Origin of the sequence: Qipengyuania sp. YIM B01966, from assembly GCF_016461955.1 — a bacterium.
Lineage (GTDB): Bacteria > Pseudomonadota > Alphaproteobacteria > Sphingomonadales > Sphingomonadaceae > QFOP01.
The window spans coordinates 1-53,845 of sequence record NZ_JADMNM010000006.1; the positions used below are offsets into that span (position 1 = coordinate 1).

The 53,845-nt window shown below is 67.0% G+C and carries 58 protein-coding genes, 1 tRNA gene and 1 pseudogene (1 of these 60 cut by a window edge); 23 read left to right on the forward strand and 37 right to left on the reverse strand.

Translation table 11 applies throughout. The features are described from left to right. On the reverse strand, positions 1 to 384 hold a 384-nt coding region (locus ILT46_RS12145), incomplete at its 3' end, for a hypothetical protein (protein WP_233397122.1). A gap of 244 nt (positions 385 to 628) precedes the next feature. Between ILT46_RS12145 and ILT46_RS08220 the strand changes: the two genes are divergently transcribed. Then, positions 629 to 2,791: a DUF262 domain-containing protein gene (locus ILT46_RS08220; protein ID WP_199504161.1), complete on the forward strand. Its 2,163-nt coding sequence runs from the start codon at positions 629 to 631 to the stop codon at positions 2,789 to 2,791. Between the two features lie 418 nt (positions 2,792 to 3,209). On the opposite strand, the gene ILT46_RS08225 is transcribed toward ILT46_RS08220, so the two are convergent. Next, positions 3,210 to 3,286 (reverse strand) — tRNA-Arg (locus tag ILT46_RS08225). Between the two features lie 129 nt (positions 3,287 to 3,415). Between ILT46_RS08225 and ILT46_RS08230 the strand changes: the two genes are divergently transcribed. From ILT46_RS08230 to ILT46_RS08240, 3 genes are all read left to right on the forward strand, one after another. Next, a complete protein-coding gene (locus tag ILT46_RS08230; RefSeq protein WP_233397123.1) occupies positions 3,416 to 3,832 on the forward strand; it encodes a hypothetical protein in 417 nt (138 codons plus the stop codon). Positions 3,833 to 3,889: 57 nt separating this feature from the next. Beyond that, positions 3,890 to 4,396 (forward strand): MmcB family DNA repair protein, encoded by a 507-nt coding sequence (locus tag ILT46_RS08235; protein WP_199504162.1) that lies wholly within the window; start codon positions 3,890 to 3,892, stop codon positions 4,394 to 4,396. A 94-nt stretch (positions 4,397 to 4,490) separates the two neighbouring features. Beyond that, a complete protein-coding gene (locus tag ILT46_RS08240) occupies positions 4,491 to 6,140 on the forward strand; it encodes a PAS domain-containing protein (RefSeq protein WP_199504163.1) in 1,650 nt (549 codons plus the stop codon). Here ILT46_RS08240 and ILT46_RS08245 read toward each other — a convergent pair. Continuing rightward, positions 6,137 to 6,574 (reverse strand): hypothetical protein, encoded by a 438-nt coding sequence (locus ILT46_RS08245; protein WP_199504164.1) that lies wholly within the window; start codon positions 6,572 to 6,574, stop codon positions 6,137 to 6,139. The genes ILT46_RS08240 and ILT46_RS08245 overlap by 4 nt on opposite strands. Next, complete coding sequence (locus tag ILT46_RS08250) at positions 6,571 to 7,290, reverse strand: EI24 domain-containing protein (protein WP_199504165.1); 720 nt, start codon at positions 7,288 to 7,290, stop codon at positions 6,571 to 6,573. Before ILT46_RS08250 ends, ILT46_RS08245 begins: the two co-directional genes overlap by 4 nt. A gap of 122 nt (positions 7,291 to 7,412) precedes the next feature. Here ILT46_RS08250 and ILT46_RS08255 point away from each other — a divergent pair, with 122 nt between their 5' ends. Continuing rightward, positions 7,413 to 8,426: an adenosine kinase gene (locus ILT46_RS08255; RefSeq protein WP_199504166.1), complete on the forward strand. Its 1,014-nt coding sequence runs from the start codon at positions 7,413 to 7,415 to the stop codon at positions 8,424 to 8,426. Here the strand turns inward: ILT46_RS08255 and purD are convergent. Further along, positions 8,423 to 9,733 (reverse strand): phosphoribosylamine--glycine ligase, encoded by a 1,311-nt coding sequence (gene purD / locus ILT46_RS08260; protein ID WP_199504167.1) that lies wholly within the window; start codon positions 9,731 to 9,733, stop codon positions 8,423 to 8,425. The two genes, ILT46_RS08255 and purD, sit on opposite strands and share 4 nt — an antisense overlap. Between purD and xseA the strand changes: the two genes are divergently transcribed. The 4 genes from xseA to ILT46_RS08280 are packed head-to-tail and all read left to right on the forward strand — an operon-like array spanning position 9,732 to position 13,279. Continuing rightward, complete coding sequence (gene xseA / locus ILT46_RS08265) at positions 9,732 to 11,207, forward strand: exodeoxyribonuclease VII large subunit (RefSeq protein ID WP_199504168.1); 1,476 nt, start codon at positions 9,732 to 9,734, stop codon at positions 11,205 to 11,207. The genes purD and xseA overlap by 2 nt on opposite strands. A 24-nt stretch (positions 11,208 to 11,231) precedes the next feature. After that, the gene (locus tag ILT46_RS08270) at positions 11,232 to 11,435 is read left to right on the forward strand and encodes a DUF2093 domain-containing protein (RefSeq protein WP_199504169.1); all 204 of its coding nucleotides are present in this window, start codon (positions 11,232 to 11,234) and stop codon (positions 11,433 to 11,435) included. A gap of 9 nt (positions 11,436 to 11,444) precedes the next feature. After that, on the forward strand, positions 11,445 to 12,296 hold the full coding sequence (locus tag ILT46_RS08275; protein ID WP_199504170.1) for a M23 family metallopeptidase: 852 nt from the start codon (positions 11,445 to 11,447) through the stop codon (positions 12,294 to 12,296). After that, positions 12,293 to 13,279, forward strand: coding sequence for an esterase-like activity of phytase family protein (locus tag ILT46_RS08280; RefSeq protein ID WP_199504171.1), 987 nt, complete (start codon positions 12,293 to 12,295; stop codon positions 13,277 to 13,279). The genes ILT46_RS08275 and ILT46_RS08280 overlap by 4 nt, the downstream gene beginning before the upstream one ends. Before the next feature lie 66 nt (positions 13,280 to 13,345). On the opposite strand, the gene rpmB is transcribed toward ILT46_RS08280, so the two are convergent. After that, positions 13,346 to 13,639, reverse strand: coding sequence for a 50S ribosomal protein L28 (gene rpmB / locus ILT46_RS08285; protein WP_199504172.1), 294 nt, complete (start codon positions 13,637 to 13,639; stop codon positions 13,346 to 13,348). 153 nt (positions 13,640 to 13,792) lie between these two features. Between rpmB and ILT46_RS08290 the strand changes: the two genes are divergently transcribed. Continuing rightward, the gene (locus ILT46_RS08290; RefSeq protein WP_199504173.1) at positions 13,793 to 14,248 is read left to right on the forward strand and encodes a nucleoside deaminase; all 456 of its coding nucleotides are present in this window, start codon (positions 13,793 to 13,795) and stop codon (positions 14,246 to 14,248) included. Here ILT46_RS08290 and ILT46_RS08295 read toward each other — a convergent pair. The 5 genes from ILT46_RS08295 to ILT46_RS08315 form a co-directional block, all read right to left on the reverse strand. Beyond that, positions 14,245 to 14,967 (reverse strand): ribonuclease T2 family protein, encoded by a 723-nt coding sequence (locus ILT46_RS08295; protein ID WP_199504174.1) that lies wholly within the window; start codon positions 14,965 to 14,967, stop codon positions 14,245 to 14,247. The genes ILT46_RS08290 and ILT46_RS08295 overlap by 4 nt on opposite strands. A 2-nt stretch (positions 14,968 to 14,969) precedes the next feature. Continuing rightward, entirely contained in the window at positions 14,970 to 15,410 is a 441-nt protein-coding gene (locus ILT46_RS08300) for a hypothetical protein (RefSeq protein ID WP_199504175.1), read from the reverse strand. Between the two features lie 78 nt (positions 15,411 to 15,488). Next, positions 15,489 to 16,352, reverse strand: coding sequence for a carboxylating nicotinate-nucleotide diphosphorylase (gene nadC / locus ILT46_RS08305; RefSeq protein WP_233397124.1), 864 nt, complete (start codon positions 16,350 to 16,352; stop codon positions 15,489 to 15,491). Between the two features lie 109 nt (positions 16,353 to 16,461). Beyond that, a complete protein-coding gene (locus ILT46_RS08310; RefSeq protein ID WP_199504177.1) occupies positions 16,462 to 17,265 on the reverse strand; it encodes a LytR/AlgR family response regulator transcription factor in 804 nt (267 codons plus the stop codon). After that, on the reverse strand, positions 17,262 to 18,509 hold the full coding sequence (locus tag ILT46_RS08315) for a sensor histidine kinase (protein ID WP_199504178.1): 1,248 nt from the start codon (positions 18,507 to 18,509) through the stop codon (positions 17,262 to 17,264). The genes ILT46_RS08310 and ILT46_RS08315 overlap by 4 nt, the downstream gene beginning before the upstream one ends. A gap of 182 nt (positions 18,510 to 18,691) precedes the next feature. Between ILT46_RS08315 and ILT46_RS08320 the strand changes: the two genes are divergently transcribed. Continuing rightward, positions 18,692 to 19,234, forward strand: a complete 543-nt coding sequence (locus ILT46_RS08320) for an HD domain-containing protein (protein ID WP_233397136.1) — start codon at positions 18,692 to 18,694, stop codon at positions 19,232 to 19,234. Here ILT46_RS08320 and ILT46_RS08325 read toward each other — a convergent pair. The 15 genes and pseudogenes from ILT46_RS08325 to ILT46_RS08395 all read right to left on the reverse strand — a co-directional run bounded on the left by ILT46_RS08325 (position 19,224) and on the right by ILT46_RS08395 (position 32,548). Then, positions 19,224 to 20,270 (reverse strand): M48 family metallopeptidase, encoded by a 1,047-nt coding sequence (locus ILT46_RS08325; protein WP_199504180.1) that lies wholly within the window; start codon positions 20,268 to 20,270, stop codon positions 19,224 to 19,226. The genes ILT46_RS08320 and ILT46_RS08325 overlap by 11 nt on opposite strands. Continuing rightward, on the reverse strand, positions 20,267 to 20,968 hold the full coding sequence (locus ILT46_RS08330) for a DsbA family protein (protein ID WP_199504181.1): 702 nt from the start codon (positions 20,966 to 20,968) through the stop codon (positions 20,267 to 20,269). Before ILT46_RS08330 ends, ILT46_RS08325 begins: the two co-directional genes overlap by 4 nt. Before the next feature lie 11 nt (positions 20,969 to 20,979). Continuing rightward, complete coding sequence (locus ILT46_RS08335; RefSeq protein WP_199504182.1) at positions 20,980 to 22,329, reverse strand: M48 family metalloprotease; 1,350 nt, start codon at positions 22,327 to 22,329, stop codon at positions 20,980 to 20,982. A 6-nt stretch (positions 22,330 to 22,335) separates the two neighbouring features. Next, positions 22,336 to 23,301, reverse strand: coding sequence for an alpha/beta hydrolase (locus ILT46_RS08340; protein ID WP_199504183.1), 966 nt, complete (start codon positions 23,299 to 23,301; stop codon positions 22,336 to 22,338). Continuing rightward, entirely contained in the window at positions 23,267 to 24,388 is a 1,122-nt protein-coding gene (locus ILT46_RS08345) for a phosphatase domain-containing protein (protein WP_199504184.1), read from the reverse strand. Before ILT46_RS08345 ends, ILT46_RS08340 begins: the two co-directional genes overlap by 35 nt. Continuing rightward, on the reverse strand, positions 24,388 to 24,741 hold the full coding sequence (locus ILT46_RS08350; RefSeq protein ID WP_199504185.1) for a HesB/IscA family protein: 354 nt from the start codon (positions 24,739 to 24,741) through the stop codon (positions 24,388 to 24,390). The genes ILT46_RS08345 and ILT46_RS08350 overlap by 1 nt, the downstream gene beginning before the upstream one ends. Beyond that, entirely contained in the window at positions 24,741 to 25,241 is a 501-nt protein-coding gene (locus ILT46_RS08355; protein WP_199504186.1) for an SUF system Fe-S cluster assembly protein, read from the reverse strand. Before ILT46_RS08355 ends, ILT46_RS08350 begins: the two co-directional genes overlap by 1 nt. Positions 25,242 to 25,246: 5 nt before the next feature. Next, positions 25,247 to 26,428, reverse strand: coding sequence for an aminotransferase class V-fold PLP-dependent enzyme (locus ILT46_RS08360; protein ID WP_199504187.1), 1,182 nt, complete (start codon positions 26,426 to 26,428; stop codon positions 25,247 to 25,249). Continuing rightward, positions 26,425 to 27,168 (reverse strand): SufD family Fe-S cluster assembly protein, encoded by a 744-nt coding sequence (locus ILT46_RS08365; RefSeq protein WP_199504188.1) that lies wholly within the window; start codon positions 27,166 to 27,168, stop codon positions 26,425 to 26,427. Before ILT46_RS08365 ends, ILT46_RS08360 begins: the two co-directional genes overlap by 4 nt. Continuing rightward, positions 27,168 to 27,932 (reverse strand): annotated as a pseudogene (gene sufC / locus ILT46_RS08370) (Fe-S cluster assembly ATPase SufC); the annotation flags it as partial. The gene ILT46_RS08365 and the pseudogene sufC, both read right to left, overlap by 1 nt. A gap of 65 nt (positions 27,933 to 27,997) precedes the next feature. Then, complete coding sequence (locus ILT46_RS08375) at positions 27,998 to 28,528, reverse strand: endonuclease domain-containing protein (protein ID WP_199504190.1); 531 nt, start codon at positions 28,526 to 28,528, stop codon at positions 27,998 to 28,000. Beyond that, complete coding sequence (locus ILT46_RS08380; protein ID WP_199504191.1) at positions 28,521 to 28,721, reverse strand: hypothetical protein; 201 nt, start codon at positions 28,719 to 28,721, stop codon at positions 28,521 to 28,523. The genes ILT46_RS08375 and ILT46_RS08380 overlap by 8 nt, the downstream gene beginning before the upstream one ends. After that, positions 28,721 to 30,202: a Fe-S cluster assembly protein SufB gene (gene sufB / locus ILT46_RS08385; RefSeq protein ID WP_199504192.1), complete on the reverse strand. Its 1,482-nt coding sequence runs from the start codon at positions 30,200 to 30,202 to the stop codon at positions 28,721 to 28,723. Before sufB ends, ILT46_RS08380 begins: the two co-directional genes overlap by 1 nt. Next, on the reverse strand, positions 30,199 to 30,618 hold the full coding sequence (locus ILT46_RS08390) for an RrF2 family transcriptional regulator (RefSeq protein ID WP_199504193.1): 420 nt from the start codon (positions 30,616 to 30,618) through the stop codon (positions 30,199 to 30,201). The genes sufB and ILT46_RS08390 overlap by 4 nt, the downstream gene beginning before the upstream one ends. Positions 30,619 to 30,703: 85 nt before the next feature. Then, positions 30,704 to 32,548, reverse strand: a complete 1,845-nt coding sequence (locus tag ILT46_RS08395; RefSeq protein WP_199504194.1) for a DUF885 domain-containing protein — start codon at positions 32,546 to 32,548, stop codon at positions 30,704 to 30,706. Positions 32,549 to 32,652: 104 nt separating this feature from the next. Here ILT46_RS08395 and ILT46_RS08400 point away from each other — a divergent pair, with 104 nt between their 5' ends. From ILT46_RS08400 to ILT46_RS08410, 3 genes are all read left to right on the forward strand, one after another. Continuing rightward, positions 32,653 to 33,693 (forward strand): quinone-dependent dihydroorotate dehydrogenase, encoded by a 1,041-nt coding sequence (locus tag ILT46_RS08400; RefSeq protein WP_199504195.1) that lies wholly within the window; start codon positions 32,653 to 32,655, stop codon positions 33,691 to 33,693. Positions 33,694 to 33,703: 10 nt separating this feature from the next. Continuing rightward, positions 33,704 to 35,419, forward strand: coding sequence for a gamma-glutamyltransferase family protein (locus ILT46_RS08405; RefSeq protein ID WP_199504196.1), 1,716 nt, complete (start codon positions 33,704 to 33,706; stop codon positions 35,417 to 35,419). A gap of 109 nt (positions 35,420 to 35,528) precedes the next feature. Beyond that, positions 35,529 to 37,337: an AMP-dependent synthetase/ligase gene (locus tag ILT46_RS08410; RefSeq protein WP_370592390.1), complete on the forward strand. Its 1,809-nt coding sequence runs from the start codon at positions 35,529 to 35,531 to the stop codon at positions 37,335 to 37,337. Here ILT46_RS08410 and ILT46_RS08415 read toward each other — a convergent pair. From ILT46_RS08415 to ILT46_RS08425, 3 genes are read right to left on the reverse strand one after another with little or no spacing between them, the layout of a single operon-like run. Beyond that, complete coding sequence (locus tag ILT46_RS08415; RefSeq protein WP_199504197.1) at positions 37,325 to 37,855, reverse strand: hypothetical protein; 531 nt, start codon at positions 37,853 to 37,855, stop codon at positions 37,325 to 37,327. The genes ILT46_RS08410 and ILT46_RS08415 overlap by 13 nt on opposite strands. A 44-nt stretch (positions 37,856 to 37,899) precedes the next feature. Further along, entirely contained in the window at positions 37,900 to 39,045 is a 1,146-nt protein-coding gene (locus ILT46_RS08420) for a calcium:proton antiporter (protein WP_199504198.1), read from the reverse strand. A gap of 41 nt (positions 39,046 to 39,086) precedes the next feature. Then, positions 39,087 to 39,611 carry a hypothetical protein gene (locus ILT46_RS08425; RefSeq protein WP_199504199.1) on the reverse strand — a complete coding sequence of 175 codons (525 nt, stop codon included), beginning with the start codon at positions 39,609 to 39,611 and terminating at the stop codon, positions 39,087 to 39,089. A gap of 122 nt (positions 39,612 to 39,733) precedes the next feature. Between ILT46_RS08425 and ILT46_RS08430 the strand changes: the two genes are divergently transcribed. Next, positions 39,734 to 40,288: a hypothetical protein gene (locus ILT46_RS08430; RefSeq protein ID WP_199504200.1), complete on the forward strand. Its 555-nt coding sequence runs from the start codon at positions 39,734 to 39,736 to the stop codon at positions 40,286 to 40,288. A gap of 23 nt (positions 40,289 to 40,311) precedes the next feature. Here the strand turns inward: ILT46_RS08430 and thiS are convergent, their stop codons facing one another. Both thiS and ILT46_RS08440 read right to left on the reverse strand, forming a co-directional pair. Continuing rightward, entirely contained in the window at positions 40,312 to 41,325 is a 1,014-nt protein-coding gene (thiS, locus tag ILT46_RS08435) for a sulfur carrier protein ThiS (protein WP_199504201.1), read from the reverse strand. A 16-nt stretch (positions 41,326 to 41,341) separates the two neighbouring features. Beyond that, a complete protein-coding gene (locus ILT46_RS08440) occupies positions 41,342 to 41,713 on the reverse strand; it encodes a MerC domain-containing protein (protein WP_199504202.1) in 372 nt (123 codons plus the stop codon). Between the two features lie 90 nt (positions 41,714 to 41,803). On the opposite strand from ILT46_RS08440, the gene ILT46_RS08445 reads away from it, so the two are divergent. The 4 genes from ILT46_RS08445 (at position 41,804) to rpsI (ending at position 44,332) form a co-directional block, all read left to right on the forward strand. After that, positions 41,804 to 42,847 carry a COX15/CtaA family protein gene (locus tag ILT46_RS08445; protein ID WP_199504203.1) on the forward strand — a complete coding sequence of 348 codons (1,044 nt, stop codon included), beginning with the start codon at positions 41,804 to 41,806 and terminating at the stop codon, positions 42,845 to 42,847. Then, positions 42,844 to 43,158, forward strand: a complete 315-nt coding sequence (gene cutA / locus ILT46_RS08450; protein ID WP_199504204.1) for a divalent-cation tolerance protein CutA — start codon at positions 42,844 to 42,846, stop codon at positions 43,156 to 43,158. The genes ILT46_RS08445 and cutA overlap by 4 nt, the downstream gene beginning before the upstream one ends. A gap of 128 nt (positions 43,159 to 43,286) precedes the next feature. Beyond that, the gene (gene rplM / locus ILT46_RS08455; RefSeq protein WP_199504205.1) at positions 43,287 to 43,766 is read left to right on the forward strand and encodes a 50S ribosomal protein L13; all 480 of its coding nucleotides are present in this window, start codon (positions 43,287 to 43,289) and stop codon (positions 43,764 to 43,766) included. Next, positions 43,766 to 44,332: a 30S ribosomal protein S9 gene (gene rpsI / locus ILT46_RS08460; RefSeq protein ID WP_199504206.1), complete on the forward strand. Its 567-nt coding sequence runs from the start codon at positions 43,766 to 43,768 to the stop codon at positions 44,330 to 44,332. Before rplM ends, rpsI begins: the two co-directional genes overlap by 1 nt. Before the next feature lie 83 nt (positions 44,333 to 44,415). Here the strand turns inward: rpsI and ILT46_RS08465 are convergent, their stop codons facing one another. The 6 genes from ILT46_RS08465 to ILT46_RS08490 form a co-directional block, all read right to left on the reverse strand. Continuing rightward, positions 44,416 to 45,276: a metallophosphoesterase family protein gene (locus ILT46_RS08465; RefSeq protein WP_199504207.1), complete on the reverse strand. Its 861-nt coding sequence runs from the start codon at positions 45,274 to 45,276 to the stop codon at positions 44,416 to 44,418. Continuing rightward, positions 45,266 to 46,138: a diacylglycerol kinase family protein gene (locus tag ILT46_RS08470; protein WP_199504208.1), complete on the reverse strand. Its 873-nt coding sequence runs from the start codon at positions 46,136 to 46,138 to the stop codon at positions 45,266 to 45,268. Before ILT46_RS08470 ends, ILT46_RS08465 begins: the two co-directional genes overlap by 11 nt. Before the next feature lie 53 nt (positions 46,139 to 46,191). Beyond that, positions 46,192 to 46,461 (reverse strand): hypothetical protein, encoded by a 270-nt coding sequence (locus ILT46_RS08475; protein WP_199504209.1) that lies wholly within the window; start codon positions 46,459 to 46,461, stop codon positions 46,192 to 46,194. Positions 46,462 to 46,513: 52 nt separating this feature from the next. Further along, the gene (locus ILT46_RS08480; RefSeq protein WP_199504210.1) at positions 46,514 to 47,248 is read right to left on the reverse strand and encodes a LytR/AlgR family response regulator transcription factor; all 735 of its coding nucleotides are present in this window, start codon (positions 47,246 to 47,248) and stop codon (positions 46,514 to 46,516) included. Position 47,249: 1 nt separating this feature from the next. Beyond that, positions 47,250 to 48,473, reverse strand: a complete 1,224-nt coding sequence (locus ILT46_RS08485) for a sensor histidine kinase (RefSeq protein WP_199504211.1) — start codon at positions 48,471 to 48,473, stop codon at positions 47,250 to 47,252. A gap of 75 nt (positions 48,474 to 48,548) precedes the next feature. Further along, a complete protein-coding gene (locus ILT46_RS08490) occupies positions 48,549 to 50,066 on the reverse strand; it encodes a fumarate hydratase (protein ID WP_370592399.1) in 1,518 nt (505 codons plus the stop codon). Between the two features lie 176 nt (positions 50,067 to 50,242). Between ILT46_RS08490 and ILT46_RS08495 the strand changes: the two genes are divergently transcribed. The 4 genes in view from ILT46_RS08495 to ILT46_RS08510 are tightly spaced (at most 47 nt apart) and all read left to right on the forward strand, a layout consistent with a single transcriptional unit that may run on beyond the window. Further along, the gene (locus ILT46_RS08495) at positions 50,243 to 50,857 is read left to right on the forward strand and encodes a protein-L-isoaspartate O-methyltransferase family protein (RefSeq protein WP_199504213.1); all 615 of its coding nucleotides are present in this window, start codon (positions 50,243 to 50,245) and stop codon (positions 50,855 to 50,857) included. Positions 50,858 to 50,859: 2 nt separating this feature from the next. After that, the gene (locus tag ILT46_RS08500; protein WP_199504214.1) at positions 50,860 to 52,338 is read left to right on the forward strand and encodes a TolC family outer membrane protein; all 1,479 of its coding nucleotides are present in this window, start codon (positions 50,860 to 50,862) and stop codon (positions 52,336 to 52,338) included. Between the two features lie 36 nt (positions 52,339 to 52,374). Then, positions 52,375 to 52,896 carry a DUF2497 domain-containing protein gene (locus ILT46_RS08505; protein ID WP_199504297.1) on the forward strand — a complete coding sequence of 174 codons (522 nt, stop codon included), beginning with the start codon at positions 52,375 to 52,377 and terminating at the stop codon, positions 52,894 to 52,896. A 47-nt stretch (positions 52,897 to 52,943) separates the two neighbouring features. Beyond that, positions 52,944 to 53,845, forward strand: partial view of a dipeptidyl-peptidase 5 gene (locus ILT46_RS08510; RefSeq protein WP_199504215.1) — the start only. It continues 1,282 nt past the right edge of the window; the window shows 902 of its 2,184 coding nt (coding positions 1–902); its start codon is at positions 52,944 to 52,946; its stop codon lies off the right edge, out of view.

Sequence of the window (53,845 nt, forward strand, 5' to 3'; positions counted from 1 at the left end):
CGCCAAATGTTCTGACGACGGACAAAAGCCGATGACCATGTTTACAAGACGAAGACCGTCGAGACCGGTTTCTTCGATCTGGAGGGCGCTGAGAACATTTCTGCCGTTGTTTTTTCGAACGCTGGCACGATGGCGAAGTTCGACCGAATGGGTGTGGATGCGGGTTTCGCACCCGACGACCACCGCTACATGCGCATTGGATTTCGTCTCAATCCCGATCCGAATGCCGTAATCGGAACCCCGTTCAGCGAGGAAGTCGAAGCAGACAACGGCGAACGCTGGTCCGACGAGTTGCAGGTATTCCACAATCCGCGAGCCAAATTCCCGCTTCCTTTGGAGGCATTCGCAGGCGCAACCCAACACCAATTTGTAGACGGGCAGCATGTCTCTTACTCGAGCGGCACGCCGGTACTCAGTTCGCAAACAATCATCATGCACTTGGTTAGCAGCGAAGAATTCGACGCCGCTTCATCTCAGGCTATGGCGGATGTCGAAAATAGCAGAGATTAGATAAGAAAACGACCTTGTAGACCCTTGCACCGGGTTATGCCGTCAATAGGAACGAGCTCAATTATTTGCCAGCGAGTAGAGTTGCACTTGTTGGCAATGCGACGCAGAAGGTTACGCGATGAAACCGTACACTCGATCCATCATAGACCTGTTCGACGGCAAGCGTCGCTATCTGATCCCACTTTACCAGCGCCAGTACTCTTGGCGCGAGGACCCTCAGATCGCTCTGCTATGGGAAGACATCGAGCGCGCTGTCGAGCGGATCGAAACTGATCGCTCGGCGCTTGTCCCGCACTTCATGGGCGCCATTGTCATCAACCAGGTCAAAACCTACGGCAAGCAGGTACAAGCCTATGAGGTAATTGACGGGCAGCAGCGCTTGACCACCTTTCAACTGTTGTTGGCGGCGCTGCGCGACGTGGCGGCGGACAACGGCTCAAGCTACGCAGCCGAAGTGGGGAAGTACCTCTTGAATGACGGCGTCATGGAGGCACCTGAAGAGGAGCGGTACAAACTGTGGCCTTCGATCACGGATCGCCGCGCTTTTGTGAAGTTGATTGATCCTATCGCAGACCTCAACGCGATTGCAGGCCTAGCCGAAGATGACGAACTGGTCGGTAAGTTGGCAACCGTCGCATACAGTGCATTTCGACGGCGCATTCTCAATCTTGTCACCATTGGCGGCGGATATCAGGAAGGGCGTCTCGAGATACTTTTCGAGGCCCTGAAAGAAGGCCTGGCGGTCGTCTCGATTGAACTCGAAGGCGGCGATGATCCTCAGACAATCTTCGAAACCCTGAACAGCCGGGGTGTGGCGCTCTCTCCCGCAGATTTGCTGCGAAATTTCATATTCCAGCGCGCAAAGAGCTTGGGGCAAAGCGATGGTTCGCTCAATGTCGACAAGCTTTACGAAAAGCACTGGCTTCCGTTGGATCGGCAGGTCTGGAGCCAGGAGGCCTCCCGTGGCCGCCAGAAGCGCACACGCCTGGACTGGATGTTGACAGACCATCTCGCGATGCAAATTGGGGACATTGTTTCCATCGAGGGTCTGTTTGCCAACTACCGTAAGTGGATACTCAGCAACGCTCCGTTTCCCAGCGTAACCGAAGAACTGGAGTCGATCTCGGCTACCGCTGCCATTGAACAAAGGCTCTTCACACCGAAGGACGGCGATCCAGTTGGCAGATTTGGTCGAATGGCCGACGCCTTCGATGTTTCCACCGCGATGCCGCTGGCCATCTACCTTGCAACTGAGCCGACCGTGCTCCCCCGGCTCGGCGGAGCCTTCGAAGCTTTGGAAAGCTACATTCTGCGAAGGGATACCTGCGGTCTCACCACCAAGAACTATAATCGCTTCTTCGTGGCCCTGATCACCCGCCTACGCGAGTGCGACGGTGACAAGGTTGATGAGCTGATCTCGTACCTCTCGGGTCGCACTGCCGATCTCGACCGCTGGCCAGATGATGCCGAATGGCGGCGGAATTGGATCATGCGCGAGCAGTACGCCAATGCGCGCCAGCCGCGCCTTCGCTATATTCTTGAAGGGATCGAGCGCGCCAAGCACACATCGTTGACCGAAGACATCCTGATCCGATCTGCACTGACCATCGAGCATATCATGCCGCAGAAGTGGCAGACTGCTTGGCCTCTGCCTGGCATGGCAGGGCTGCGCGAAGAGGAATACGGGCCTGAACTCGCCAACTTGGTCCGTTCACGCAACAGCGCGGTCAATACGCTGGGCAACCTGACCCTCATGACCCAGGCGCTTAACTCCACCATTTCGAATGGACCCATCGCCGGCAAGATAGCCGCAATCAAGGCCAACGCAGCGCTAGCGCTGAACCGCGAGCTGCACGGCTATGAGCAGTGGGACGAGGACTCCATACAGGAGCGGGGCGCAGCCCTGTTTGAAGTAGCTCGAACGATTTGGCTTGCGCCACAGCGTGCAGAGCTTCTCGGCATAGGGATGGGGGCGAATTCAGAGCGAAATAACTTGCCGACGCCTTTCCCTCTCGACGGAACAAAGTGCCGATTTATCTACGCTGGGAATGAATATCAGGCATGCATCAAAGATGGGGGGCTCATCGTTGATGGCTTCGACGGCAAGCAGGCGTCTTTCTCTGCGGCTTCTGTCGCAGTGACGGGGACCAGCCGTAATGGATGGAATGACTGGCACCTTCAGATGGATGATGGCAGCTGGGTCCTAGCGAATGACTGGCGCAAGAAGCAGGTTTCGACCTCAGCTATGTCGACCGAGCCTAATGCAGGGAGCGCTGCCTGACTTATTTCGCGCAGGTGGCTATCCAGAACCCGAAAACTCGGGCTTCTGGATAGTCCCGAGAATTCGCAGGCCGAAAATTCTGCGAGCGACCATCAAGCCCCCCACCCCTTGATGCGATTCAATCCCCCCTCCGGGGTAGGCTGGCGAAAGGGATTCTTTTTCTCGGCCAGCCGTCTGCCTTCGTTCAGCACAGTAGTCGGTTGCATGTGGTGCGTATGAATGGGGAAGAGCGCGCCGCGAAATGTATGCAACGCGTCCTAGACCGGCACGCGTGGGACTTCTGACGGGGCAAAATCCGGTGATCTCACTGAGGCCGCTCGGGACTGCGAGGCAGGTCCAGAATGTGCCGCACACCTGCCCATGACCTGCCCAAGCCAAAGGGCGGGTATTTGTGCATTGCCTAAGTATTTGAAAAAAATGGCGCACCCGACAGGATTCGAACCTGTGACCTCTGCCTTCGGAGGGCAGCGCTCTATCCAGCTGAGCTACGGGTGCATCGCGGCGTGGGCCGGCGGGCCGGTTAGCAAAGCGGGCGGACAAGCGCCAGCCCCAACTGCGCCGGACGTGCGCGCGCGGGGCAACGTTGGGAAATTCGCAATCTTTATGCGTTAGCGCAGCGGGGCGATGAACATGATGTCCGCCCAATTCGCCCGCGAATCGGCACAGGCCGAGCCTGTACGCCAGCGTCTCAAGTCAGGAGCGCAGCAGACCAGCGTGACCTGGGCGGCCTTGCAGGATGTGGGGGCGGCGGTCGCTGCGATGGCCGGCGCCGTGCCTGACAAGCCCGACCCGCGCATTCGCAACCTGCCGGCGCAATTGCGCGATATTGGCGGGTGGCAGTGCGACCTCGGCGAACGCGCGATCGATGATCTGGCCGCCGTGATGCGTCCCGGCGTGGCGGCGCTGCTGGCAGTGACCGCGCGCGGGCAGGATCCCGCCCATGCGGCCCAGCGCCTGTGGGCCGAGTTCTGCAGCGCGCGTGATGCGTTGCTGGCACTTGCCCCCGAGCATGGGTCTATGGGCCCGCGCCGGAGCGCCTGACGCCAGGCAGCGCCCCGAACGCTTGACCGCGTTCCCTCTTCGTTCCATAGCGTGGTGATGACTGCGCCGGCTTCGGTTCCTGCTTTAGATGAGCTCCCCGTGCGCGAGGCGTTGGCCGTAGCGCGCGGCATCAGCCGGCTGTTCGCCCGTAACGGTATCTGGTGCCTGCCCGAAATGCCGCTGCGCAATGGCCGCCGGGCCGATCTGATGGGAATTGACGAGCGCGGCCACGTGATTGTGGTCGAGATCAAGGTCGCGCGCGGCGATCTGCTCGGCGATTCCAAATGGCCCGATTATCTCGACCATTGCGACCGGTTTTACTGGGGCCTGCCGCCGGGGCTCGACCGGGCCTGTCTCGAAACGTCAGCCTATCGCCCCGAATGCTGCGGGATCATCGCCGCTGATAGCTATGACGCGGAAATCATCCGGCCCGCACCGCTGCGCCCGCTCGCGGCTGCGCGGCGCAAGGTCGAGGTCGAACGGCTTGCCCGCACGGCGCTGCGCCGCCAGGTCTGCGCCACCGATCCCGCCTGCGCGCCATGGGCGTGCGACGAAGGCGTCTGAGCCGGCATCCACGCATCCGCGCGGCATTTAACGGGATATTTACCATGGTCCCCCAAAAGCTGTCTGACGCCATTACGGGGGTTAGGCACGGCTCATGGATACTCTGCGCAGCGCGTTCGGTTCGCCCGAATTCGGCTATGAGAGCTACAGCGAGGCCGACGAGGATGATGGCGTGGTCGCACCGCTGCCCACCCCTGTCGGGCAGGATGAACGGCGGATGCAGGTCCGAGCCTATAATTTCTGGGCAAGCCTGCTCGAGGATCGCAATTTTCCGCTGGTCGAAGACCTCGATCCGGCGAACCTCCCCGATTTCGGACCCTATTCGGTGCTGCTCGATTTCAGCACGGGGATCAACGATCCGCTGGTGCCCTTCATCGGCCACGAACTGGCGGCGGAGTGCGGCGCCGGGCAGCGGATCGACCGGCTGTCGGATGTACCCAGCCGCTCATTGCTGAGCCGGATCACCGATCATTATCTGCAGATCCTCGCCAATCAGGCGCCGATCGGCTTCGAGGCTGAATTCGTCAATCAGCGCGGCGCGACGATCCTGTATCGTGGCATCCTGCTGCCGTTTTCGAGCGACGACGATACGATCGATTTCATTTACGGCGTGATCAACTGGAAGGAACTGGCCGACCAGCTGACCACCGACGAGCTGCTGCTAGAGATCGACCAGGCTCTCGAGGCAAGCGAGGAAGAGGCGCCGCTCGTCCTGCGTGACAGCGAAGCGCTGGCCGATTGGGCCGACGCGCCCGTCGCCACCGACGACGATGGCAGAGACGGCGAGTTGCCGGCCCTGCCGCAGCCGCGCTTCGGCCAACTGGCGGCGACCGGCAGCGATGCACTGGGCGAGGACGCCTATTTCACCGACGAGGGCGAGGACGACGAGGAGGATGAGGGCAGCCATGCCGGCTATGCCTCGCTGCTCGGCTCGATCGGCGATGCGCCGCCGCTCGGCATGGGATACGCGCCCGACGATGCGGCGGTGGCGGACGAACTGAACGGTGATGCGCCCGCGCGCCCGGTCAAGCGGCCGGTCCTGCTCGCCGCAGAGGAGGATTTCGCCGCGCCGGCAGGCTTTGCGTTGGCGGATGAGGCTAACGATTTGACCGACGGCCTCGACCTTGCCGGGTTCGAGGATGCCGGCGGCCTTTACGATACGCTCGCTGCGGCCCGCGCCGCGGCAGAAACCGCGCGCACCAGCGAGGATCGCACCCGCGGCGCGCTTTATGCTGCGGTTGGCCGGGCCTATGACGTGTCGCTTGCCGCCGCCGCAGCGCCCGAGGATTTTGCCGAACTGGTCGCCGAAAGCGGCCTCACCGTGCAGGACCGCGCGCCGATGACCCCGGTGGTCAAGCTGGTGTTCGGCGCCGATTACGACAAGACGCGGCTGACCGAATATGCCGCCGTGCTCGACCATGCCCACCGCGTCGGGCTTGGCCGGGGGGAACTCGCGGGCTTCCTCAGCGCCGCCGAAGGCGGCCTCAAGGGCGTAGTGCAGGCCGAGCGGCGGCTGCGGCGTGAAGCGGCCGGCAAGCCGGTGGAGCAGAGCGGCGCGCTGCGCGAGGCGCTGGCGCGCAAGCTGCGGCGGCTTGAACCGCAGGACCTGCTGGCGATCCCGGCCGAAGGGCCGGAATTCGCGCTGGTGATGATCCGCCGCCTGGCCGACGGCACCGTCGCGCTGGTCAGAGAGGTGGACGATATGCCGCTGCTCGAACGCGCGGCGCGCAAACTGACCGCCTAACGGCGCGCCAGCGCCGCGACACAGGCCGCCCGGTCGACATCGAGCCCGTCGCTCGCACGACGGGCATCGACATAGCTGGCGCGCGGCTCCGCACCCGGGGCCGGGGGATAGAGATAGACGTCGAGCACGCAGGCCTCGCCGGTGAATTGCAGCTTGCGCGCATCGCCTTCCCACACGTCGAGCCGGGCAGCGCCGAAGCGGCCCAGCAGTCCTTCGCGCGTCTGGCCGAGCACGTTTTCAAGGCCCGGCATCGACATGATCCGCGCTGGTCGGAACCCTCCCGTGACAGGCGCAGGCGGTGCTGTTGGCGGGACCCGCACCGCCTCGGCCGCGCGCGGACGGGGCAACTCGGCAGCGGGCGCGGCTCCACTGGCGGCGCAGGCCGCCAAGGCCGGCAGCGCCAGCGCCGCGAGGATCGTATTACGCGCATTCATGCCGCTCTCCCTGCCCGGCGGTGGATGAGATGGGTCGCGGCGGCCGCGCCGAGCACCGGCGCGACCAGATTGATAATCGGCACCATCAGCAGCCCGGCGACAATTCCGCCCAGCGCCAGCCGCGTTCCCGCACCGACCCCCTGCGCTTCGCCGGAAACCTCGTCCGGCAGCTCGCTGTCTCCGGCGGCAAGTTGCGGCAGCAGCACCATGTCCTGCAACTCGCGGCCGATCAGCCAGGCGTTGACCGCGAGAAACACCAGCGGCGCGCCGATTCCGGTGACGGCAAAGGCCAGCGCTACCGGCAGCGCCAGCGCATTGGCCAGCAGCGCGCGCAGCCCGCCCCGCGCCGCATTGCGCATTTCGCGCCCTAGCGGCAATCGCTTGGCGCGAGCGCGCGCGGCGGGATAATGGCGCGCCTCGACCGCGTGAACGACCTCGTCGGCGAAGAAATTGATCACCGCCAGCGCGATCAGGCGGAACAGCAGCCAGATGCCGACGATCCCGAACAGCAGCCAGACGATCACAGCGAAATCTTCTGGCGGCTCTGGCCACCACCGCCGCATCGCCCAGCCCAGCACGAACCATCCGGCGGCCAGCAACGCCGCTAACAGCGCCAGCGTGATCAGCACCGATTTTGCCAGCACCCGCAGGATGCGCGGGTCGGCCAGCTGGCCCAGCGCCAAGCCCAGCGCGGCGGGAAGCGAGGTTCGTGCCATCAGCGGCGCTTGTGTGCCGGGCGCGCCGGCCAAGTCAATCGGCGAGCCGCTTGGCGCGCGGCGCATTGGGCGCTAGGCGCGGCGGGCGCCCCGCTGGCGGGCTGCCAGACGCAAGGATTTTCATGACCGAACCCCGTTATGACGTGATCGCGATCGGCAATGCCATCGTCGATGTGATGGCCCCGTGCGAAGATGCGCTGATCGAGGAACTGGGCCTCAATCATGGCGGGATGACGCTGGTCGATGCGGCCCGCGCGCGCGAACTGTACGATGCGATGGGCCCGGCGCGCGAGATTTCGGGCGGATCGGCGGCCAATACGCTGGCCGGGCTGTCGGCGCTGGGGGCGCAATGCGCGTTCATCGGCCAGGTCGCCGATGACCAGCTGGGCGAGGTCTTCGCCCACGATATCCGCGCCGTCGGGATCGATTTCGACACGCCGCCCCGCCCGACCAGCAATACCGATGCCGACCCGCCCACGGCGCGTTGCCTGATCTTCGTCACCCCCGATGCACAGCGGACGATGAACACCTTCCTCGGTGCGAGCCAGTTCCTGCCCGCCGACGCGCTCGATGCCGAGGCGGTGGCGGGTGCGCGGGTGCTCTATCTTGAAGGCTATCTGTGGGATCCCGAAGAACCACGTGCGGCGATGCGCCGGGCGATCGAGGCGGCCCGCGCGGCCGGGCGCAAGGTTGCCTTCACCCTGTCCGAAGTGTTCGTGATCGAACGCCACGGCGACGATTTCCGCGCGCTGATCGAAGATGGGCTGATCGACATCCTGTTCGCCAATCACCTCGAACTGGCCGCGCTGACCGGCGAGGGAGATTTCGAGGCGGGAATCGCCGCGCTCGCTGGCAAGGTACCGGTGCTGGTCGTCACCCGCAGCGCCGATGGCGCGGTGGCGATTGCCGGGGGCGAGCGGGCCGAAGTCGCTGCCGAGCCGATCGACCATGTGGTCGACACGACCGGCGCGGGCGATCTGTTCGCTGCCGGGTTCCTCTATGGCCATGTGCGCGACGAACCGCTCGAACGGTGTCTGCGCCGCGGCGCCATCGCCGCCGCCGAGATCATCAGCCATTATGGCGCCCGGCCCGAAGCCAATCTGCAAGCCCTGATGGCCGCGCGGCTGGGCGGTTAACCCGCCGTCTGGGCGGCCGCATCTTCCCGGGCGACTTCGCGCCAGCCGATGTCGCGGCGGCAGAACAGGCCGGGCGCATCGAGCGCATCAACCGCTTGGTACGCACGCGCCTGCGCTTCGGCCACGCTGGCGCCGAGCGCGGTCACGTTGAGCACGCGCCCGCCATTGGCGACCAGCCCGCCGCCACTATCGCGCGCGGTGCCCGCATGGAACACCCTGGCGCCGGCCGCCTCGGCGGCGGCGAGGCCGTTGATCGGGCTGCCCTTGGCGGGCGTGCCGGGATAGCCGTCTGCCGCCATCACCACGGTCAGCGCCGCTTCGCGGGCAAAGCGCGGGGCGGGGATGCTGGCGAGGCGGTGTTCGGCCGCGGCCAGCAGCACTTCACCCAGATCGCTCTCCAACCGCATCATCAGCGCCTGGCACTCCGGGTCGCCGAAGCGGGCATTATATTCGATCAGCTTGGGCCCGTCCGCGGTCAGCATCAGCCCGGCATAGAGTACCCCGCAATAGGGGGTGCCGGCGTCGGCCATCGCCTTGACCGTGGGGGCGATGATCCGCTCGATCACCTCGCCGCGCAGCATCGGCGTCAGCACCCGCGCCGGGCTGTAGGCGCCCATGCCGCCGGTATTGGGGCCGGTATCGCCATCGCCCACGCGCTTGTGATCCTGCGCGCTGCCGAAGGGGACGATGATCGCCCCGTCGGTGATGGCAAAAAAGCTCGCTTCCTCGCCTTCCATGAACTCCTCGATCACCACTTCGGCCCCGGCACTGCCGAACTGGCCGGCGAACATCTCGGCCAGCCCGCTCTCCGCCTCGGCGCGGGTGGCAGCGATCACCACCCCCTTTCCTGCCGCCAGCCCGTCGGCCTTGAGGACATAGGGCGCCTCGAACGCGTCGAGCGCGGCGCGTGCCTCGGCTAGCGACGCGGTGCGCCGGTATCCGGCGGTGGGGATGCCGGCGCGCGCGCACAGATCCTTGGTAAAGCCTTTGCTGCCTTCGAGCTGCGCGGCCTGCTGCGACGGGCCGAACACCGGGATCCCCGCGCCGCGCAGCGCATCGCCCAGACCATCGACCAGCGGCGCCTCCGGCCCAACCACGACGAAGCCGATCAGCGCCTCTTCGCAAAAGGCCAGCACCGCGGCATGATCGGTCAGATCGAGCGCTACGCAGCTTGCATGGTCGGCAATGCCGGGGTTGCCCGGTGCGGCGTAAAGCGTATCCTGCGCCCCTGCCAGCAGCCGTGATTGCGCCAGCTTCCAGGCCAGCGCGTGTTCGCGCCCCCCCGCACCCAGCAAAAGGATATTCATGCCCGCATCTCCGCTGTTTCCCGGAAACGACACGCCGGGCCAGTCAGGCGCGCTGGTAGCGCCAAGCCGGCCCGGCGACAATTCCGAGGCGCTGTCGGTCTCCGAACTCGCCAATGCGCTGAAGCGCACGGTCGAGGACCGCTTCGGCGCGGTGCGGCTGCGCGGCGAATTGTCGGGCGTCAAGCGCGCCGCCTCTGGGCACCTTTACGCCTGCCTCAAGGACGAGAACGCGGTGATCGACGCGGTGATGTGGCGGACCGCCGCCCAGCGCCTCGCTTTCGTGCCCGAAGACGGGCTGGAGGTGATCGCCAGCGGCAAGGTAACGACCTATCCCGGCCGCTCGAAATACCAGATCGTGATCGACCGGCTGGAGGTCGCGGGCGAAGGGGCGCTGCTCGCGCTGCTCGAGAGAACCCGCCGCCGGCTGGAGGCCGAGGGGCTGTTTGCCGCCGAGCGCAAGCGGAAGCTGCCGTTTCTGCCGCGCACCATCGGGGTGGTGACCAGCCCGACCGGCGCGGTGATCCGCGATATTCTCCACCGGCTGGCCGACCGCTTTCCGAGCCATGTGATCGTCTGGCCGGTGCTGGTGCAAGGTCAGGGCGCGGCCGAACAGGTGGCGGCGGCGGTGCGCGGCTTCTCCGCGCTGGCCCCGGGCGGGCCCGTACCGCCCCCCGATCTTGTGATCGTCGCGCGCGGCGGCGGCTCGATCGAGGATCTTTGGAGCTTCAACGAAGAGGCGGTGGTCCGCGCGATTGCCGAATGCACCATCCCGACGATTTGCGCGGTTGGCCACGAAACCGATACCAGCCTCGCCGACTATGCCGCCGACCGGCGCGCGCCGACGCCGACCGCCGCCGCCGAGATTGCCGTGCCGGTGCGCGCGGAACTGGCCGCAACGCTGGCCGATTTTGCCCGTCGCAAGCGGCGCTGTGCGCTCGCCCCGGTGGAACTCGGCCGCGAGCGGCTGGAGGCGCGGGCGCAGCGCCTGCCCCGCCCAGACGCGCTGTTCGCCGCGCAGGTGCAGAAACTAGATGAGCTGGGCGAGCGGCTGCGGCGGGGGCTGTCCGACCGGGCAGCGCTCGCCCGCGCGGCGCTGCTGGCCGATTCGGCGCGGCTGTCGGCGCCGCTGCTGCGCTCGCGACTGGGGCAGGCGCAGCAGGCGCTCGCCGGACAGCGGCTGGACCCACGCGTGCTCGGCCGGCGGCTGACGCAGGCGCAGGAGCGGCTGGGCGCGCTCGGCCGATTGCACGCCAGCCTCGACTATCGCGCCCCGCTGGCGCGCGGTTATGCGCTGGTGCGCGGCGCTGATGGCCACGTTCGCCCGACACGCGCCGCCGCTGCGCACGACACGCGGCTGACGCTCGAATTCGCGGACGGGACGCTGGCGGTGACCCCCGCCGGCGCTGCTGCCCAGCCTGTTCGCCGCACCCGCGCTGCCGCGCCCGTGCCGGGTCAGCAGGATTTGTTCGGCTAGCCGCGATTTGCTAGGGCGTCGGCCATGTTGATGAATTCGCCCGACCCGCTGGCTAAGCTGTCCTATGGCCCCAACGGCTTTCGCGTGCTGCGCCCCGGCCAGCACGTGCTGTGCGCGGTGACGGGCGAGCCGGTTCCGCTCGACGAGCTGCGCTATTGGAGCGTCACCCGCCAGGAAGCCTATGCCAGCGCCGAAGCCGCCACCCGCCGGCTGTCCGGGGAGGGATAAGGGATCGGGATGATCAACGCGTGCCTGTGGCTGGTGGCGGCTTTTCTCGCCGCCGCCGCGCCGGCTGCTGACAGCGCAGGCCCCGCATCAGCCGCGCCAGCCATGCGGGGCGAGGCGTTCACCGTGTCCGGCCGCCAGACGCAGGGTGGCTGGGTGCGCGGGCAGGCCCCTGCCGGCACGGTGAGCGCGCGGCTCGGCCGCACACCGCTCACGCTTGACGGTGACGGGCGCTTCTTTGCCGCGTTCGATCGCGATGCTGGCCACAGCCAGGCGCTGGTGGCGGAACTGGCCGATGGGCGCGAGGTCGAAAAGCACTTGCTGGTAACTCCGCGTGACTGGCGCATCGAACACGTCAATGTCGCCCGCCGGCCGGGCGGGGCGAGCGACGCGTTTCTCGCCCGCCGCGCGCCCGAACTCGCCGCGATTGCCGCCGCGCGGCAGGTGGACACCGGCGCGCAAGGCTGGCGCCAGGATTTTCGCTGGCCCGCACATGGACGGATTTCGGGCCGCTTCGGGGCGCAGCGCGTCTATCGCGGCGAACCGGGCGCCTATCATTCGGGGCTCGACATTGCCGGCGGGGCGGGCGCGCCCTTTTACGCCCCGGCTGACGGGGTGGTGGTGCTGGCTGCGGCGACGCCCTTCAGCCTCGAGGGTTATCTGCTGATCATCGATCACGGGCAGGGGCTCAATTCGGCCTTCCTCCATTCTACGCGGCTGCTGGTGCGCGAGGGCGAGACGGTGCGCCAGGGCCAGCAATTGGGGACGATCGGCGCCACCGGGCGCGCGACCGGGCCGCATCTGCACTGGAGCCTCGTCTGGCGCGGCCAGCGGCTCGACCCGCTGCTGTTCCTGCCCGAGTGAGCGCGCCGGCCACGCGGCACTGGCGGCTGGCGCTGGCGGCGCTGGTCGCGGCGGGGCTGGCCCCCGGCACCTGGTGGCGCAGCACGCCGCCCGAGCCCGATTACCACGCGGGCCTGTCCGTCAGAGCGGTAACGCCTTCCCCGCAGCGCCTCGGCCCGTTCGCGCTCACTGGCGCATGGCACCTGACCAGCGCCAACAGCCATTTCGGTTCGTGGTCGGCCATGCTGATGCAGGGCGATGGCCGCCTTTTGCTGGCAAGCGATCGCGGGCGGATGCTCATGATGCCGCCGCCCGGCACGCCCGGCGAAAGCGGGATGAGCTATTTCGCCGGGCAGGCCGAAGCCATCAAGGCGCGCGCCGATATCGAAGCGCTGACCGCCGATCGCGTGACAGGGCGCATCTGGGCCAGCTTCGAAGGCAGCAACGCGGTCGTCCGCTATGAACCCGGCTTCAGGCAAACGCGCACGGTGCAGCCGCGCGCCATGCGGGGCTGGAGCGCCAATTCCGGGCCTGAGGCAATGGCCCGGCTGGCCGATCGGCGATTTATCGTGCTGTCGGAAGGGCGCCAGCGCTGGACCGGTAGCACCGCGCCCGCGCTGCTGTTCCCCGGAGATCCGGTGACCGGGGTGGAACCACTCCGCTTCCTCTATACACTCGATGGCGACTACCGCCCGGTCGACATGGCGGCGCTGCCCGACGGGCGGGTGCTGGTGCTCGAGAGGCGCGTTCGGCTCGGGCTCCCGCCGCGCTTTTCCAGCCGTTTGCGGCTTTTTGATCCTCAACAGATCGCCGCCGGCACCCCGTGGCAAGGCGACGTGCTGGCGACCATTGCCGGCCCGCTGGCGGAAAATTACGAAGGGCTGGCGGTGGAGCCCGGCGCAGGCGGGCGGCTGACGCTGTGGCTGGTGTCGGACGACAACAATATGCGGTTCCAGCGCACGCTGCTGCTGCGGCTTGAGGGGGCAGTTCCGCCCGCGCGCTGAAACGCAAAAAAGCGGGCGAATCGCTCCGCCCGCTCCATGCTTTTCTGGTTAGACATTCCGCGCGGCTCAGGCCGCGGCGGCGTCACCCGACTTCTTGAGTTCGCGCTTCACCTTGAGCGCACGCGGGCTGAGCTTGTCGTCCGCAGTCTTGAGCAGCCAGTTGTCGAGCCCGCCATTGTGCTCGACCGAGCGCAGCCCGTGCGTCGAAACACGAAACTTGAACCCGCGATCGAGCTTCTCGCTCAGCAGGGTGACATTCTGCAGGTTGGGCAGAAAGACGCGCTTGGTCTTGTTGTTGGCGTGGCTCACATTGTGGCCGACCTGGCGGCCCTTGCCCGTCAGTTCGCAGATGCGCGACATGGTGTATCTCTCGTTCGAATCATGGGGGGCCACAAGGGCCGCTCTGTCCCGGGAAAGGCGCGCGCTTAGCGGCGTTGCCCTGCGAGGTCAAGCTGCGCGCGCGGCTCCGGTGGCCGTTGCCGCACGCGCCCGGCGCGCCTATCGCCAAGGCCGATGACCGCCTGGCCGCTCCCCCCGCCAATGGCCGAAGCCCTGCGCCAGGCCGAACGCGCCGCCGCCGCAGGCGAGGTGCCGGTGGGTGCGGTGGTGGTCCATCAGGGCCGCATCATCGCCGCCGCGCACAACGCGCCGCGTAGTTTGGCCGATCCGACCGCCCATGCCGAACTGCTCTCCATCCGGAAGGCGGCCGCCGCGCTCGGGCAGGAGCGGCTGACCGAGTGCGAATTGTGGGTCACGCTCGAACCCTGCGCGATGTGTGCCGGCGCGATCGCCCATGCGCGGATTGCCCGGCTCTATTACGGCGCGGCTGATCCCAAGGGCGGGGCGGTGGCGCATGGCGCGCATGTGTTCGACCAGCCGCAATGCCTCCACCGGCCTGACATCTATCCCGGCATCGGTGAGGAGCGCGCTGCGACGTTATTGCGCGCATTCTTCCAGGAGCGGCGCTAGAGCCCGCGCCATATCCGCACGCTTGCATTGTCGCGCGCGCCCAGCCGCCGCGCATCGCAGCGCGTGGGCATGAAATGGCGGCCATAGCAGAGCCGTATCTCGTCCAGCCAGCCACGACGATTGAGGTGCACACCCACCGCATCTGCACGCCAGCCCGGATTTGCGATCACGAATGCCTCGCGGATGGCGCCGGCGTTCAGCTCCGGCCGGCGCGACAGTTGGTCGAGATCGGGCTTGGCAAGACTGTTCCACAGGATTGCCGCTACACGGAAATAGGTATCGGGCCGGCGCGCCATGCAGCTGCCGTGCTTGGCCCATTCATGTGCCAGCAGACGTGCACTCGGCGTCATGCACAGGTGGCGGCGGACGAGGGCGGACGAAGGCACAGGGGAGGAAGTGCACCATTGCGGATAATTGCCGCCGCGTCCCTCGGGCCAGAGGCCGTGCAGGATAAGTCCGAAGCGGCCATTGCGCCCGCCGCATTGCAGCGTCGCGCCGCCCCGCTCGCCAGCGGCGCGGCAATATTCGGGCGACCAGCTGAGCGCCATCGTATAGCCGGTGACGGGCACCCGGCGCACCGGCCCGTCGCGCGTCACTGTCGGCACGCTGACCCGCGCCGGCATCCGGCATTGATAGGCCTGCGCCAGCGCGGGTGCTGGCAGCCCGCCGCACAAGAAGAGCAGCGCGGCGGCCGCCGCCGGTCGGGCCGCCGCGCGCATGATCAATCGATGCGGGTGTGGTCGGTATGCACGCTGTCCACCGCCGCCGGGCGGGCAAACCAGGCCTTCGCATCGGGGCGGAACAGGAAATAGATCGCCGCGCCCTGCAGTACCGTCGACAATAGCGACACGATCAGCGGTAACGCGGGCAGCGCGCCAAGCGAGCCCGGCAGCATCACCAGCCCGACCACGAAGAACACCACCAGAATCCACTTGGCGATGTTGCTGGCCCGGCGCGAGATGAAATACCACAGCAGCAGCGAGATCAGCATAGAGAAGATGAACACGCCGATCAGGAAATTGTCGCCCACCATCGCTGCCGCATTGGGATCGGCGGCGAGCTGTTCGCGCATGGCCGGCATCGAAACGAAGAAGTTGATCGCCCCCAGCACCAGCGAGGCGAGGAACAATTTGTCGAACATGGTGATGGAATGCGGTCTCATCGAAACCCCCTATGATGACCCGCCCGGCAATGCGAGCAGCGACGAATCTACGGCGCGGGTTATTTTGCGCAAGCGCAATCAGCGCAGTGGGATGAAGTCGAGCCCGATATCCGCCGCCGGCGCGCTCTGCGTCAGCCGCCCGACTGACACGTAATCGACTCCGCTGGCCGCCTTGGCGCGGATCGTGTCGAGGTTGATCCCGCCGCTGGCCTCTGTGGGCACGCGCCCGTCCACCACGGACACCGCGCGGCGCAGCGTGGCCGCATCCATATTGTCGAGCAACAGGCGCGTGGCGCCGGCGGCCAGTGCCGGCTCGATCTGGTCGATCCGGTCTACCTCGCAGATGATCTCGGCCACGCCGGCGGCCACCGCGCGGCGCACCGCCTCGCCCACCGAACCGGCGACGAGGACATGATTGTCCTTGATCATCGCCGCATCCCACAGGCCCATCCGGTGATTGGCCCCGCCGCCCATCCGCACGGCGTATTTTTCCAGGTGCCGCAGCCCCGGAATGGTCTTGCGCGTATCGAGCAGCGTGCAGGCCGGATTATCCATCGCCCGCACATAGGCGGCGACCATGGTGGCGATGCCCGACAGGTGCTGCACGGTGTTGAGCGCGCTGCGTTCGGCCGTCAACATGGCGCGGGCATTGCCTTCGAGCCGCATCAGATCAGTGCCCGGCGCGGCCTCGGCGCCCTCTTCGACCAGAATGTCGATGGTCATTGCGGGATCGCGCGCGCGGAAGAAGGCGGCGGCAATCGGCAGGCCGGCAACGCGGATCGCATCGCGCGTATCCATCACGCCCGAAAAGCGCGCCTCGGCGGGGATCACGCTGTCGCTGGTCACGTCCCGCCCGCCGCCCGGCAGGCCAGCGCCAAGATCCTCGGCCAGCGTCTCGCGCACGAACCGGTCGAGGTCGAAGCCTTCAAGGTGCCAGTTCAAATTTGTCTCCGCTCGCCCTGAGCCTGTCGAAGGGCAGATGATGCGCCCGCGGTTGTCCATGCTTCGACAGGCTCAGCATGCGCGGATGTGATGAAACAGTTGTGCGAAATCAATGCACGAACCGCGCGACCACGTCGCGATAGGAGCGACTGACCTTCACCTCCGCCCCGGAATCGAGCACCAGGAAGCATTCGCCATTGGTATGCGGCTTGACCTGCCGGACCTGGTCGAGATTGACGATGGTCGAGCGGTGGACGCGCTGGAAGGTGCGAGGGTCCAGCCGGCGTTCGAGATCCTTCATCGTTTCGCGCAGGACATAGGAATTGTTGGCCGTGGCGATTACCATGTAGTCGCCCGCCGCCTCGATATGTTCGATCGAGGCGATCTCGACCCGGAACACCTGCCCGCGATCCTTGATGTTGATCAGCTTCTCATATCGGCCCGCAGTATCCGGAGCCGCATCATCGGCGGCGAATTCCTCTGCTGCATCGGGCGCAACTTCGCTGAGCACCGTCTTGAGCTTTTCCGCTTCTTCCGAGCTGCGCTTTTCGGCCAGGCGCTGGCGGACCCGCTCGATCGTGTCGGCTAGCTTGTCCTCGTCCACCGGCTTCATCAGATAATTGACGGCATTGGCCTCGAACGCGCGGATCGCGTGTTCCTCATACGCGGTGACGAACACGAACAGCGGCGGTTCGAGGTCCATCACCCCCTTGACCACGCTGAACCCGTCGAAGCCCGGCATCTGGATGTCGAGGAAAACGAGATCGGGCTTCTCGGTCTTGATCTTGCGTATCGCCTCGCGGCCATTGGCACAGGTGTCGATTATCTCGACATCGTCGAACTTCTGCAGGCGAAGCTGAAGGCCCTGAATGGCCAGTTTCTCGTCATCGACGAGGAGGGTGCGAATTGTCATGGCAATGTTCCGGTCGCGGCGCGCGCGGACGCCGACAGGGTCAGGGAGGTGTCATCCGGCGCAGTGGCGGCGGCCTCATTAGCAGACGTAGCGGCGGTTTCGTGCGGCAGTTCGATCACCACGGTGAAGCCGCCTTCGGCCGGGGTGCGGATTTCGAAGAGGTGGTCCTCGCCATAGGCCTGCGCCAGCCGGTCGCGGATATTGGCAAGGCCAACCCCCGTCGAAGTCGGCCGGGCAGCGGACGAGGCAGCGACCGGCCCGGTCACAGCAGCATTGTTCCCCTCGCCGGTCATCCTGGCCAGCACGCTGGCGGCGCGTTGCCCGTCTGGCAAGCCGGGGCCGGTGTCGGACACGGTAACTCGCAGCCGCGGCCCGACGAGTTGCGCGCAGATGCTGATTTCGGCCCCTTCCTCCTGCGGCCCTACGGCGTATTTGATGGCATTTTCGACCAGCGGCTGGAGCAGCATCGAAGGCAGTTCGGCCGCTTGCGCCGCCGGGTCGATCTGGAATCGGGTGCGCAGCCGTTCCTCGAACCGCATCCGCTCGATCTCGAGATAGAGCTTCAGCGTATCGACCTCCTGCGCCACCGTCACCTTGCTGCCCGGCTGGCTGACCAGCGTGTGCCGCAGGAAGGCCGACAGCCGCGTCAGCATGGCATTGGCGGGCTCGGTCTGTTTGAGCAGCACAAGCGTGCTGATCGAATTGAGCGTATTGAACAGGAAATGCGGGTTGAGCTGGTAACGCAGCATAGCGAGCTGCGCGGTCGTCGCCTGCATTTCCAGCCGTTCCAGCCGGTCGGCCTGCTCCTCGATCCGCAGGAAATAATTGATCGCGTAATAGAGCGCCGACCACGCGCCGAGCAGCGTCAGGTCGATATAGAAGAAGCTCAAGAGCCGCTGGACGATCGGCGTTTCGCTGTCGGGTCGATAAAGCGCGTTCACCCAGCCATCGATGAACGCGTATAGCGCCACCGCGACGAACAGGACTACCACCGTGGCCGTCCAGGTGACCAGCGGCCGGCGGTCGATCAGCTGGCGGTAGATGACCGACAACACCAGGCTGATCGAAAAGCCGGTGATGGTCTGAATCAGGATCGGAATCAGGAAATCCCATTCCTGCTGCCCGGCCAGCGCCGACATTGTGCGCAGCACCATCGCCCCGGCCCAGCCGGCAAATTGCAGGCGCCAGAATGCGCCGGTCTTGTCATCGAAAAACGGGGCCGGCTGAAAGGCGAGCGGTCGCATCACCGCGCCACTCTAGCGCGAAACGGCATTCGCCCGCTATGTGTTTTGCCTCGTTGCCAATCCCGGCTAGGCTCAGGTTTGAGGAGTGCCTGATGGAACGGATCGATTCTGCCCCGCCCGCCGCGCCTGATGCGGAAGCGACCTTGGCTCACGCCGTCGCGGAACGCGCGCGTTTCCGCGAGATGAAGGAAGGCACGGCCGAGGATTGGGCAATCATCGGCGGTGAATACCGCGCCTTTGCCCGCGGCCTGCCGGACCGCGTGCTCGACCATCTGCGCCTGCTTGACGGGGATTTCGGCGGTTTCCCGGTCTGCCGGCTCGAACATTCGCTGCAGACCGCCACCCGCGCGCACCGCGACGGGCGCGGCGAGCAATATGTCGTGATGGCGCTGCTGCACGATATTGGCGACACGCTGGGCAGCTACAACCACCCCGAGGTGGCGGCCGCGATCCTGAAGCCATTCGTCAGCGAGGAGGTTCACTGGATCTGCCAGAACCACGGCGCGTTCCAGGGCTATTATTATTTCCATTACATCGGCGGCGACCGCGAGGTGCGCGAGCAGTTTCGTGGACATCCGCATTTCGACGCCTGCGCCGAATTCTGCGAGAAATACGATCAGGCCGCGTTCGATCCCGATTACGAGAGCGAACCGCTATCCTTCTTCGAGCCGATGGTGCGCCGTGTGATGGAACGCCCGCTGGCCTCGATGTACGTCAACGACTGACGCCGGCCCCTTCGGCTGACCCGGCCACCGGCGCGCTTGCCGGGGCATCGGCGGCAGGGTGCGTATCGCGGGCGAAATCGCGCAGCCAGTTGGCCTGCCCGCCCCGCGCCTGCGAGGCGGCGATGCGTGGCAATTCGGCGGCGATGAAGCCCGCCCGTTCGTCCCACCCGTCATGCGTGCGGACGCGGAAGATCCCGCCCGCATGGACCGGCCCCCACCGTGCCATGAAGCGGCGCGCGGCATCGGCGGGATAGCCGGCATTGGCCATCAGCCACGGCATCATCCGGTCGGCCTCGCGTTCGGTCATGCGAATGTTGTTCTGGTTGCGGCCATTGGTGCCCAGCCACAGGCGATGTTCGAGGATATTGTGCGCCAGTTCATGTGCCAGCGCGGCGGCGAATTCTTCCTCGGCATAGCCGAAGCCGGCGAAATTGCGCCCGATGATCACCCGCGTCCCGTCGGCCAGCGCGCGGTCGGAATCGCTCAGCACCTCGAACCGGCTGGGGCAGGCGGGCACCCCGGCAATGCTGGCGCGCTTGTCCTGCCCCTGCGCGGTGCGCCAGGCGATCTCGACCGTGCCGGCGCTGGCGAGCGCCGCGTCGATCCTGTCGTGGAGGCCGGCCAGCCGCTTCCAGTCGGGGCTGCGCGGCGCCGGCAGATCGGCGATGGCCTGTCCGGCAATGCTGACGATTTCGGCCCCCGGCTTCAATTCCGCCATTGCGGCAGGCGAACCGGGAGGAACCGCCTGCGCGGCAATCGGCCCCGACAGCTTGAGCGCGGTGCGCACCTTGTCGGGCTGCGGCCAGGCGCCGGCATCCATCAGCACCAGGCCGATTGCCGGCCTGGCGGCGGCGCAGAACGGGGCATTGGCGGTGGCGAGTTTCCAGCCGATCGCCTGAATCCGCCCTTCGGCGGCGCGCAGATCGGCGATGCTCTGCTGCAACTGCGCCGGAGTCTGCCGTTGCTGCGCACTGGCCGGGGGGGCGAGTGCCAGGGTGACAAAGGCGACACCTGTGACAACCGCTCGCCGGATCATTTGCGCGCCTCCTCGATCGCCTGCTGAAGCGCCGCTTCGGGCACCGCGCCTTCGATCGTGCGGCCATCGATCACCCAGCTCGGCGTGCCCGAAAAGCCCAGCTTCTGCGCCAGATCGGCGTTGCGGGCGAGTTCGAAGCTGGCTTCCTGCGATCCGGCGAACTGGCGTGCCGCAGCCATGTCGATCCCGGCGGCGGCGGCGACCCGCGCGATGCTCGCTTCGGTCGGGCGCCCGGCTGCATAAAGACCGTTATGAAAGGCGCCATATTTGCCCTGTTTGGCCGCCGCGAGCGCCATTCGTGCGGCCTGATCGCTGCCTTCGAAAATCGGCCATTCGCGGATCACCACCTTCAGATCGGGATTGCGGGCGATAAGCTGTTCGACGATTGCCTGCGATTGCCGGCAATAGCCGCAGGCATAATCGGTAAACTCGACCAGCGTGACAGTGCCCTGCGGATTGCCCAGCACCGCGCCGGGAAAGGGCGTGGTCACCGCCCCGCCCGCTTCGGCCAGCCGCGCGGCGCCCTGATCGCGTTCATACGCCTCGGCCATGCGCGGCAACAGATCGGGTGTGCCGAGCAGGAAGGCCTCGGTCCGCTTGTCGGCCATGCCGCTCGCGCTCCACAGCGCAGCACCCGCAAAGCCGCCCGCCAGCGCGAGGATCACGGTGAGGACGTAGCGGCGCAGATTGCTGGTCATGCGCGTCACGGCTATCGCCGCTGGCCCTCGCGTTCAAGCTCGGCGCGCGCCTGCATCTCGATATCCTGTGCGCGCAGCCAGTCGGGCGTGCCTTCGGGCAGCGCGCTGCGGGCGGCCATCGCGCTCCTCAGCGCCTCGCCCCAGCTGCGGTTCATCGCCTGCTGCTCGGCGCTGGCGAGCCGGGCGCGGGGAATGTCGCCGCGCGCCTCGTGGACCACGCCGAGCTGATACCAGGCGAACGGATTACGCCGGTCGCGCGCCACCGCGGCGCGCAGCACCTGCTCGGCCTCGGCAAAGTTGGCGCGGTCTTCGGTGGCGATCAGCGCGTGTCCGAACAGACTGGCGATGAGCGGCTGATGCGCGGTCAGCGCGCTCGCCTGCCGCAAGGCCGGCAGCGCTTCGGTGGGGCGGCCGGATTCGAGCAGCACCTGCCCTTCGAGTTCGAGGAAATAGGGATCGGCGGGCGCGCTCGCCAGCAAATCGGTCGTTTCCGCCAGCGCGCGATCGATCTGAGCATCCTTGTGCCAGGCATAGGCGCGGGCGTAGCGCGCAGGCACGCTCTGATCGCTTTCAGGATAGCGTTGCAGCGTGCGCTGCGGGGTCGAGAGATAGCCGTAGAGCTTCGCCTTGACCCGTTGGAACCGCGTTTCGAGCGCGGCATCATCGGGCGCTTCCCAGGCGGAATCGCGCGTGTAATCTTCGCGCAGGCGGGCGATCCGGTCACCCGATAGCGGATGCGTGCGGACAAAGGCCTGCTCGTCATCCTGCGAGATCCCGTAGCGGAATTCCTGATTCTGCAGCTTGCCGAAAAATGCCAGCGACCCGCGCCCGGAAATGCCCGCTTCGGAAAGGTATTTGACCCCGGCCGCGTCCGCCGAACTTTCCTGCACCCGAGAGAAGGCGAGGAACTTGCCCATCGCCGCGCGCTGGCCGGCCATGATCGCGCCCATCGCCGCATCGCCCGCGCCCGCCAGCGCCGCGCCTACCCCGAGCAAGAGCGACAACAGTGAAATCCTGGTCGCCGATTCCATCGCCTCGCCGCCGCGAATGATGTGCCCGCCAGCGATATGGCCCAGCTCGTGCGCGATAACGCCCTGCACCTCGTTGGCGGTGTCGGCCGCGTCGATCAGCCCGCTATGGATGTAGATCGCCTGCCCACCCGCGACGAAAGCGTTTATCGACGGGTCGTTGACCAGCACGATATCGACCTGGCTCAGCCCTGCTGCACGGACCAGCGGCGTGGCCATGTCCTGCAGCAGTGCCTCAGTTTCGGCATCGCGCAGGATAGACTGGGCGGCGACCGGCTGCGCGCCCAGCGCAAACAGAGCGAGGAAGGCGAGCAGGCGGCTGAAGAAACGCATCGCGCTTTATTGGCCGGTGCGGCGCTGAACGGGCGGTGAAGCGCCCGGCAGTTGTGCGAGGAAGCGTTCGATTGCCGCCAGAACGCTGCCATCGCGGCGAAACGGGCGGCTCAACTGCATGATGATCCCGGCATGGCCCATCCCTGCAAATTCCTGGCGGGTGACGGGCGCACCCAGCCGGGTCAGCGCCGCTTCGAGCACGCGGCTGTTGCGCGGCCGCACCACGGTGTCGGCATCGCCTGTCAGCAGCAGGAGCGGCGGACTATCGGCGCGCAGATGGTTGATTGGCTGCGACACCTCCGGGTCAGGTAGATGGCCAAAGGCATTGCGGCCCGAATCGCTGGTGAAGGGGTAGAAGTCGTAAGGGCCGGCAAGGCCGATGGCGCCTGCCACGACGCTTTCGGGCACGCCCGCCGCTGCCAGCCAGCGCGGCTCGAGCGCCAGCATCACCGCGTTGTAGGCGCCCGCCGAATGGCCGATCAGCACCACCCGGTCGGCCGGAAGCCGGTGCGCGGCGGCCAGCCGCCGGATTGCACCGAGCGCGGCGGCGCTGTCTTCCAGCATCGCGGGATAGCGCCCGTCGGGCACCAGCCGGTATCCGGCCAGCGCAACGGGGTAGCCCAATTCGCCAAAGGTGCGGGCGATGAAGCGGTAATCCTCGGGCGCACCCGAATGCCAGCCGCCCCCGTGATAGAACACGATCAGCGGCTTGCCAGCATCACCCCCGCCCACCGGCTGCCATAGTTCGACCCGCTGCGCGGCATGATCGCCATAGGCCGCGCCCGCCACCAGCTCGACCGCGCGGCTGCGCGAAAAGCGCGCATCGATCCATTCGAGAGTCGCCGCCGAGCCGGTGGTGGCCGCCCAGTACCAGATGCCCGCAGCCGCTGCCGCCAGCAGGCCGATGATCGCCATCAGCACCATCGGCCAGCGCGGCCTAGCCCGCCGCGCGGGCGGTCGTGTCGTCGCCATCTGTATCCCCCAGCCGCTCCACCGTCCGCACGATCTGCGCCGTTGCCCCGTTGCTGGCAAGCCCGGCCTCGGCAAGGAACGCCTGGCCCGTCTGCCAGTCATCGCCCAGCCATAGCGGGACGCCGGCGACGCGGATGGTGTCCTTGGCCGCCAGCTCTTCGGCGCTCATCGCCGCGCCAACCTTGCGGATAAACACCGCCGCCACCCGGCCAGGGCAGGCGCGCACCACCTCGGCATAGGCGGTGAGATCACCCTGACTGTCATCGCCGATCAGCGCGAAGCTCAGATCGGGATAGAACGCCAGCAGGTCGTTGATCGCGCCGATCTTGTGCGCCCCGTGGGTGCCGCTTCCAAAGGTGGCGCGGTTGAGCCCCCAATCGCGCAGCAGCAGCGGGCCAAGCGGCAGCTTTCGTTCGCTCAGGAACGCCACCAGATAGGCATAGAGGTTCCACGGCGAGGACGAGACGTAAAAGAACGGCCGGTGGTCCGCCGGCACCGTGCTGCCGACCGAAACCGGGGCCGGACCGCCGCTCAGCGCGCTGTAGAACCCGTCCGCCCCCGGCACCATCAACCGCTCGCCCGGCATCTCGGTAAAGACGCGGTCCCAATTCTCGCGCACCGAGGCGAGCCCGCCGGTGATGCCGGTTTCGATGACGGTGTCGTCAATGTCCGATACCACGGCCAGCCGCTCGCCCAGCCCTGGCGCCAGCACCGGCGCGTCGAGCATTTGCGGCCCGGCGCGGTTGGTCCAGGACAGGTGGACGTTTTCCCACGCGGTCCGTTGGGGCAAGGGGAGCGGCGGATCGAGCACGATGTCGAAGCGGACAAATCCTTCGCGATCGGTCACGCTCTGATGCCGGTGAACAGTGCCATCCGCCCCGGCCACCTCGAGCGTCACTGCCAGCTCCATCACCTCGCGCGTGGCAAACTGGCCGAGCATCGTGCGGATCGCCCGCCACTTGCCCCCGCCGGCTTTGAAATCACCCGTGCGCGGCCGCAGCGCCCGCGCGGTCAGCACCAGCCGGCCCGCGCTGCGATAGCCGAAATACGGGTAGAGGCTGGCCGGCGGGCCGAAGGCCAGCTTCATCAGACCATGAAGCTTTCGCCGCAGCCACAGGCGCCCTTGGCATTGGGATTGGCGAAGACGAAGCCGGCGGAAAAATCATCCTCCACCCAGTCCATCGTGCTGCCGACGAGATAAAGCACGCTGGCACCGTCGATGTAAAAGGTGCCGCCGGGGGTGACGATCTTTTCGTCGAACGGCGCTTCCTCGGTCACGTAATCGACCGAATAGGCGAGGCCGGAACAACCGCGCCGCGGGGTGGACAGCTTGACCCCCACCGCATCTTCGGGCGCACTGACCATCAGCGCGGCGATGCGCTGTTCCGCGCGCGGGGTGAGGGTGACTGCGGCGGGCCGCTCGCGCAGGGTGGTGGTCATCACAGCATCCCCAGTTCGAGCCGAGCCTCGTCGCTCATCTTGGCCGGATCCCACGGCGGATCCCACACCAGATTGACCACTGCATCGCGTATGCCCGGCACCGACGCGGCGCGCAGCTCGACCTCGCCCGGCATCGATTCGGCCACCGGGCAATGCGGCGTCGTCAGCGTCATGGTGATCACCGCATCTCCGTCAGTGCTGACCTCGACGCCGTAAATCAGGCCGAGATCGTAGATGTTGACCGGGATTTCCGGATCGTAAATCTCCTTCAGCGCGGCGACCACGGCTTCGTACAATGCGCCGCCCGGCTCGCCCGGGTGGGCAGCCTCGGGCCGCTGCGCGAGGAACCCGTCGAGATAATCACGCTTGCGCGCCAGCATCTGCTGGGGCGTCTGCTGCGGCGCGTCACCGGGGGTATCGACCGCATCCTCCACCCGCGCGCGCGGGGGCTGGGTGACCGCATCGACCTGTTCGACCTTGATTGCCCTGTTGTCGTCCATCGTCCTTACCCGAAAATCCTTCGCGTCCGCTCAAGCCCGCGCAGCAGCGCGGCAATGTCGCTTTCGTCCGAATAGAGCCCGAAGCTCGCCCGCGCGGTCGCTGGCACGCCCAGCCAGTCCATCAGCGGCTGTGCGCAATGATGGCCGGCGCGGATCGCCACGCGCTCTTCGTCCAAGATAGTGCCGAGATCGTGCGGATGCACCCCGTCGAGCATGAACGATACGATCCCGCCGCTGCCCTCCGGCCCGAACAGCGTCACATCATTGCGCTGGCGCAGCGCGGCGCGCAGCTGCCTGCCGAGCGCCGCCTCGTGCTCCGCGATTTCGGCGCGGCCGACGCTGTCGACATAGTCGCAGGCCGCAGCAAAGGCGATCGCCTCGACGATGGCCGGGGTGCCGGCTTCGAAGCGCTGCGGCGGCGCGGCATAGGTGCTGCCGGAAAACGCCACCCGCTCGATCATCGCCCCGCCGCCCTGCCACGGGGGCATGGCCTCAAGCAATGCGGCCCGCCCCCACAAGGCGCCAATGCCGGTGGGGCCATAAATCTTGTGCGCGCTGAACGCATAGAAATCGCAGTCGAGCGCGGTAACACCGACCGGGATGCGCGGCGCCGCCTGGCAGCCGTCGAGCAGCAGGCAGGCGCCAGACTTGCGTGCGAGGGCCGCCGCGCGCTTCACGTCGAGCACCGAGCCCAGCACGTTCGACATATGCGCCAGCGCGATCATGTCGAACTCGGTGGTCAGCAGCGCCTCGGCCGCATCGAGGTCGATCCGGCCATCGGCGGTCAGCGGGCAGACGGTGATCTCCCAGCCGGCGAGCTGCCAGGGGACGATGTTCGAGTGATGCTCCAGCTGGCTCAGCAGCACGCGGCGCCGCTTGCCCGGCACACCGGGAAACTGGCGCGCGACCAGATTGATCGCCTCGGTCGCGCCGCGGGTGAAGACCAGCTCGTCCTCGTGCCCGCCGATGAACGCCGCCACCCGCCGCCGGGCCGCCTCGAAGGCCAGCGTCATGTCGGCGCTGCGGGCATAGACCCCGCGGTGAACCGTGGCGTAACTCGCGCCCAGGGCGCGCGCCGCCGCCTCGATCACTGCCAGCGGCTTCTGCGCGGTGGCGGCCGTGTCGAGATAATGCCACGGCGCACCATCGGGCAGGGTTAGGCCCGGGAAATCCGCCCGCCGGCTCATCGTGGTGCGCCCGGTAACGCCGCCAGCGCGGCCCCCGTCAGCGTCTCGCGAGCGGCATCGTCAGGGAGGTCGCCAAAGGCATCGCCGATAAACGCCTCGACCAGCAGGCGGCGCGCGGCGTCAGGGCCGATCCCGCGCGCGGCGAGATAGAACGCCGCCGCATCGTCCAGCTGGCCGACCGTGGCGCCATGGGCGCATTTGACGTCGTCGGCATAGATTTCGAGCTGCGGCACGGCATGGGCGGCTGCCCCGCGTTCGAGCAGCAACCCCTTGAAGCTTTGTGCCGCATCGGTCTTCTGCGCCCCGCGCGCGACCGCCACGGTACCGAGGAAATTGCCCGCGCCCTGCCCCCAATGGACCGCGCGGACCACCTGCTCGCTGGTGCCGCCGGGCGCTGCATGGGTCACGCGGGTAACGATCTCGCGCACACTGTCGCCGCCGCCCAGCATCACCGCGCCAAGCGTGAAGCGCGCGCCTTCGCCCAGCGTCACCTCCAGCTCGACCCGGCCCAGCGCGCCCGCCGCATTGACCGCGAACAGTGCATAATGCCCGCCCGCGGCCACCTCGACCCGGCGGCGCAGGATCGGCGCGGCATCGCTGACGATCAGACTGTCGCTGACTGTTTCGCCAGCGCCGACCGCCAGCGCCTGCCAGTCGGGCACGCCGCTCTGCGCCAGCGCCTCGACCGCCGAATAACGCCATGCCTCGTCATGACGGGTGGGGAGGGGTGCGGTGGCCATTACGCCGCGATGCTTTCATAGCCGCCGCGCTCCAGCTCGAGCGCAAGTTCCGGCCCGCCGGTGCGGACGATGCGCCCGTCGGCCAGCACGTGGACGAAATCGGGGCGGACATAGTCGAGCAGGCGCTGGTAATGGGTGATCAGCAGCACCGCCTTGTCGGGTCGGCGCATGATCGCGTTGATCCCTTCGCCGACAACGCGCAGCGCGTCGATATCAAGCCCACTATCGGTTTCGTCGAGGATCGCCAGCGCCGGGTCGAGAATGCCCATCTGGACCATCTCGGCACGCTTCTTCTCGCCGCCGGAAAAGCCGACATTGACCGGGCGCTTGAGCATTTCCATGTCGAACTGGAGCAACGCCGCCTGCTCGCGCGCCAGCTTTAGGAACTCGCCGCCCGACAAAGGTGCATCCCCACGCGCCGCGCGCTGGGCATTGAGCGCTTCGCGCAGGAACTGGACGTTGGAAACGCCGGGGATTTCGACCGGGTACTGGAAGCCGAGGAACAGCCCGGCAGCTGCACGCTCATGCGGTTCGAGCGCGAGGAGGTCTATCTCGTCACCCCGGGCTTCATCCGGGGTCCCGCTTTCTGTGCCAAGCTGGGCCCCGGCTCCGGGGCCGGGGTGACGAAAGGGCGATTTGAACCTCACCGTCCCCCCCGTCACTTCGTAACCCGGGCGGCCGCCCAGCACATAGCCGAGCGTCGATTTGCCCGCGCCATTGGGGCCCATGATGGCGTGGACCTCGCCCGCATTGATGGTCAGCGACAACCCCTTGAGGATCGGCGTGTCGGCAACGTTGGCGTGAAGGTCGGTGATCTGGAGCATCGGGGTCATTTCGGTCTGTCGTCGCGCCGCTTGGGGCGCGAATAATGCTGGTTGGGATTGGCCGCGGCGTGCGCGCGGGCGGCGTCCTTCTTGTCGGCGATTCGCATCCGCATCCCGGCGGTGATCCGCGCCAGCACCGCGTCGATATTGTCGAGAATGTCGGACGCCTTGATCCGCATCACCCGGATGCCGACAGCCTCGAGGCTCTTGTCGCGGCGCTTGGCCAGCGTGTCGTTCTGGCCTTCCTCGTCGATGGCGATGGCCATGCCGAGATTGTGGCAGTTGAAATCGACAATCGCGCTGCCGACCACGGCATAACGCTTGAAGGTATACCGCCCGAGATCAGCCTTGGCGAAGCGCGCGGCCAGCGCCTTGTGCGCCGGCGAGGCCTCGCGCCGCATCTGCCGCGCCTGATCGTGCAGCACGTCGAGCCGGCTCGAAGATATCTCCCACCCGCGCCCCTTCTTCTTGAGCGCGGGGGCTGGGTCTGCGGCCTCGGAGGGATCGCGGAGTTGGAGGGTCTTGCGGTCAGTCATAGGCTTTCGCTCTTTGAATGAGAGACAGCGCGAGCAAGCCTGCGATGATCACCCACGGCAAATAGACCACGGCAACCGTGAACGTGTTAATCGGCGGCAGATACGGAAAGCCGAGCATAAAAAAGCCGATCGAGAGAACGGCTCCCGAAATGGCGAGCCAGACGCCGAGCAGCATTCCGATCGACAGGCGCATCACCCCACACTCCCCTCGAGGCTGATCGCCAGCAGCTTCTGCGCCTCGACCGCGAATTCCATCGGCAGCTCTTTCAGCACCTCTTTCGCAAAGCCGTTGACGATCAGCGCCACCGCCTCTTCCTGGCCCAGCCCGCGCTGCATGGCGTAGAACAGCTGGTCATCGGAAATCTTGCTGGTGGTGGCCTCGTGCTCGACCTGCGCGGTGGGGTTTTTCACCTCGATATAGGGCACGGTGTGCGCGCCGCATTGGTCGCCCAGCAGGAGGCTGTCGCACTGGGTGAAATTGCGCGCGCCTTCGGCATTGGCGCCCATCCGCACCAGCCCGCGATAGGTATTGTCGCTGCGCCCCGCGCTGATGCCCTTGGAGATGATCGTGCTGCGCGTGTTGGCTGCATTGTGGATCATCTTGGTGCCGGTATCGGCCTGCTGGTAATTGTTGGTCACCGCGACCGAGTAGAATTCGCCCACGCTGCCCTCGCCATTCAGCACGCAGCTGGGATATTTCCACGTCACCGCGCTGCCGGTTTCGACCTGCGTCCAGCTCACCTTGCTGCGCGCGCCCTGGCACAGCGCCCGCTTGGTGACGAAATTGTAGATTCCGCCCTTCCCTTGTGCATCGCCCGGATACCAGTTCTGGACGGTCGAATATTTGATTTCCGCATCGTCCAGCGCGACCAGTTCGACCACCGCGGCGTGGAGCTGGTTTTCATCGCGCATCGGCGCGGTGCAGCCTTCCAGATAGCTGACATGGCTGCCCTTCTCGGCAACGATCAGCGTGCGTTCGAACTGCCCGGTATTCTCGGCATTGATGCGGAAATAGGTGCTCAGCTCCATCGGGCAGCGCACCCCTTCGGGAACATAGACAAAGGTGCCGTCGGAAAAGACCGCGCTGTTGAGGCAGGCGAAGAAATTGTCGCGCACCGGCACCACCTTGCCCAGCCAGCGGCGGACAAGGTCGGGATATTCGCGGATCGCCTCGGAGATGGAGCGGAAGATGACCCCGGCGGCCTCCAGCTCCTTGCGGAAGGTGGTGGCGACCGAGACGCTGTCGAACACTGCATCGACCGCGACCTTGCGCGCGCCTTCCACCCCGGCGAGCACCGCCTGTTCGGCCAACGGGATGCCGAGCTTGTCATAGACCGCCTTGATCTCGGGATCGAGCTCATCGAGGCTGGCGAGCTTGGGCTTGGCGCGCGGGGCGGCGTAGTAATAGGCGTCCTGATAATCGATCGGCGGATAGCCGACGCGGGCCCAGTCGGGCTCGGGCATGGTCAGCCAGTGGCGAAACGCCTTCAGCCGCCAGTCGAGCATCCATTCGGGCTCGTCCTTCTTGGCCGAGATGAACCGCACCGTGCTTTCATCAAGCCCCTTAGGCGCGAAATCGGTGGCGATGTCGGCCGACCAGCCGTGCTCGTAATCGGCCGCACGGGCAGCGGCTTCGCGCGCGGCGCGGTCCTGCACATCCACATCGTCGGTCATGCCGGCACCCCCGACGCAAGCTGGCCCGCCGCAAGCTGGCTGAGCGGGATGCCCGCCAGCGCGCCGCGCAGCGCCTGATCGACCAGCGGCCAGTGTGGCCGCATCTGGCAGTCATGATCGACCCCGCAGGCACCGTGCGCGCAGGCGGCCATCGCGATCGGCCCTTCGACCGCCTCGACAATATCGGCCAGCGTGATCGAGGCCGGCGGGCGCGCCAGTTGCAGCCCGCCGCCCGCGCCGCGCACCGACCGCAGCAGCCCGGCGGCCGACAGCTTGCTGACCAGCTTCTGCACCGTCGGCACCGGCAGGCCGGTTTCGGCCGCCAGATCGGCCGCAGACACACGCGCGGTCCCGCAATGGCGGGCGGCAGCGCTCATCGTGACGACGGCGTAATCGGCGAAATTGGACAGGCGCATGAAACTTTCACGTGGCAAATCGGAACGATGCGCTCCGATTAGCCTCACCTATGGACGCTGCCGGCCAGTTTCAACCTGAAACGCTTTATTGCGAATCGTTTGCAGACCTGCGCATGATCGGTTCGCCGCGCACGCGCTCGGCTGCGATCCAGGCATCGACATTCTCCTCCAATATCGACAGCGGCACGGGACCGCTCCGCAGCACGACATCGTGGAAGGCGCGGATATCGAAGCGCGAGCCCAGCGCGGCTTTCGCCCGGGCGCGCAGCTCCATGATCTTGAGCTTGCCGATCATGTAGGCGGTCGCCTGCCCCGGATAGACGACGTAGCGTTCGATCGCCTTCTGGATATCGCCCGGCGGGTTGGGGGTATTGTCGGTCAGATACTGGATCGCCTGTTCGCGGCTCCAGCGTTTGTGGTGAATGCCGGTATCGACCACCAGCCGCGCGGCGCGCCACAATTCCATCCCCAGCCGTCCGAAATCGGAATAAGGATCAGTGTAGAACCCCATATCCTTGCCCAGTTCCTCGGCATAGAGGCCCCAGCCCTCGCTATAGGCGGTGACCCCGCCAAACCGGCGGAACGGCGGCACATCGCCCAGCCCGGTCTGGATCGACAGCTGCAAATGATGGCCGGGCACCCCTTCGTGATAGGCCAGCGCCTCCAGCTCGTTGCGGCTCATGTCGGCGAGATTGTGGAGGTTGACGTAATAGGTGCCCGGCCGCGAGCCATCGGGTGCGGGGCGCGAATAGAACGCCTTGCCGGCGCTTTTCTCGCGGAACGCCTCGACCGGCTTTACCACCAGCGGATCGCGCGGCAGGGTGGCGAAGAATTCGGGCAGCCGCGCCTCCATCGCGCTCATCCGCTGTTCGACCTCGGCCAGATAGGCCTCGCGCGTGGTGTGATAGAAGCGCGGATCGGTCCGCGTATGGTCGAAGAACTGCGCCAGCGTGCCGGTAAAGCCGACCTGCTGCATGATCGCGCGCATCTCGCCATGAATGCGCGCGACCTCGCGCAGGCCAAGCTCGTGGATCTGGTCGGCGGTGAGGTCGGTGGTGGTGTAATTGGCCAGCAGCGTCTGGTAATAGGCCGGGCCGTCGGGGAAGCGCCAGACCCCATCCTCGGTCGGCGCGACCGCCTGTTGGCGGCGCATCTCCTCGAGCAGGCGCTGATAGGCCGGACGGGCCGCGCTGTCCCACGCCGTGCGAGCTTCAGCCACCAGCGCCGCCTTCGCGCTCTCCTCTAGCGGCAGCGCGGCGACCTTGCCGGCAAAATCGGTCAGCACCGGGTTCTGTTCGGCCGGGCCGAGCAGGTTCTCGATATCCGAGATGACATAAGGATAGACCCAGCGCGGCGGCATCACCCCGTTGCTGGCCCGCTGCCGCGATTCGAGCGTCAGCGCGTCGAGCAGCGGGCCGAGCCCGGCAATCCGGCTGATATACGCCCGCGCCTGCGCCTCGTCGGCGATCGAGTGGATGTTGATCAGGAACGCCGGCAGATCACTCTGCGCGCCGTTCATCTGGTCGAACAGATAACCATTGCCGCGATAGGGAAAGGCGGCGGCGCTGCGCCGGGCCAGTGCATCGAACAGCCGCCAGCTCAGCCGGTCCTCGGCCGACAGGGTGGCGGGATCGTACTGTTCGCGGATCATGGCGGCGGTCTGCTGGAGATGCTCCTGCTGGCGGATTTCGGCCGCATCGGACGGGTCGTTCCATGCGCCGTAATCCGCATCGCGAATCCCGCGATAGGCCTTGCCCTCGGGCGAGGTGGCCAGCTGCGCGCGGTCGAAATCCTCGAAGGTGGCCGCCAGCTCGGCCGAACGCGGCGCTGCTGCCACGGGCGCAGGGGTGGTCTCGACCGCAGCCGGGACTGTGGCACAGGCCCCGAGCGAGAGGGCGAGGAGAGAAACAGAGATCGGGAAAACGCGCATGACCAGCCCTTTGCAGATACGGCCCGCAGCTTGGCGCAAAGCGGGCCGCAAGGCCAGCCATGGCGTGTCGACAAGGCCGCAAGCGCGCGATAGGCGCGCCAGCGATGCTCTATCGCCTGCTGCGCCCCGCCCTGTTCCAGCTCGACCCGGAGCGGGCGCACGCGCTGTCGCTGGCGGCGCTGAAACTGCTGCCCGCCGGCGCCCCGCCTGCGCCCGGGCCGGTCGCGATCACTGTCGCCGGGCTCGCCTTCCCCAATCCGCTGGGCATGGCGGCCGGCTATGACAAGGATGGCGAGGTGCCCGATGCGCTGCTCGGCCTCGGCTTCGGCTTTGCCGAGATCGGCTCGCTGACCCCACTGCCGCAGGCGGGCAATCCTCGCCCCCGCCTGTTCCGGCTGGCTGAGGACCGCGCGGTGATCAACCGGATGGGGTTCAACAATGGCGGGGCCGAGGCGGCGCTGGCGCGGATCGCGGCGCGTGCGGGCCGGGGCGGGATCGTCGGCATCAATATCGGCGCCAACAAGGACAGCGCCGACCGGATTACCGATTACGCCGCGATGACGCGGCTGATGGCGCCCTATGCGTCCTATCTGGCAGTCAATATCTCCAGCCCCAACACGCCCGGCCTGCGCGCGCTGCAGGACGAAGGCGCGCTGGCCGAACTGCTCGGCGCGGTGAATGAAGCCCGCGCCGAAATCTGCGGCGCTGGCGGGCCGCCGGTGTTCCTCAAGGTGGCGCCCGATCTGCTGCCGGCCGATATCGACGCGATTGCGCGGCTGGCGGCCGAGCACCGGCTGGGCGCGCTGATCGTTTCGAACACCACCATCACCCGCCCGCCGCTGCGCTCTGCCCATGGCGGCGAGGCGGGCGGGCTGTCGGGCGCGCCGCTGGGGGCGCTCGCACTTCAGCGGCTGCGCGATTTTCGGCAGGCGACCGGCGGGGCGATTTCGCTTGTCGGGGTGGGGGGGATTGCCAGTGCCGATGACGCGTGGGCGCGCATCCGCGCGGGTGCCAGCCTGGTGCAGCTCTATTCGGCAATGGCGTTTGAAGGGCCGGGTATCGCCCGGCGGATCGTGCGCGGGCTGGAACGGCTGATGCGCCGCGATGGCTTTTCCTCGATTGAAGCGGCGGTCGGCAGCGCGTAGCACCGCGCTTATGGCCACACCCTTTCGCGCTCGCGCCGCCGCCCTGATCGCCCCGCTGCTGCTGGGCGCCTGCACCACGCTTCCCGCCATTAGCTCGGCCATCGCGCCGCCGCCTGCCGGCATCGTCAGCGCCGCCGATCCGCGCGCCGAAGCGGCGGGCGAGGCGATGCTGGCGCAGGGCGGGTCGGCCACTGATGCGGCGATCGCGATCATGCTGGCGCTGACCGTTGTCGAGCCGCAGAGTTCGGGCATCGGCGGCGGCGGCTTTTTCGTCCATGGTGACGAACGCGGCACGGTCGAAACGCTTGACGGGCGCGAAACTGCGCCAGCCGCGGCCAGCCCGCAATGGCTGAGCGGGCCGGACGGGTCGCCGCTGCGCTTCGACCAGGCGGTCCATACCGGGCTCAGCGTCGGGGTGCCGGGCAATATCGCGCTCGCCGCCGAGGCGCACCGCCGGCACGGCAAGCTGCCCTGGGCCGTGTTGTTCGAACCCGCCATTGCGCTCGCCCGGGACGGCTTTGCCATGAACCAGCGGCTGCGCGCCTCGCTGGTGGCCAATGCCGGCTTTGCCACCAACGACCCGGTCGCGAGGCGGGTGTTCACAGGGCCTGACGGGCAGCCGCAGGCGGTGGGGAGCATCATCCGCCAGCCGGAACTTGCCGCCACCTTCGAGCGGCTGGCGGCGGGCGGGCCTTCGGCATTCTATCGCGGGGCCGAAGCGACCGCGCTGGCCGAGCGCGTTCGCGCCGCGACCCCCGGCGGCAATGGCATGACCGCCGCAGACATCGCTGGCTACCGTGCCAGGGAACGCGCGCCCGTCTGCGGCACCTATCGCCGCCACCGTATCTGCGGGATGGGGCCGCCATCTTCGGGCGGGATCGCGGTGTTGCAGATGCTCGGCCAGCTCGAACGGTTCGAACTTGGCGCGCTCGGCCCGCAATCGCCGCAATTCTGGCACCTGTTCCTCGAATCGCAGCGGCTCGCTTATGCCGACCGCGAATTGTATATCGGCGATCCCGATTTCGTCTCTGTGCCGGTCGCCGGGCTGCTTGACCCGGCCTATCTCGCCCGCCGGTCGGCGCTGATCGACCCCGCCCGCCGCTCGCCCGTCAGCGCCGGCCGCCCGACCGGTGCGCCTCTCGCCGCGCTGGGCACGCATGGCGAGGAACAGGGCACCTCGCACTTCTCGGTGCTCGACAGCGCGGGCCGCGCGGTCAGCTACACCTCGACCATCGAGAGCGCGTTCGGCTCGAGCCTGATGCACGGCGGGTTCTATCTGAACAACGAGCTGACCGATTTCAGCTTCGTCGCGGCGCGCGATGGCCGCCCGGTCGCCAACCGCGTCGAAGACGGCAAGCGGCCGCGCTCTTCGATGGCGCCGATGCTGGTCTATGACCCGCAAGGCCGGCTGCTGATGATCATCGGCGCGGCGGGCGGCGGGACCATTCCGGTGCAAATTGCCCGCTCGATTATCGGAGTGGTCGATTTCGGCCTCTCGGCCGAACAGGCGCTGGCGCTGCCGCTGGTGATGGAGGTCGGCAGCACGATCATGATCGAACAGGGCAGCGCCCCGGCCGCCGCGCTGAGCCAGCTGGAGGCGCTGGGCCACGGCAATTTCGCCGTCCGCGCCGCGCCGGTTAAGGCCAATATCCTGCTGCGGACACCGGGCGGCTGGGTCTCGGCCCGCGAGCCGCGCATGGCCGCCTCGCTCGGTACCACCCCCTGAGCCGGCCCTGAGCCGGACCCGCGCCGGCGCCCGCTTGCCGCTAGGGCGGACACGGGTTAAGCGCAGCGGCCAAGGTGGCCGGTCGAGCCGCCGTGCTGAGGAGCGTCTGTTGGACATTTCCGATATCGATAGCGCGCGCAATCTCGTCGCGCTGTTCCTGACCCGCGCCGATGCGCGCGGCGAGCGCCCCTTCCTCGGCGCCAAGCAGGGCGGCAGCTGGCAGACGATCAGTTGGGCCGAAACCGCCCGGCGCGTCTGCCTGGTGGCGGAAAATTTGCGCCGGCTGGGCCTTACCGATGGCGACCGGGTGATGCTGGTGTCAGAAAACCGCCCCGAATGGTGCATCGCTGACCTCGCGATCATGGCGGCGGGCGGGATCACCGTGCCGGCCTACACCACCAACACCGAACGCGATCACGTCCATATCCTCGAAAATTCGGGCGCGCGGATGGTCATCGTCGGCAACGAGAAGCTGTCGGCCCCGCTTCTCCCCGCGATGCTACGCACCGGGGTTGCCGAATACATCATCCCGATCGACAGCATCCGCCAGTTCCAGGGCGGCAATCTCACCTGCCACAAATGGGACGGTTTGCTCGAAGGCGATGCGGCGGCGGCGCGCACGGCGGTCGATGCGCGGATCGCGGGCATCGACCGGCGCGACACCGCCTGCCTGATCTATACCAGCGGCACCGGCGGCGCGCCGCGCGGGGTGATGCAGCATCACGGTGCGATCCTGTGCAATGTCGCCGGCGCGGCCGAGGTGCTGGCCGAGGATTTCGGCCTCAGCGAAGATGACCGGTTCCTCTCCTTCCTGCCGCTCAGCCACGCTTACGAGCACAGCGGCGGGCAATATCTCCCCATCGGGGTAGGCGCGCAGATCTATTACGCCGAGGGGCTGGAAAAGCTCGCCGCGAATATCGAGGAGACCCGGCCGACCGTGATGGTAGTCGTCCCGCGCCTGTTCGAAGTGTTGCGCACGCGGATCATGAAACAGATCGAGAAGCAGGGCGGCGCGGCGCAGAAGCTGATGCATCAGGCGCTCGGCCTTGCCGCGCGGCGGGCGGCGGGGCGGTATCGGTTGGGCGACAAGGTGCTCAACATCGTCCTCGAAAAGCTCCTGCGCCCGAAAATCCGCCAGAAGTTCGGCGGGCGGATCAAGGCGATGGTTTCGGGCGGCGCGCCGCTCAATCCCGAGGTCGGCCAGTTTTTCGACGCGATGGGCCTTACCGTGCTGCAAGGCTACGGCCAGACAGAGGCCGGCCCGGTGATCAGCTGCAATCGCCCCGCCACGGGCATCGCGATGGACACGGTCGGGCCGCCGCTGAAGGGCGTCGAGGTGAAGATCGCCGAAGATGGCGAAATTCTCGTGCGCGGCGAACTGGTCATGCACGGCTATTGGCACAACGATACCGAAACGCGGCGCACCATCGTCGATGGCTGGCTGCACACCGGCGACATTGGCCATATTGACGCCAAGGGCCGGCTCAAGATCACCGACCGCAAGAAGGACATGATCGTCAACGACAAGGGCGACAATGTCGCGCCGCAAAAGGTCGAAGGGATGCTGACGCTGCAGCCCGAAATCGGTCAGGCAATGGTGGTCGGTGACCGGCGGCCTTATGTGGTCGGGCTAATCGTGCCCGATGCGGAATGGGCGAACGACTGGGCCAAGGCGAACGGCCATGCGGGAACATCGCTGACCCGGTTGCAAGCCATCCCCGAATTCCGCGCCGCCGTGCGCGCGGCGGTGGACCGCACCAACGCCGATTTGTCGGTGGTCGAGAAAGTCCGCCAGTTCGCCTTCGCCGACGAGCCCTTCACCACGGATAACGAGGAAATGACCCCCAGCCTGAAAATCCGCCGCCACAAGCTCAAGGAGCGTTACGGCGCCCGGCTCGACGGGCTTTACAAGGGCTGAGGGGCACCCGCCTGTTGCCGCTGGCGGCACACCCGGCGGATCTGGCCGAGGGCACCGTGCAGGCGAGCGGTTGCGGCATCAATCTCGGCTAACAGCCGCATCAGTTCGCCTGTCGCGCGCGGGGTGTCGGGATAATCCTCGCGGACTTTGCCGACATAACGAAAGCCGGAAATCCGATAGCGCGCACCGTCGGCGACAAAGCGGCCGTGAGCGATCCAGCAGCGTTCCTCATGCACTTTCGCGAAGGCGGCGAGATGCCGTAGCGCGGGCTTGGCGTGACCGCTGAACGGATCGCGCTGCAATGCCTTTTCGAGCGCTTTCATCCGGTGCCCGTTCATGCTGGTGTCTCCGCCGCCATTCTGTCCATTGCTGGCATCGCGAATGGCGTCGAGCGTGTCAGCTATCGTCAGTTCGGCATGAGCGAAGCGCTGCAGGCACGCCCCGCGCCAGCAGCAGGCAAGCAGATCGGCATCATTCTCGACCTGGAGGCGTGGCGGAACCGGAAACGGCGCGTTCATGCCGCCGGTGATGGCGGCAATTTCTCAACGAAGGCTTACTCGCCTCAGGGTTCCAGCGAGAGGAACAGATAGCTGGCGAACAGCACCAGATGGACCACGCCCAGCATCATGTTGGTCCGGCCGGTCGACAGCGTGAGCGAACTGACCAGCAGCGTCAGGCCCAGCAGCACCATATGGCTCGGCCCGAGGCCCAGCTGCAGGTCGAGGCCCAGCACCAGCGCGGTGATCGCGACCGCCGGAATGGTCAGCCCGATCGTCGCCAGCGCCGACCCGATCGACAGGTTGAGGCTGGTCTGCACCCGGTTGGCCCGCGCGGCGCGCAATGCGGCAAAGCCTTCGGGGGCAAGGACCAGCGCGGCGATGATGATGCCGACCACTGCGCGCGGCAGGCCCGCATCGCTGACGGTTGCCTCGATCGTTGGCGACAGGGCCTTGGCCAGCAGCACCACTGCGACCAGCGCGGGCAGCATCAGCGCGCCCGCCAGCAGCGCAGTACGCCGTGCGACCGGTTCGTGATGGTCGATCCCGTCATCCTCGTCCTCGTCGGACGTGGACAGGTCGAACAGGAAGAAGTCGCGATGCCGGATGGTCTGCGCCACCACGAAACTTGCGTAAATGATCAGCGAGACAAGGGCGACAAACAGCAATTGCGAGGTGCTGTAATACGGCCCCCGGGCACTGGTGGTAAAATTGGGCAGGACCAGCGTCAGCACGGCCAGCGTGGCCAGCATGGCGAGACCTACGCTGACGCCCGACCGCGTATAGCCCTGCGTATGATGCCGCCCGCCACCGGCTAGCAGGCAGATGCCGACGAAGCCGTTAATGGTCAGCATGATCGCCGCCATCAGCGTATCGCGCGCGAGCGCCTGCGCACTTGAACCCTCGCTCAACATGATCGACACGATCAGCGAGCATTCGATCACCGTCACCGCGAAGGCGAGCACCAGCGTGCCGTATGGTTCGCCCAGGTAATGGGCCAGCGTCTCGGCATGCACCACAGCCGCCATGATTGCCGCACCCAGCAGCAGCGACAGAGCAACCAGCCAGACGCCGCCGGCCGCGCCAGCGGTAAGCGCGGCAACCAGCGCCAGCAGCGGAACGAACGCGGCCCACAAGGGGATGCCGGCAAACTGGGCGCGCGCGCCAGTGGCTTCCGCCGTATCTGTTAAGCGCGGTGCTGCATTCGCCATTATCGCCCGATATAGGGCGCACTGGCGCGCTGTCCACCGTGTCAGGCGGCTTCGCGCTCGATGAATTCGGGGTAGAAGGTGGGCACCGCGCTCGACCAGCCGTGCGGGGTCGCGGCCGCTTCGCTCAAGGACTGAAGCAGCATCTTGCGCCGGTCGGGCCGGATTTGCGGCAGCGCCGCGGCGCCGCAAAAGGCGCTCGGCAGGAACGGGCGCACGCCAGCGCCGAGCAGCCGTTCATAAAGGAAGCGGAACGCGGAAAAGCTCGCCACCCGTTCCTGCGCCAGATCGAAGGCGGCAAGGCGGACCAGCTTGCCGATGAACGGCTCAACTGCCTCGAACCCGCTATCTGCCGGCACCATCGCGCGCAGCAGCTTCAATTCCTGATAGGCGAGATACTGGCTGCGGATCGCGGCATTTTCCTGCGCGCTGCGGGCCCACAGCTTGAACGCATCCTGCCGGCCGAGCCCGATATCGAGACTGCGGCGGATGTAACGCTGCTCGGCCGCGGTAAAGCCGGCAAATTCGCGCATCTCCGCGATGGTCACGCTGGTGGTGCTCACGCCCATGGCTAATCCCCCTGTCAGGACAGCACAGTCGCGCATGATGGTTAATTTCGCGTTAGCTCCGACCGCACCCAGATGACGCAATTGGCCCAGGAAACTTTCGTCTGTAAGAGGTTAGTATGCGAATGCTGACAACTGCGGCGCTGGTGTGCGCCGCCATCTCCTCCCCCGCCAAGGCAGAGCCCAACCTTGAGCGAGGGTTTGCCGGCGCTCTGCGAGGTTGTGAGGAGTGGGTGCTGAATCCCGCAATCTGGACCAGCGGAACGGGTCCGTTTTTGGCAACGGTCGGCCTTGGGGAGCAGATGGGCCTGGTTGACCAAGTGGATGAGGTCAGCCTTCCGCCCCGCCCGTTGCGCCGCGCTAACCGGTATTGGCGCATTAATTCGACTCTTGATGCAGGGTTTATTCTGGTCGTCTCCGACGATTTGCCGATGTGCCACATCACCGGGGGCGGCAGCACTGATTTGCAGCCTAGCGTGGAGGCTGTGTTGTCGTCGGCGGAATTTAGCCGCAGGTGGAATCTGGAACAGGGGTCGGTGAATAACGGAATGACGACAACGGTTTTCCGCCATCGTGAGGCGCCACAATTTTCGATGATGGTCAGCCGCGCCGAAAGAAGCGGTGAGCGCTTGGACCGGGTCCAAGTTCTGGCAACGGCTATGCATCGAGTCGCGAACTAGGGGGCGGGCTGCCAAACAGGCGGTCAGATCAGCCCCGCCAGCGGGCTCGACGGATCGGCATATTTGCGCGTGGCCATGCGCCCGGCGAGGTAGGCGTCGCGGCCGGCTTCGACCGCCAGCTTCATCGCGCGGGCCATGCGGATCGGATCCTTGGCCTCGGCGATGGCGGTGTTCATCAGCACGCCGTCGCAGCCCAGTTCCATCGCCACTGCCGCATCGCTCGCGGTGCCGACGCCGGCATCGACCAGCACGGGCACGCTCGCCCCTTCGACGATCAGCCGGATGGTCACCCGGTTCTGGATGCCGAGGCCGGAACCGATCGGCGCGCCCAGCGGCATCACCGCGACCGCGCCGGCGCTTTCGAGCTGTTTGGCGGCGATCGGATCGTCGGTGCAATAGACCATCGGCGCGAAGCCTTCATTCGCCAGGACTTCAGTCGCCTTCAGCGTCTCGCGCATATCGGGATAGAGCGTGCGCGCTTCGCCCAGCACCTCCAGCTTGACCAGATCCCAGCCCCCCGCCTCGCGCGCCAGCCGCAGCGTGCGGATGGCCTCGTCGGCGGTGAAGCAGCCGGCAGTGTTGGGCAGGTAGGCAACCTTCTTCGGATCGATGAAATCGGTCAACATCGGCGCGCATGGATCGCTGACATTGACCCGGCGCACCGCGACGGTGACGATCTCGGCCCCACTCGCGGCGAGCGCGGCAGCGTTCTGGGCGAAATCCTTGTATTTGCCGGTGCCGACGATCAGCCGCGAGGTAAAGGTGCGGCCGGCGACGGTCCAGGTGTCGGCCCCTGTATGGTCTGGCGCGTGGTCCCCGCCGCCGACAAAGTGGACGATCTCGATCACATCGCCCTCGGCCACCGGTGTCTCGGCGAGCTGCGAGCGGGGGGCGATCACCCCGTTGCGTTCGACCGCGACCTTCGCCGGGTCGAGCCCCAGTTCCGCAGCCAGCGCGGCGATGCTCGGCGCGGCGGTGCGCCGCGGTTCGCCGTTGAGCGTGATAGTGATGGGGGCGGGGGCGGGAGGCGTGTCCATCCCTGCCACATAGAGGTCAGTGCGCGTGGCGCAAGTTCAGCACATGGGCGAGGCTGACCAGCGCGACGCCGATCACGGTCAGCACCGCTTCTTCGACGCCATGCCCCACGGCCAGCGCGCCGCCCATGAAGCTGAGCCCGGTCATCGCCGTCACGAATGGCGCCCGCCGGCGATGCCGGAGCGCGCCAATGCCGATCGCCACCGCCGCGACGATCAGCGCCAGCGCCAGCCCGATCTTGTGGATCGCCGGATTGAGCAGCAACCCGCCGCCCAGCCCCAGCGACGACACTACCAGGATCGTCAGCAGGCAATGCACCGCGCACAGGCCCGACAGGACCATCCCAACCCGGTCGAGGCGCGCGCGAATCGAGATGGAACCGATGGCCATGCGGCGCTCTTATGTTACATTATCACATGATGCAAGCGGGAAGCGGGCGTCCGCTTGAACTTTCCCGGCTCCGCTTGCATGGCACCGCGCATGACGCCTGTCCCCGCTATCGCCGCCCAACCCGCCGCCCGCCCGGCTGCGCTGGCCCGCTGGCTGTGGGTCGTGGCCGGGCTGATCGTGCTGATGGTCATTGTCGGCGGGATTACCCGGCTGACCGAATCGGGCCTGTCGATCACCGAATGGAAGCCGGTCACCGGCGCGATCCCTCCGCTGAACGAGGCCCAGTGGCAGGCCGAATTCGCCAGATACCGGCAGATCGGCGAATATCAGCAAGTCACCGGCCCCGCCGGGATGACGCTGGCCGATTACAAGTTCATCTATTTCTGGGAATGGGCGCACCGGCTGCTGGGGCGGATCATCGGCCTCGCCTTCGCGCTGCCGCTGGCCTGGTTCTGGGCCAGGCGGGCGATCCCCGCCGGTTACAAGCTGCCGCTGCTCGGCCTTCTGGCGCTGGGCGGGCTACAGGGCGTGTTCGGCTGGTTCATGGTCCGCTCGGGCCTCAATCAGGAGATGACCTCGGTCAGCCATTTCTGGCTCTCGATCCACCTGTTGACCGCGCTGGTGACGCTGGCGGCGATCACCTGGGTCGCGCTCGATATGCGGCGGCTGGCGGCCGGGCACGCGTCGCGCGCGCGGATGACCGGGTTTGGTTGGGCGGCGGCGGCGGTGCTTTTCATCCAGCTGATGCTGGGCGCCTGGGTCGCCGGGCTCGATGCCGGCCATGCTTCCGATAGCTGGCCGCTGATGCAGGGCCGGCTGGTACCCGAATATGATGACAGTCGCGGGCTGCTTTATGCAGCGACGCATGATCCGTTCCTGCTGCACTTCCTGCATCGCTGGTGGGCTTTTGCTGTCCTCGGAGTTCTGATCGTCCTCGCCCGGCGCGTTCGCAGCCATCACCGGCGCGCCTCTGTCGCGGTGCACAGCGCGGTCGGCACGCAGATCCTGCTGGGCATCGCCACCGTGCTGACCGGCGTCGCCTTGTGGATCGCGGTGGCGCATCAGGGCGTCGGCGCCTTGCTGGTGATGGCGGTGGTCTGGTGCCTCCATGCCGACGGGCGCCGCGCCCGGTGAGCGCGCTGATCTGGTGCCCCTTCCCCGACGTGAAGGCGGCGGAAGCGGCGGCGATGACGCTGCTGGACGAGCGGCTGATCGCGTGCGCCAATCTGCTCGGCCCGATCCGCAGCCTGTTCGAATGGCAGGGGGAACGCGGCGAGGCGCTGGAGGTGGGCGTATTGTTCAAGACCGATGAAGCGCTGCTCGATGCGGCGATCGTGCGGATTGCCGAACTGCACCCCTACGATACGCCGGCGGTGCTGGGCTGGCCGGCGCGCGCGGCGCCACCCACCGCCGCGTGGCTTGGCGGGCTGACGGGCGCGGCCTGACACGGTATTATTATACCTTGCGTGAAACCCGCGCTTTTGCTTGACTTTGGCGCCCCTCCCGCACAAATGCGCCGCTTCCGCGCCTGCCCCGGTAGGTACGCAGAACCATTGCATCCAAGGAACCAGCCATGAAGGCGCTCAGCAAGACCACCCGGTCGATCAAGCCGGCCGAGGTCGACAAGAAGTGGCACATCATCGATGCGGACGGCCTCGTCGTCGGCCGCCTGGCGGTGATCATTGCCAATCATCTGCGCGGCAAGCACAAGCCGAGCTTCACCCCGCATGTCGATTGCGGCGATCACGTGATCGTCATCAATGCCGACAAGGTGAAGTTCACCGGCAAAAAACTGACCGACAAGATCTATTACAAGCACACCGGCTATGCCGGCGGCCTCAAGGAAGTGACCGCCGACAAGGTGCTCGACGGCCGTTTTCCCGAGCGGGTGCTCGAAAAGGCGGTCGAACGCATGATTCCGCGCGGGCCGCTCGGCCGGCAGCAGATGAAGGCGCTGCACCTTTATGCCGGCACCGAGCATCCGCATGACGGGCAGCAGCCCGCCACGCTCGATGTTGCCTCGCTCAATCGCAAGAACAAGGTCACCGCGTGATGGCTGACGAAACCACCCCTGAAACCGAAACTCCCACCGTGGACACGCCGGCAGCCGCCGCGCCCGAGAGCGTCAGCGATCTCGCTTCGCTCAAGGATCTGGCCGGCGATGCCCCGCAGGCTGATGCCGCCGAGGTTGCCCGCAGCACCGCTCCGCTGCGCGAGCAGGAACTGGACGCGCAGGGCCGCGCCTATGCCACCGGCCGCCGCAAGGATGCGGTCGCCCGTGTCTGGCTGAAGCCCGGCACCGGCAAGATCACCGTCAATGGCCGCGATCAGGAGGTGTTCTTCGCCCGCCCGACGCTGCGCCTGGTGATCAACCAGCCCTTCGCCATCACCGACCGCGCAGGTCAGTACGACGTGATCTGCACCGTCGCCGGTGGCGGCCTGTCGGGTCAGGCCGGCGCGGTCAAGCATGGCATCTCGCAGGCGCTGTCGAAGTATGAGCCGGCGCTGCGCAGCACGGTCAAGGCCGCCGGCTTCCTGACCCGCGACAGCCGCGTCGTCGAACGCAAGAAGTACGGCCGGGCCAAGGCGCGCCGCAGCTTCCAGTTCTCGAAGCGCTAAGCGTTACAAACCGAATTCCGCGACGGCGGAATGGAAGGGCGGCCCGGGAACGGGTCGCCCTTTTCGCGCCCGCCCTTCTCGCGTCAGTGGACCGGCGGATCGACCGCCGGAACCGCATCGACCGGGGCCACCGGCTCGCCGGGCTGGCGCGGCGGCAGGGCGTTTTCGGGCACCGCACCGATCTGCATCGCCGGCGTCGGCACGTGTTCGAGGTTGCGCACCTTGACGGTCAGCGCGCGCCCGTCCCAGATCAGTTCGTTGAAGCTTGGCGGTGTGGAGCGGACGCGCTGCGACAAGGTGCCCGCACCGATCATCCGCACCGGGCCATCGGCACTGTCATGCACCAGGTCGAACGCATCGTGGACATGGCCTGACAGCACCGCCAGCACGCCGCGCTTCGCCAGCTGCTCGAGCGCGTGAGTGCCGCCAACGGTCAGGTGTTTGCCGGAGGGATCATGCTCGACCAGCGGGTGATGGCAGGTGACGATCACCTTGCGGTCAGCCGGCACCGCATCGATTGCCGCCAGCGTCTGCGCCAGCGCCGGCGGCGTGATCCAGCCGTTCGACCACGGCCAGCGCGGCTGCCAGCGGCGCACAGTCTTGAGCGGCACGATGGCAAGGCCCGGCAGATCAATCTCGCGTTCCAGCTTGCTCTCGATCGCGGCGAACCGGCGATAGGGATCGGTGAACCGCTCGACCAGGTTGAAATAAGGCAGATCGTGATTGCCCACCTCGACCGTGACCGGCGCATCAAGGCTGTTGATCCAGCGATTGGCCGCTTCGTATTCGCGGTGGCGCGCGCGCATCGTCAGATCACCGGTGATGGCCACCGCCGCCGGTTGCCGCCGCGTGATTTCGGCCTTGCACCAGGCGAGCGCCGCGCGGTCTTCAAGGCCGAAATGGAGGTCGCTGATATGGAACAGCAGCAGCGGGTCAGATATCATCGCGCGTCGCCAGCAGATCGACCGCGCAGGGGGCCACGGTGAATGTCTCGCTGGCCCTGCCCTCGACCGCCTCGCCGTCAAGCAGATAGCGCACCGCGCCGCCCTGCGGATCAGACAAGGTGACGCTGTCGGATACGCCGATTTCCTCGTGCGGGCCGGTGCGGAAATCCTGCCGCAGCAAGGCGATGCCCTGCTGGACGACCTCGCCGGCGGATTCGGCATAATAGGCAGTGACATGTAGGCCATCGTCCGCCGGCTCCACCACCAGCAGGGGATAGCCATCCACGCGGCCGAGCGGCGGTTCGGTGCAGACCAGCATCGCGCCATTGGTCGATTCGCTGATCGCCGAAACCGCGCCGCTGGCAATCGCCGCCAGATCGGTTTCCCGAAGCGCCTCGCGCACGTCCTGCCAGGCGGTGCCGGGGCCGGCCATCAGTTCGGCCAGCGCCTCGCCCGATGCTGTGCGGATGATCGGCGGGCGAAGCGCTTTGACCGCACCGGCGGCATGGCGGGCCACGATCTCCTCGGCCGGAACATCGCCGTGCAACCGCTTGGCGAGCAGGTTCTTGGTCCCCCCCGGCAGCACCAGCACGCGGCCGCCCCATCCACCGAGGGCATGGATCACTGCATTGACCGTGCCGTCGCCGGCAAAGATCGCCACCAGGCCGATGCCCGCCGCGTCAAGTTGCGCGGGGGTGGGCGCATCCTCTTCAGGGAAGCGCAGCGTGCGCTGCACATTGAGGCCGGATTGATCGCAGCCACCGATCAGCGCCTCGAGCGCCTCGTCGCTGTTGCTGCCGCTGCTGGCATTGGCGACCAGCCAGATCGGCTGGCAAGCGGCGATGCTGGTGGGGCTGTCCATGGCTGCTAAGCGGTGCTGGCCGCGCTCGGTTCCCGCGTGCGGCACACCAGACCCTAGATGCGCCGGGTCACGATCATCCAGGCGGCGCCGAGATTGAACGCGGTGTACAGCGCATAAATCCAGCCCGGCACCGCCGATCCGTCAGCCGACAGCAACATTGCTGCCAGCAGAATGAGGAATTCGCTCGCCAGCCCGATCTTCCCGCCCAGCAGATGGACGAACCACGGCACCTCGCCGAGCAGCGGATGGCCGCTGTGCAGCACCGCCTGGTGCGCGGCAAAATTGCCGATCCCCATCAGGAAAATGAGCGCCAGTGCGAGCATTACGGCGCTGATGTGGGGTGGCGCTGGGGTAAGGTCCAGTGGCGCGCTGCGCTCAGCGGCCGGCCATCGCCTTGACCTTGGGCAGATAGGTACGGCCGATCCGCAGCGCCTCGCCATCGGCCAATTCGACCGACCAGACGCCCAGCCCGTCATGCCTGAGCCCGGTGATGCGGTCGCGCCGCAGGATGGTCGAGCGATGGATACGGATGAACTGCGCCGGGTCGAGCCGGCTTTCCAGACCGGCAATGGTCTGCAGCAGCAGGTACGACCTCTCGCCCACATGGAGGCGGACATAATCGCGCTCGGCATCGATCCGCCCCACCTGGCCGACATCGATCCGCACCAGTTCCGATTTGTGCGGCACCCACAATTCGCTGAGCCACGCGCTGGCCCCGCGCGGCGAGGCGTCACGCCGTTCGGCCACACGGCCAATCGCGCGCGCCAGCCGTTCGGGCGATACGGGCTTGAGCACGTAATCGACCGCGTCGAGATCGAACGCCTCGACCGCGAAATGATCATGCGCGGTGACGAAGACCAGCGCCGGGCGCGGTTCCTGGCGGGTCAGCGCGCGGGCGACGCCAATCCCGTCCAGTTCGGGCATGGTCATGTCGAGCAGCACCAGATCGGGCGCCAGGCGGGCAATTTCGGCGAGCGCGGCGCGCCCGTCGCTGGCGGTGCCCACTACCTCGAGCCCCGGCAGACGCTGGCAGATCACCTGCAGCCGCTCTATCGCCAGCATCTCGTCATCTACGATCAGGGTTCTGAGGCTGCTATCCGTCCGGGTCATCTCACAAGGCCTCGTAAAGGGCCAACGGCATCCGCAACTCGGCCGTGTAGCCGCCGCCGACGCGCGGACCGGTGCTGAGCCGTGCGGCCGTACCGAACCGCGCCTCCAGCCGGTCGCGCACATTTGCAAGACCGATGCCCATGCCGTGGTCGGCCGTAGCCCCACCCGGGCCGTCATCTTCGACCGACACCACCAATTCACCCGCTTCCTCGCGCGCGGCGAGGGTGATGGTGATCGGCCGGGCGTGCGGGGCGACGGCATATTTGACCGCATTTTCGACCAGCGGCTGGAGGATCATCCCCGGCACGCGGGCATCGGCCAGCCGCATGGGCAGGTCGAAGCGCGGCACCAGCCGGTCGGCAAAGCGGGCTTGCTCGATCGCCAGATACTGCCGCTGCAGGTCGAACTCGTCCTCCAGCGCGACATCCGATGTCGGATCGTCGGCCAGGCTGTGGCGGTAGAAGTTCGACACCGCCTGGATCATCTGCTCGGCCCGTTCGGTCTTGCCGGTCATCACCAGCGAGGACAGCGAGTTCAGCGTATTGAACAGGAAATGGGGATTCACCTGATAGCGCAGCGAGCGCAGTTCGGCGGCCTTGGCGGCGCGGCGGAACTCACCCTCGCGCCGCTCGGCAAGCCGCGCCTGCGCCCCGTATAACAACGCGAGATAGAGCGAGCACCAGGCAAGCAGCAGGAAATAGCGGACCAGCGCGATATCGGTCAGCTGGCGCCAGCGTTCGAACCCTTGTGGCGCGCGCAGCAGGGTGATCGTCCGCGCGCCATCGTTTTGCGTGTCAACTTCCGTATCGGGCCCGGTCATGTGCGGCACTTCGGCAAGCAGGTTGCCCGTCTCGTCGCGATAGACGCGCACGCCCGGCTCGCTGGCGCTGGCGATTACCTTGGCCTCGACCTCGGCAAAGACGGTCTGGTTGATCTGCGCGATCAGCATCGAGGCGGGCATCGCGCCGAGCAGGGTGACGATACCTTTTACCGCCAGCGAACGGTGGTCGAAGGCGCGCAGCACCAGCCACAGCACCACCGTCACCCCCGCCCCGGCAAGGCTGACCAGCGCGCGGCGCCACAGCATCTCGTCCTGAAAATCCAGCCCGACGATCAGACTCCGCGCGGTAGTGATGGCAAAATAGCACGCCCAGACGCCGATGATCGACCAGGCCACCGCCTTGCCCGGTACGCGGGCGATTTCCCGGGTCGGGAGAGTGCTCATCGTCTGCCCCTGCCGGCCCACGCCGCGCCGCGCCACGCGGCATAGGCGAACGGCGCATCCACTTCGGCCAACGGCTCAGGCGCCTTCGAGCAGCCCCTCCGCCGCGATCCGGGCGCGCCAGTGGGCCGGGGCCAGCGTGTGGACATTGTTGCCCCGCGCATCAACCGCCACCGTCACCGGCATATCCTGCACGCGGAACTCGTAGATCGCCTCCATGCCCAGATCCTCGAAGGCAACCACTTTGGCTTCCTTGATCGCGCGCGCGACCAGATAGGCGGCGCCTCCGGTGGCCATCAGATAGGCGACCTTGAAGCGACTGATTACCTCGACCGCATCGGCCCCGCGCTCGGCCTTGCCGATCATCGCGAACAGCCCCTGATCGAGCATCATCTCGGTGAACTTGTCCATCCGCGTGGCGGTGGTCGGACCGGCGGGGCCGACCACCTCGCCCAGCACCGGATCGACCGGGCCGACATAATAGATCGCGCGGCCCGCAAAGCTGACCGGCAGAGCCTCACCCGCATCGAGCATATCCTTGATCCGCTTATGCGCCGCATCGCGCCCGGTCAGCATATGGCCCGACAACAGCAGCCGGTCGCCATGCTGCCAGCTTTCGACCTCCTCGCGGGTGAGATTGTCGAGATCGACGCGCTTGGCCGCCGCATCGGGCTGCCAGTGCACGTCGGGCCATTGCGACAGGTCGGGCTGTTCGAGGAACGCCGGCCCGCTGCCATCCAGCGTGAAATGCGCGTGGCGAGTGGCGGCGCAATTGGGGATCATCGCTACCGGCTTGCCCGCCGCATGGCACGGCCAGTCGCGGATTTTGACGTCGAGCACGGTCGACAGCCCGCCCAGCCCCTGCGCACCGATCCCCTGCGCGTTGACCGCATCGAAAATGTCGATCCTCAGCTGCTCGAGATCGCTCTGCGCCCCGCGCGCCTTCAGCTGGGCCATGTCGATCGGCTCCATCAGGCTTTCCTTGGCGAGCTTCATGCAATGTTCGGCCGTGCCGCCAATCCCGATACCGAGCATCCCGGGCGGGCACCAGCCGGCGCCCATCTGCGGGATCATCTCGACCACCCAGTCGATGATATTGTCGCTGGGGTTCATCATCTTGAACTTGGACTTGTTCTCGCTCCCCCCGCCCTTGGCGGCAACATCGACGCTGACGGTGCGGCCCGGGACCATTTCGACCGACAGCACGCAGGGTGTGTTGTCGCGGGTGTTGCGGCGGGTGAAAGCGGGGTCGGCCAGGACAGAAGCGCGCAGCTTGTTGTCGGGGTGGTTATAGGCCCGGCGGACCCCTTCATCGACCACCTCCTGCAGGCTGCGCGATGACGCGAGGCGGCATTCCTGCCCCCATTTGACGAATACGTTGACGATCCCGGTGTCCTGGCAGATCGGCCGATGGCCTTCGGCGCACATCCGGCTGTTGGTGAGGATCTGCGCGATCGCGTCCTTCGCCGCCGGGCCCTGCTCGGCCTCGTAGGCGGCGCCGAGCGCGCGGATATAATCCATCGGGTGATAGTACGAAATGAACTGCAGCGCGTCGGCAACGCTGGCCACCAGATCGTCCTCGTGGATGGTCACCATGGTCATGTCGCTCATCGAATCCACAATCCTTCCGGTCGATGCGCCCGCCCATAGGCGGATGCGGCGGTTAGCGTCAAAGCACTTGGAGAAGCCGGACGGCCCGACTAAAGCGGGCGACCGGGCGTGCTAGCCGGGTAATACGCCCCCCGGTGAACCCTGTTACGAATGCTGGACCGATGACCGCCACCGACACACTCTCGCCCGCAAGTCCGTCGCTCGATTTTGATGCCGCCCGCCGGGCGATGATCGACAGCCAGTTGCGGCCGAGCGGGGTCAACGCCCCGATGGTGCTCGAGCGGATGGCTGCGGTGCCGCGCGAACGCTTCGTCCCGGCGGCACTCGCGGACGTCGCCTATATCGACCGCAGTATCGCGCTGGGCGATGGCGGGCACCTCGCCGCGCCGCTGTTCTACGGCCAGTTGCTGGTCGAGGCGCGCCCGGTCCCAAGCGACCGGGTGCTGGTGGTGGATGGCGGGTCGGGCTACCTTGCCGAACTGGTCCGCCCACTGGTGGCCGCGACCGACAGCGTCACCCCGGCGGAACTGGGCACAGTGGCCGCAGGCGCGGGATACACGCTGGTGCTGATCGACGGTGCGGGCGAGCAATTGCCGCCCGAACTTAGCGCCGCAATGGCCGAAGGCGGGCGCGTACTTGGCGGCGTCATCCAGCGGGGCATCACCAGCCTTGCCGTGGGGCGCAAGGCGGGCAGCGATCTGGCGCTTATGCCGCTTAGCGAAATGGGTATCCCACGGATTGCCGCCTTCGACGCGCCCAAGGGGTGGAGCTTCTGACCATGCGCCGTCCCGTTCTGGCGCTGACGGCCGCTTGCGGTGCATTGCTCGCCGCCGCGCTGCCTTCCGCCGCACTGGCCGACACGCTGCGCGAAGCCTTGGCGATGGCCTATCGCACCAATCCGCAGCTGCACGCCGCGCGTGCCAACCAGCGGGTGATCGACGAAAACGTCGTCATCGAACGGGCCGCCGGGCGCCCGCAGGCGAGCGCTTCGGCGCAATACACCGAATATGTAAAGCAGTCGAACGGCGACGGAATTGGCCCCGATCGCGGCCTCGGCGCGGGGCTCGACCTGTCGCTGCCGCTGTTCACTGGCGGGGCAATCCGCAACGGCATCCTCGCCGCCGAAACGCGGGTCGAGGCCGGGCGGGCCGATCTGCGCGGGGCGGAGAGCGCCTTGTTCACGCAGGTCGTCGCCGCCTACATGGATGTCATCCGGGGCGAGGCGCTGGTCGGGCTGGCTGCGAACCAGGTGGATGTGCTGAGCGTCAATGCGCAGGCCACTGGCGACCGGTTCGAGATCGGCGATCTGACCCGCACCGATGTCGCCCAGTCGGAGGCGCGGCTGGCTATTGCGCGGGGCGATCTGCGCAATACGCAGGCCACTCTGGTCGCCGCGCGCGAACGCTACATCGCGCTGGTCGGCAAGGCGCCCGACAATCTCCAGCCGCCGCCACCGCTGCCGAATATGCCGGCCGATGTGCAGACCGCAGTGGCAATCGCGCTGGAAAACAACCCCGACCTAATCGCCGCGCGCCAGCGCGCGCGCGCCGCCGGCTACGATATCGACATTGCCGGCGCCGGGCGGATGCCGCGCGTTTCGGTGTTCACCGGCGGCAGCTACAACAATTATTTCGGCTCGCTTGGCAACGACAGCACCGTCGGCCTGCCGCAATCGGCGACCGCAGCCCAGGCCGGCGTTCGGGTGTCCATGCCAATCTTGCAAGGCGGGCGGGTCGGCGCGCAGGAACGGCAGGCGCAGGCCCGCGCGCAAGGGGCGCTGGAGCAGGAAATCGCGCTCGAACGCGATGTGATTGCCGAAGTGCGCTCGGCCTGGTCGAACTGGCAGGCTTCGCTGGCGATCGTCGAAAGCTCGCAGATCGCTGTCTCCGCCGCGGCGCTCGGGCTCGAAGGGGTGCGCGCGGAAAACACCGTCGGCAACCGCACCATCCTCGAAATCCTCAATCAGGAACAGGAACTGGTCAATACGCGCGTCCAGCTCATCACCGCACGGCGCAACGCCTATGTCGCGGGCTTCGCGCTGCTGGCTGCCATGGGCCGGGCCGAAGCGCGCGATCTGGGCCTGGGCGATGATGGGCCGCTCTACGATCCGGTGATCAACTACGACCGGGTGCAGGGCAAGTGGTGGGACTGGGAGCGCGATCCCGACCCGGTCGCGCAATCGACGCGCACGATTGACATTACCGCCCCCGATGCCGAGATTCCGCCCGAATCTGGCACGGGTCGCGGCGTCTACTGACGGGCGCGCTTCTGCCGGAATATTTGGGGGCAAATGATGCGGCACGAAGGCGAAGCGTCGGTCGAGGAAATCCTCGAATCGATCAAGAAGGTGATCGCACGCGACAATCGCGCCGGCGCGATCGAGGAGCGCCGTCGCCGCAGCCAGGCGGGCGTTACCGAGAGCGCGCACACGCCGGCCGAAGCCGCGCCCGAACCGGCGTATGACGACGAGGCCGAAGACGTGCTCGATCTTGCCGGCGCCTCTTACGCGCAGGCAGATGATGACGACGTGTTCCAAGATGCTGAGGCTGCAGCGCTCGATCCTGAGGGGGACGACACGCCGTTGACCGGGGCGGCCGCGCGCGCGTCGATCGGCGACAACCTCGCCGCGCTCGCTATGCTGGCCGAACCGGGCGTGGCACCGCGCATCGTCCGCTCGGGCGAAACCTCGCTCGAGGAGCTCACGCGTGAACTGCTGCGGCCAATGCTGGCGCGGTGGCTGGACGATAATCTACCCGGCATGGTCGAACGCATGGTGCGCGACGAAATCGCTCGCATCGCCGGCAAGCGCGGCTGACGCAAAAGCGCTTTCCACCGCGCCGCGCGCTGCGCTAGGCAGCGGCCATGAACTTCGCCAAAGGGTTTGCGACCCCGCTGTCGCTCGTCGCCGCGCTGGCCTGCGCCTCGCCCCTCGCCGCTCAGGACCAAGACCCGGCGGCAACGCACGCCGCGCAGAGCGTGCCGCCCGCCGCAGTGGATCGCCCGGCGATGAGCGCGCTCGACCTTGTTACCCTGCCGCGCCTCGGCAGCGCTGCGGTGGACCGGGCGGGGACCACGGTGCTCTATCCGGTCACCACCACCGACCCGGCAACGCTCGCCCGCACCACCACGCTGATGGTGCGCCCGCTGGCCGGCGACGCGCCCGCGCGCACGGTCGATCTCGGCGGGCCGGCCTCCGGCGTGCAATATGGCGGCGATGGCTGGGTCTATTTTCTCGCCGCGCGAGGCGAGGGCGCGAAGACGCAAATCTGGCGCACCCGGCTCGACGCTGCCGGGATGGCCGGCGCGGCCGAACAGGTCACCGATTTTCCCGCCGATGCGGCAGGCTTCGTCCTGTCGCCCGATGCGCGGCGGATGGTCGTTTATGGCGACTTTGCACGCTCCTGTGCGACGTTCGGGTGCGCCGATACAGGCGGTTCGCTTCCCGGCCCCGGCAGCGGGCGGCTCTATTCGACCGAAGACGGCTTCGTCCGCCACTGGGACGGCTGGGAAACGCCGGGCGAACATGGCCGCGCTTTCGCCTTCGACATTGTCGGCGGCAAGGCGACGGGCGGTGTTCCGCTCGATGGCGGCGCGGCAGAAGGCGCGCTGGTGGGCGACACGCCGACCAAACCCTTTGGCGGCAATGAGGAAATCGCCTGGGCACCGGACGGGCGCAGCGTCTATTTCGCCGCCCGCCGCAGCGATGCGCGCGAACCGACCTCGACCAATATCGACATCTGGCAGTCCGACCTGTCGGGCCGCGC

Excerpts from the sequence above, each read along its gene's own strand:
- ILT46_RS08220 (WP_199504161.1), top strand. The coding sequence starts at position 629 with ATGAAACCGTACACTCGATCCATCATAGACCTGTTCGACGGCAAGCGT.
- ILT46_RS08230 (WP_233397123.1), top strand. The coding sequence starts at position 3,416 with ATGAACATGATGTCCGCCCAATTCGCCCGCGAATCGGCACAGGCCGAG.
- ILT46_RS08235 (WP_199504162.1), top strand. The coding sequence starts at position 3,890 with ATGACTGCGCCGGCTTCGGTTCCTGCTTTAGATGAGCTCCCCGTGCGC.
- ILT46_RS08240 (WP_199504163.1), top strand. The coding sequence starts at position 4,491 with ATGGATACTCTGCGCAGCGCGTTCGGTTCGCCCGAATTCGGCTATGAG.
- ILT46_RS08245 (WP_199504164.1), bottom strand. The coding sequence starts at position 6,574 with ATGAATGCGCGTAATACGATCCTCGCGGCGCTGGCGCTGCCGGCCTTG.
- ILT46_RS08250 (WP_199504165.1), bottom strand. The coding sequence starts at position 7,290 with ATGGCACGAACCTCGCTTCCCGCCGCGCTGGGCTTGGCGCTGGGCCAG.
- ILT46_RS08255 (WP_199504166.1), top strand. The coding sequence starts at position 7,413 with ATGACCGAACCCCGTTATGACGTGATCGCGATCGGCAATGCCATCGTC.
- xseA (WP_199504168.1), top strand. The coding sequence starts at position 9,732 with ATGCCCGCATCTCCGCTGTTTCCCGGAAACGACACGCCGGGCCAGTCA.
- purD (WP_199504167.1), bottom strand. The coding sequence starts at position 9,733 with ATGAATATCCTTTTGCTGGGTGCGGGGGGGCGCGAACACGCGCTGGCC.
- ILT46_RS08270 (WP_199504169.1), top strand. The coding sequence starts at position 11,232 with ATGTTGATGAATTCGCCCGACCCGCTGGCTAAGCTGTCCTATGGCCCC.
- ILT46_RS08275 (WP_199504170.1), top strand. The coding sequence starts at position 11,445 with ATGATCAACGCGTGCCTGTGGCTGGTGGCGGCTTTTCTCGCCGCCGCC.
- rpmB (WP_199504172.1), bottom strand. The coding sequence starts at position 13,639 with ATGTCGCGCATCTGCGAACTGACGGGCAAGGGCCGCCAGGTCGGCCAC.
- ILT46_RS08290 (WP_199504173.1), top strand. The coding sequence starts at position 13,793 with ATGACCGCCTGGCCGCTCCCCCCGCCAATGGCCGAAGCCCTGCGCCAG.
- ILT46_RS08295 (WP_199504174.1), bottom strand. The coding sequence starts at position 14,967 with ATGCGCGCGGCGGCCCGACCGGCGGCGGCCGCCGCGCTGCTCTTCTTG.
- ILT46_RS08300 (WP_199504175.1), bottom strand. The coding sequence starts at position 15,410 with ATGAGACCGCATTCCATCACCATGTTCGACAAATTGTTCCTCGCCTCG.
- ILT46_RS08310 (WP_199504177.1), bottom strand. The coding sequence starts at position 17,265 with ATGACAATTCGCACCCTCCTCGTCGATGACGAGAAACTGGCCATTCAG.
- ILT46_RS08315 (WP_199504178.1), bottom strand. The coding sequence starts at position 18,509 with ATGCGACCGCTCGCCTTTCAGCCGGCCCCGTTTTTCGATGACAAGACC.
- ILT46_RS08320 (WP_233397136.1), top strand. The coding sequence starts at position 18,692 with ATGAAGGAAGGCACGGCCGAGGATTGGGCAATCATCGGCGGTGAATAC.
- ILT46_RS08325 (WP_199504180.1), bottom strand. The coding sequence starts at position 20,270 with ATGATCCGGCGAGCGGTTGTCACAGGTGTCGCCTTTGTCACCCTGGCA.
- ILT46_RS08330 (WP_199504181.1), bottom strand. The coding sequence starts at position 20,968 with ATGACCAGCAATCTGCGCCGCTACGTCCTCACCGTGATCCTCGCGCTG.
- ILT46_RS08335 (WP_199504182.1), bottom strand. The coding sequence starts at position 22,329 with ATGCGTTTCTTCAGCCGCCTGCTCGCCTTCCTCGCTCTGTTTGCGCTG.
- ILT46_RS08340 (WP_199504183.1), bottom strand. The coding sequence starts at position 23,301 with ATGGCGACGACACGACCGCCCGCGCGGCGGGCTAGGCCGCGCTGGCCG.
- ILT46_RS08345 (WP_199504184.1), bottom strand. The coding sequence starts at position 24,388 with ATGAAGCTGGCCTTCGGCCCGCCGGCCAGCCTCTACCCGTATTTCGGC.
- ILT46_RS08350 (WP_199504185.1), bottom strand. The coding sequence starts at position 24,741 with ATGACCACCACCCTGCGCGAGCGGCCCGCCGCAGTCACCCTCACCCCG.
- ILT46_RS08355 (WP_199504186.1), bottom strand. The coding sequence starts at position 25,241 with ATGGACGACAACAGGGCAATCAAGGTCGAACAGGTCGATGCGGTCACC.
- ILT46_RS08360 (WP_199504187.1), bottom strand. The coding sequence starts at position 26,428 with ATGAGCCGGCGGGCGGATTTCCCGGGCCTAACCCTGCCCGATGGTGCG.
- ILT46_RS08365 (WP_199504188.1), bottom strand. The coding sequence starts at position 27,168 with ATGGCCACCGCACCCCTCCCCACCCGTCATGACGAGGCATGGCGTTAT.
- ILT46_RS08375 (WP_199504190.1), bottom strand. The coding sequence starts at position 28,528 with ATGACTGACCGCAAGACCCTCCAACTCCGCGATCCCTCCGAGGCCGCA.
- ILT46_RS08380 (WP_199504191.1), bottom strand. The coding sequence starts at position 28,721 with ATGCGCCTGTCGATCGGAATGCTGCTCGGCGTCTGGCTCGCCATTTCG.
- sufB (WP_199504192.1), bottom strand. The coding sequence starts at position 30,202 with ATGACCGACGATGTGGATGTGCAGGACCGCGCCGCGCGCGAAGCCGCT.
- ILT46_RS08390 (WP_199504193.1), bottom strand. The coding sequence starts at position 30,618 with ATGCGCCTGTCCAATTTCGCCGATTACGCCGTCGTCACGATGAGCGCT.
- ILT46_RS08395 (WP_199504194.1), bottom strand. The coding sequence starts at position 32,548 with ATGCGCGTTTTCCCGATCTCTGTTTCTCTCCTCGCCCTCTCGCTCGGG.
- ILT46_RS08400 (WP_199504195.1), top strand. The coding sequence starts at position 32,653 with ATGCTCTATCGCCTGCTGCGCCCCGCCCTGTTCCAGCTCGACCCGGAG.
- ILT46_RS08405 (WP_199504196.1), top strand. The coding sequence starts at position 33,704 with ATGGCCACACCCTTTCGCGCTCGCGCCGCCGCCCTGATCGCCCCGCTG.
- ILT46_RS08415 (WP_199504197.1), bottom strand. The coding sequence starts at position 37,855 with ATGAACGCGCCGTTTCCGGTTCCGCCACGCCTCCAGGTCGAGAATGAT.
- ILT46_RS08420 (WP_199504198.1), bottom strand. The coding sequence starts at position 39,045 with ATGGCGAATGCAGCACCGCGCTTAACAGATACGGCGGAAGCCACTGGC.
- ILT46_RS08425 (WP_199504199.1), bottom strand. The coding sequence starts at position 39,611 with ATGGGCGTGAGCACCACCAGCGTGACCATCGCGGAGATGCGCGAATTT.
- ILT46_RS08430 (WP_199504200.1), top strand. The coding sequence starts at position 39,734 with ATGCTGACAACTGCGGCGCTGGTGTGCGCCGCCATCTCCTCCCCCGCC.
- thiS (WP_199504201.1), bottom strand. The coding sequence starts at position 41,325 with ATGGACACGCCTCCCGCCCCCGCCCCCATCACTATCACGCTCAACGGC.
- ILT46_RS08440 (WP_199504202.1), bottom strand. The coding sequence starts at position 41,713 with ATGGCCATCGGTTCCATCTCGATTCGCGCGCGCCTCGACCGGGTTGGG.
- ILT46_RS08445 (WP_199504203.1), top strand. The coding sequence starts at position 41,804 with ATGACGCCTGTCCCCGCTATCGCCGCCCAACCCGCCGCCCGCCCGGCT.
- rplM (WP_199504205.1), top strand. The coding sequence starts at position 43,287 with ATGAAGGCGCTCAGCAAGACCACCCGGTCGATCAAGCCGGCCGAGGTC.
- rpsI (WP_199504206.1), top strand. The coding sequence starts at position 43,766 with ATGGCTGACGAAACCACCCCTGAAACCGAAACTCCCACCGTGGACACG.
- ILT46_RS08465 (WP_199504207.1), bottom strand. The coding sequence starts at position 45,276 with ATGATATCTGACCCGCTGCTGCTGTTCCATATCAGCGACCTCCATTTC.
- ILT46_RS08470 (WP_199504208.1), bottom strand. The coding sequence starts at position 46,138 with ATGGACAGCCCCACCAGCATCGCCGCTTGCCAGCCGATCTGGCTGGTC.
- ILT46_RS08475 (WP_199504209.1), bottom strand. The coding sequence starts at position 46,461 with ATGCTCGCACTGGCGCTCATTTTCCTGATGGGGATCGGCAATTTTGCC.
- ILT46_RS08480 (WP_199504210.1), bottom strand. The coding sequence starts at position 47,248 with ATGACCCGGACGGATAGCAGCCTCAGAACCCTGATCGTAGATGACGAG.
- ILT46_RS08485 (WP_199504211.1), bottom strand. The coding sequence starts at position 48,473 with ATGAGCACTCTCCCGACCCGGGAAATCGCCCGCGTACCGGGCAAGGCG.
- ILT46_RS08490 (WP_370592399.1), bottom strand. The coding sequence starts at position 50,066 with ATGGTGACCATCCACGAGGACGATCTGGTGGCCAGCGTTGCCGACGCG.
- ILT46_RS08495 (WP_199504213.1), top strand. The coding sequence starts at position 50,243 with ATGACCGCCACCGACACACTCTCGCCCGCAAGTCCGTCGCTCGATTTT.
- ILT46_RS08500 (WP_199504214.1), top strand. The coding sequence starts at position 50,860 with ATGCGCCGTCCCGTTCTGGCGCTGACGGCCGCTTGCGGTGCATTGCTC.
- ILT46_RS08505 (WP_199504297.1), top strand. The coding sequence starts at position 52,375 with ATGCGGCACGAAGGCGAAGCGTCGGTCGAGGAAATCCTCGAATCGATC.